Here is a 56,104-nt window from a genome sequence, read left to right on the forward strand (position 1 = left end):
GCCGAACGCGGTCGTCGTCATCCCTCTTTCGCGCCGCGTTGACCCGAAAGGCTCACCCCATGAGGAGCGTTGAGGATCGGCCGCGAAGGCATAGCTTCATTGGACGTGGCTCCATTTCTTGCCCCTACGGGAGTCACGGCGCCCCGGCCGGAGACGTGCGTGAACACTCCCTTCGGCTGGGGCGTTCTAATTTTGTCACGCGTTCTGCTTCATATTTTTCGTCATCACCTCCCCGGACTTGATCCGGGGACCAGTGCCGGTGATCTCGCTTATGTGAGGCGCCTCGCTTTTTTGGATCGGGATGGCCGGCACAAGGCCGGCCATGACGTGACATCTGCAGATCGCTCACAGCACCCGCACCCGCGGCTCGCGTTTCTCGCGCAGCATCAGTTCGGTGAGTGCCCAGACGAGAGCGTCCATGCGGTCCGGCGAGCGGCCGGACGACAATCCGCCCGGTCCGAAATCGCAGAGCTCGTCCTCGAGTTCGGGAAACGCGCCCACATGGCGCACGCGGCTCTGCGCATAGAGCACGGAGACCGGCTCGGCGCGCAGATACTTGCCGCGCGTCGCGCGCACGCTCACCACGGGCACGGCGGAATCCACCTCGCGGATCACGCTACTCGCCATCTCGCCGCCCTGGTTCGTCTCGACGACGAGCGCATCGGCCTCGAGCCGGCGATAGAGCGCAACGGCTTTTTGCGCCCATTCGGGCGGTTTCAATCCGGATGCGCTCGCATCTGCCAAAACATAGGCGACGCCGCCCTCGCCCATACCAACCGCGACGATGCCGCAGGCATCCGCGCGCTTCGAGGACGAGGCCGGCGGATCGATTGCGACGACGATGCGCATCAGCGGCGGCGCCGCATCGACGCGGTTGCTTTCGATCATGTCGCGCGTCCAGAGCGCGTCGGGCCGATCCTCGACGATGTCGCCGTCGAGTTCCTGCCGCCCGAGCCGCGTGCCGGCATAGCGGCGCAGCACGTTGTCGAGAAAGACCGGCGCCAGGTTTTCCGCATTGTCGGCCGTGCGCATCCGCGAGACCGCAACCTGCGGATCGGCGAGAAGGCGCTTCAGCAGCGGGATCGGCCGCGGCGTCGTGGTCACCATCTGGCGCGGATGAAACCCGAGGCGCAGCCCGAACTGCAGCATGTCCCAGGTCTCCTCCACGTGCTTCCATTTGGCGAGTTCGTCCGCCCATGCGGCCTCGAATTGCGGGCCGCGCAGGGAATCCGGATCTTCAGCCGAGAACACCTGCGCTGTCGCGCCGTTCGGCCATTCGAGCTTGCGCAGGGACGGCGACCAGGCCGGGCGCTCGCGCCGGTCATGAATGGCGAGGATGCCGGCCGGCCCCTCGATCATCACGTTGCGGGCGTCAGAGAAAGTCTCGCCGACGAGCGCGATGCGCCGCGACGAGCCTTGCGCGAAGTCGGGATCGCCGAGCGCGATTCCGCGCACCCATTCGGCGCCGGCGCGGGTCTTGCCCGCGCCGCGTCCGCCGAGCATGAGCCAGATCGTCCAGGGTTCGTGCACGCGGGCGAGGCCCGGCAGGCGCTGCTCGGGCCGGCAGCGCACGGGCCAGTGTCGAACCATCCGGTCGAGATCGTCCTCAGACCAGGAGGCCGTCGCGTCCGCGAGCCTCCTCCTCCGCGATAACCCGGTCAAGATAGTGAGCAAGTTCGTCGCGCAACTCGTGGATGCTGCGACGGGGTCTGTCGTTGGATTGCTCGTGTTCATCGAGCTTTGAGCCTTCCTTGTCCAGAAGGGCCCGGGCGGCTGCCAGCGTCCTGGCAAGGGAGGCGAGCCTCCGGGCCGTCTTGTCGTGATCCTTGGCGCGCCCTCGCCGCTGCTCGTCCATGAGCGCATCGATCTGCGCCCGCGTCGCCTGCGCCAGAGCGCGCGCCGCGTCGTTCAGAGAGGCCGTCGCGGCCATCGCGAGGCCGGCAACGCCGCCCTGGTCCTTTGCGGCCTTGCTCAGCGCATGCTGCTCCAACACCGCATGACGCGGCGGCCAGCCCCAGCGCTCGCGCATCCGCACGAAGGTGCTCGCGCCGACACCGAGCAGTTGCTGGATGTCCGGCAGATGCTTCTCGGGCGATCGCGCATACCACTCCCACGCCTGCTGCTTCACATCGTCGGAAACTTCGATTCTCTGACGCATGGATACGGCCAATAAAAAACCGCCCAAGCGGGGCTTGAGCGGCGGAGGTTACCGACCGGATGAATGCGGCGGGGGGCTTCATTCACACCTCGTCAGTGTTCACGTTTTGTACTCTAAGAGCGTCGCGCTGTCAAGCCGGATTCGTCCGGCGGGGCGCGAACTTCGAAAAGCCTTACGCGCCAAGGGCTAGGCCGAGACCCGTTCGCCGCCTGTTCCTCCCGATCAGGAAATTATGGATAATGTGACGCGTATCTGGGGCCAAAATCAGAACAGGAGGCCAATGAACAGGAAACCTTTCTTTGGTTCCCCCGCGCGACAATTTCGCCCCTGATTCACCGTAAAATCCTTGAGGCCTCTAGGTTTGGGAGCCGTGAAACGCGAGCTCCACGACCACCATCTCATGATCCGAGACCGGCCTGCCCTCCGCGTCCGCCGCGGGCAGGGTCCGCGGCGCGCTCGCCTCGAGCCCGCGCACGACGATCCAATCGAGCTTGCCGTAAGGCGGGCTGTGCTTGTCCGAAGGACCCGGCGCCTGAGTCGGAACCGCAAGATTCGCGGCGCGCCATTCGAAGCCGGCCGCGCGCAGGTCGGCGAAGAGCGGCTCGTAACGCTCGGGCGAATCGAGAACGAGCTCGCGCTCGTCTTCGCCCCGCGGCAGCGCCTTGGTGTTGAAGTCGCCGCCGATGACGCAGGCCTCGTTCGGCGCGATGGAATCGAGGCCGCGCAGCAAGGCGGCGATCTGAGCCTGCCGGTCGGCCGGATCGGTCTTGCTTTCGAGATGGGTGCTCACGAGCCAGAGGGGTTTTGGCGCCTCCGCCACGCGGGCGGCGAGCGCCATGCGCCCGCCGATCCGGTGCTGGGCTTGCTTGATGCCGTGAAACCACAGGCCGTTTTCCTCCAGCCGGATCAGGTGCGGCGCTTCCAGTGCCAGCGCGGTCGCGATGCCGTTGCCGTGGAGGCTCGACGCATTGCGCGCACCTTCATGGCGGCGAATCTCCTCCTCGCTGCCGAGATCGAGTTCCACGAACTCGACGCCGTAGAGATAGCCCTGCCCCGTCCCGGCCACGAGGTCGCGCAGGTTGTGCGCATTGCCGGAGCGCGCCATGCCGAGATCGACTTCGCTCAGGAGCGTCGCATGGGCGCCTGTCCGCTCGATCAGCCCTCGCACTGCAGGCCGGTCGCGGAGCCGCTCCGCATTCAGCGCCGCGATCCGCAAGCGTCCCGGCCACGGAAGCCGCGCGGCAGGAGGCATGCCCTCAATGGCGTGGAAGGCCGGCAGGCGTTGCAGGAACGGATCCTGGCTCCCCTGCGGCAGCCGCGATGCGGCGCGCGCCTCCTCCAGAGAACCTTCATCCGGTGCCTCGATCTGCGGGACGATCCGGTCGACGATGGCGCGCATGTGGTCGGGTCCCTTCCCGGCAGGAAACATCGAAAATATTTCGAAATTCGAGCGAATTAGGGCGCTGCCCCCCTTGCCTGAAAGCCAAGTCTCGGGAATCTTTTAGCTTGGCCTTAGGAACTTTTGGGTACCTAAAAGGTTCATCGTCCGCATCCAAGCTTCGCCGGGAGGAAGCCCATGTTCTTTTGGGCTGCTGTTGTTGCGCTCGTCACGGGCGCTTTCGCTTATGTGGGCGACTACTCTTCCACTCTCGTCAACATTGCCGAAATCGGCGGCGTGATCCTCCTGTTCACGCTCGTCTGCGCGGCTGAAGTGTTCAGCATTCCCAAGAATCCCGCGCTCGACAAGAACCACGCCTCCGAGTCCTGAGAGACTGGCCCATATAGGGCGTCCCCCTAGACCTCATCCTGAGGGCCGCCAAAGGCGGCGTCTCGAAGGACGAGGGCGTCTCCAGTGCCCTCTGGATCCTCCTTCGAGACGGTCGCTGCGCGACCTCCTCAGGATGAGGCGAGAGGTCTATGAGGCAGCTTCGGGGGATGCTGCCCTTCCCCACGTCACATCGGCGGCATCCGCTCGAAGGCCGGTAGGTTGGGATCGATGCGATCCCAGGCGTGGCCGCTCGCGGTGTAGAACACCATCTGCGGCCTGTACCTGCCGGGGTCGTCGAGGCTCGCCGCGCGCACGACGAACACATCCGGCGCAACGGCCACCGTCATGTAGACCGGCGAGCCGCAGGTCGGACAGAAGGCGCGGGTCTTCGCCTTGCCGCTGTCGCCCACCATGTCCCATTGCGTCGCCTCTCCCGTGACCGTCACGCCGGAGCGCGGGAAAGTCAGATGCGAGCCATGCCCGGTGCCGCTCTCCCGCTGGCAGTCGCGGCATTGGCAATCGGTCATCACGATCGGCTCGCAGGAGATCTCGTAGCGGATCGCGCCGCAGGCGCATCCGCCGGTATAGGGTGTGGTCATATCGCTTTCCTTCGGTGAGGCGCGTTGGCGCGAACCATTCCCAATCAGCCCTGCCCCTCGACAGCGTCGCCGAGATTGCGGACGACCTTCTTCCAGCCCTCGCTCATGTTTTGATAAGCCGTGTCGTTGCGCGGAAGCTCGAAGCCGGAATGGACGAGGCGCAGGCGCGTCCCGGTCGCGACCGGCGTCAGGGTCCAGGTGACGATGGTGTCGAGCAGCGAGCCATAGCCGACATTGCCGTCGTGGCCGCCGGTCCAGGCATAGACGAGGCGTTGGTTCGGAACGACCTCCAGCACACGGCAGCGGATGGTGCCGTCCCACTCCCCCGCGGGCCGCGTCTGGAACGTGAAATCCTTGCCCGTCACCGGCTCGAAGCCGGTCGGCGCCATCATCCAGCGGGCCATCAGGTCGCCGCTCGTCAGCGTTTTCCAGATCGTCTCCGGCCGATGCGGGAAGATTTCGTCGACGACGATCTCCTTGGTGTCCGGCGTGACTGCGACATGGTTCATGGATCGATCTCCTTCAGAAGGCTCCGCAGGCTGGCGAACCGCTCGCGCCAGAACACGCCGTAATGACTCATCCAGTCGACGAGGGGCGCCAAGCCTTCCGGCTCGGCGCGATAGAAGACCTTGCGGCCCTCGGGCCGCTCCGCGACGAGCCCGGCCTGCTTCAAGGCTTTGAGATGCTGCGAGATGGCGCCCTGCGTAACGCCGCTCCCGCGCGTCAGCTCGACCACCGAGATCTCCCCGGATCCTGCCACGCGCTCGAACACGGCCCGCCTTGTGGGGTCGGCAAGGGCGCGCATAACGGCATCGATTGAAGCGGTTTCGTTCATGAACAATCAATTAGCATAGACTAAATAATTAGTAAATACTAATTGTTTGCGCAGATCAGACGGACGTTACGACATTGCCCGATCTCCAAAACGTGATTATGTTTCATGAATGAGTATGCCCAGCCCTGCTTTGGCCGCGTCCGACGATGTGGAACAACTCGCAGGCGACCTGATCGCCTCGATCTCCAGCACTGCCAGAGGCGCCCTCGACGGCGCCCTGCAGCAGGCGCTCGCCCGCTCGATAGAAGCGAAGGTTGCGGCCCGGCTCGCCGTGGTCCTGGAGGGCATCGGCGATGCCTTCTATTCCCTCGATGCCGACTGGCGCTTCAGCTACATCAACCGCGCCGCGGAGGCCTATTTCGGCGTGCCCCGCCAGACCATGCTCCGCCGCATGATCTGGGACGTCTTCCCCGCATCCGAGGGCACCGACCTGCGCCGGCGCTACGAGGAGGTCTTTGCCTCGGGCCAGCCCCTGGCCTTCGAGGCGGAGGCTGTGGGGCGTCAGGGGCGCTACCTGGAATTCCACGTCTTTCCCTACGACGGCGGCATCGGCGTCAGCTTTCGCGACTGGACCGAGCGGCGTCAGGCGGAGGAAGAGCTGCGAGCGAGCGAGGCGCGCCTGAGCGCACTCGCCAACAACGCTCCCGCCTGCATGTTCTACCAGACCAGCCATTCCCCTGATTTCCACGACCGCAGGGTGCTCTACGTCTCGAAGACCTGCGAGCGGCTCACCGGCATTCCCGCCCATGAGGTGCAGGCCAATCCGGGCCTGCTCTACAACCTCGTCCTGCCCGAGTTCCGCCAGAGGATCTTGGAGCGTGAGCTCGAGGCGCATCGCGAACTCAAGGAATTCGCATCCGAATTCCAGATGTGGCACGCGAAGACGGGGGAACCGCGCTGGTACCGCATCATCGTGACACCGCGCCGGCTCGAGAACGGCGGCACGGTCTGGGACGGGATCCAGATCGACATCACCGAGCACAAGCGCTCCGAGGAGCATCTGCTGCTTCTGCTCAACGAGCTGAACCACCGGGTCAAGAACACGCTCGCCACCGTGCAATCCCTCGCCGCCCAGAGCTTCCGCGGGATCAGGACAGGGAGCTTGGAGGACCTGCCCTCGGCCTATGCGAGTTTCGAAGCCCGCCTCTTCGCCCTCGCCCGCGGCCACGACATCCTCACCCGGGAAAACTGGGAGGGTGCCAGCATAAGTGACATCATAGCCCAGGCCTTCGCGCCCTATCGCGACCTCTCCGGCGAGGGCGGCCGGCTTATGGTCGACGGGCCGGACCTGCGCGTGCCCCCGCCGATGGCGCTCAGCCTGTCGATGGCCCTGCACGAGCTGTGCACCAATGCGGTCAAGTATGGCGCCCTGGGGTCGTGCGAGGGCGAGGTCCATATCTCCTGGTCGACGCTCAAATCCGCCTCCGGCGAGCGCCTCGTCATGCGCTGGGAGGAACGCGGCGGCCCTATCGTCACCACCCCTGCCCGCAAGGGCTTCGGCTCACGGCTGATCCAGGAAGGGCTGGCGCGGGAGCTGAACGGCGAGGTGCGCCTGATCTACGAGCCGTTCGGGGTGGTGTGCACCGTCGACGTGCCTCTTTCTTGAGCAGATCGGTCGGTCGCTCTCACGACGCCATAGATCATTAGTCGATAGTGCCGCGTGGCTTCTTGCGAATGCAACCCAATTCAGTTCAATAGGCGCCAAGTGGCGGAAGTCACGATCAGAGAGGAAGATAAGCATGAAACGTCGCCAGTTTTTGCAGGCAACCGCCATCGGTGCCGCCTCGACCGCGGTCGCCGCTCCGGCCATCGCCCAGTCGATGCCCGAGGTCAAATGGCGCCTGCAGTCGGGCTTTCCGAAGTCGCTCGACACCATCTATGGCGGGGCCGAGGTGATCGCGAAGTTCGTCTCCGAAGCGACGGACGGCAAGTTCCAGATTCAGGCCTTCGCGGCCGGTGAGGTCGTTCCCCAGCCGCAGATCGCCGATGCGGTCGGCAACGGCACCGTCGAGCTCGGCCATACCTGCTCCTACTATTATTTCGGCAAGGATCCGACCTTCGCCCTCGGCACGGCGGCCCCCTTCGGCCTCAATGCCCGTCAGATGAACGCCTGGCTCTATCAGGGCGGCGGCAACGATCTGCTGAACGAATTCTACGCCAAGCACAACCTCTACGGCATGCCCGCCGGCAACACCGGCGTGCAGATGGGTGGCTGGTTCCGCAAGGAGATCAAGACCGTCCAGGACCTGCAGGGCCTGAAGATGCGCATCGCCGGCATTGCCGGCCTGGTCATGCAGAAGCTCGGCGCGGTGCCGCAGCAGATCCCCGGCGGCGACATCTACCCGGCCCTCGAGCGCGGCACCATCGACGCCGCCGAGTGGGTCGGCCCCTACGACGACGAGAAGCTCGGCTTCTCGAAGGTCGCGCCGTACTACTACTATCCTGGCTTCTGGGAAGGCGGCCCGGCGATCCATCTGTTCGTCAATCAGGGCAAGTGGAAAGAACTGCCCAAGGCATATCAGGCGATCCTGACCACAGCTTCCGCCTACGCCAACAACGACATGCTGGCGAAGTACGATGCCCGCAACCCGGCCGCTCTTCGCCGCCTCCTCGGCGCCGGCACCCAGCTGCGCCCCTATTCGCAGGAGATCCTGGAAGCTGCCTACAAGGCGACCAACGAAGTCTATGACGAAGTCTCGGCCAAGAACGCCGACTTCAAGAAGGTCATCGACTCGGTGAAGGGCTTCCGGAACGAAGAATACCTCTGGTTCCAAGTGGCCGAATACGCCTACGACACCTTCATGATCCGCGCCCGCGCCCGCGGGTAATCCTGAAGCGCAGCCGATCCGAAAAAGGGCGATCCTCCGATCGCCCTTTTTTATTGGCCCGGCCATGGCCACATGAAGCGGTCCGAGGCCTGAACTTCGCGGGGCGACCGACCGACGATGCGCTGGACCTTTCGCATCAGCTTTCTTCTCCTGCTGGCCTGGGCCATCTTCATGGTCTCGCCCTTCGTCGCGCTCTACGATCTGTCCAAGGCCATCGAGGCGCGCGACCTTGCGCGGATTGCCGAGCGCGTGAATTTCAACGCGCTGCGCGTCTCGCTCGCGCACCAGATCCTCGGCGAATTTCTCAAGACCCAGGATCTTGCAGGGCTCGACCGGCAGGCAGCAACCCAGGCCGGCACAGCCACCCTCAACCCCGTGCTGGAAAGCCTCGTCACGCCGCAGGCTTTGATCGATCTTCTCGACGACCCGAAGCTGCGGCAGAGCGCGACCGGAGGCGGTCATGCGCTCGTCCCGACGGGCCTCGATGCGGAGTCGCTCGGCCGCATGTGGCGAACCTTTCTCTTCTCGGAATCGCAGGGCTTCCGGGCGATCACGATTCCGTTCCCGGTGGACGAGGCGAAGGACAGGCAGTTCCGGATCACCCTGCGGCTCAGCGGCACGACCTGGCGGGTCACCGGCCTCGAGCTGCCATCGGCGCTTCAGCACGAACTGAGCAGGCGCGCAGCTGCCATGAAAAAATGACGTCGAGCTTCACGAGAGCAGAGCCGAACCTCACGCAATGAAAAGCCCGCCTGAGATTTCAATTTCAGGCGGGCTTTCCGATACGCGACACAACACGCACATCCCGGCACATCCCTCATCGGCCGCGCCATGTATAAGCATAGTTCAGTGGACGAACAGCCACCCCACCATCGCCAGAGGAAACACAGTGCCGAGAATAAAACAGATGACATTCGAAGTCATACGCTTCTCCTCCATGGCACGATAACAAAGAACATTACAATACGTTCCCATCACCGACGACCGATCAGGGAGATTAGGGGAACACCATGAAGATGTAGTCTGAAAGATCTGAAGACTACATCGGGCAGTCCCAAGGGAACAACGCCGCCCTGCTTCGATTGGATTAGCGGCACATAACGAGTGAGGCGTAAACGATGGACGATCGAGACCGTTCCTTTCGAAGCTTGACGGGGGATGCGGACTTTGTCCGCAAGACCCTCATCGTGCTCGGTCTCGGGCTTATGGCGCTTCTGCTCTGGAAGCTGTCCGATGTGCTCCTTCTCGCCTTCGGTGCCGTTCTGGTCGCCATTCTCCTGCATGCGGCCGCCGACGCGCTCGTGCGCTATCTGCGCGTGCCGGAGCGCTGGAGCCTGATGATCGCCAGCCTCGTTATCTTCGCGCTGTTCCTCGCGATCATCACGCTGTTCGGGACACAGGTCCGCGCGCAGTTTTCGAACGTGGTCGAGCGGCTCCCGAGCGCCATCGACAATTTTTCCAAGCATCTCGGCGTCGGACCGATCACCGACGATCTGTCGGAGATCGTGAACAACGCGCAGACGAGCAGCATGGCGGCACGCCTTGCCGGCATCGGCGGCGCCATTCTCAATGGATTGACCGACTTCATTCTCGTGGTGATCGCGGGCCTCTACATCGCCGCCGCGCCGCGCCTCTACGAAAAAGGCTTCATCAAGCTCTTCCCCATCCGCCACCATGAACGCGTCGAGAGCACGCTTGAAGCTTCAGGAAAGGCCCTGCGGCTGTGGCTGACGTCGCAGCTCATCGCGATGGCCTGCGTCGCGGTACTCGCGACCATCGCCTTCTGGCTGATCGGCCTGCCCTCAGCCATCGCGCTCGGCCTCATCGCGGGGCTTGCCGATTTCATCCCCTTCCTCGGCCCGGTTCTCGGCGCCCTCCCCGCCGTGCTGATCGCGTTCAGCATCAGCGGCGAGACCGCGCTCTGGACCATCGTCGCGATGATCGTGATCCAACAGCTCGAAGGCAACGTCATCTTCCCGCTCGTCGCCCGCAGCATGATCAGCATCCCCCCGGCGCTCGCCCTCTTCGCCATCCTGATCGGCAGCGTCCTGTTCGGCGGCCTCGGCCTGATCTTCGGCTTTCCGCTCGCGGTCGTGACCTATGTGCTGGTGAAGAAGCTCTACGTGCGCGAGACGCTGGGCGAGCGGACGGAGGTGCCGGGAGAAGGCGAGGAAGCCAAGCCGCGATGAACCTCAAACTTCGTTCATCGACAGCAACGAAATATTATTATATAATAGCGCCCCTGTTATGGATTCCAGCCAAAATTCGCGGGGAAAGCTATGTTTTTGACGGTCCAATCAGTATCCAAGCCCGCAGCCGACATGGCTCCCAACCAAATTTCCCTGGGCGAGGGGGGAGTAACAGCCAACGGATCCTCGATTGACCCTCAGATCAGCGCAGACGGGCGATACATCCTATTCACCAGTCTTGCTTCTAACCTCGTCTATGGCGACACCAATAATACCGCTGACATCTTTCTCAAAGATCTCCGCACGGGCATCCTTGAGCGCATCTCCACAGCTCATGGTGGAGCCCAGGCGAACGGCACATCCATCGATGCCTCGATCAGTGGCGACGGACGCTACATAGTCTTTAGAAGCAATGCTCCTAACTTAGTACATGGGGACAACAACCCTGGAGAAGACCTCTTCCGCAAGGATCTTTCGACAGGTGCCGTTAAGCTAATCTCTACGAACGTGTTCGGTTACCAAGCGGAAGCTCCTTGTGAGAATCCGCAATTAAGCGCTGACGGCCGCTATGTTGTCTTCGATAGCGGCGCCAGCAGCCTTGTGAACAATGACACCAACAACGGGTTCGACATCTTCCGCAAGGATATCGTTAGCGAACAAGTGTTGCGCCTGTCCACCGCTTCTAATGGCCTGCAGGCGAACGGGGCATCTAAAGGCGCGCATTTTACGCCAGATGGGCGCTACATGGTCTTCCAGAGCGCGGCCACAAATCTCGTCACCGGAGCCGTTGACCCCAACGACAATAACCGCGCATATGACATTTTCCGCAAAGATCTTGTCACCGGCGCGGTCGAGCGTGTCTCTATCGCCGGCAACGATGTAGCCGATGGTGAATCTATCAATGCCCGAATCAGCGCCGACGGGCGCTACGTAATCTTCGAGAGCACCGCAACCAACCTCGTCATCGACGACACCAACGGCAAGCGCGATATCTTCCGCAAGGATCTCGTCACCGGCACCATCGAGCGTATCTCCGCCTTCGGCAATGGGCAGGCCAATGGGGAATCCCGCACAGCCCAATTCAGTGTGGACGGACGCTACGTCATCTTTGAGACAAGGGCCACCAATCTCGCCGCAGGGGCTACAAGCTCCTCTTGGGACATCCTCCGCAAAGATCTGGTCACGGGCGGGATCGACCGTTTTGTCGGTGCTGGCGGAGCGAACGGTTACCTCGCCAACGCCCAGATGAGTGCAAATGGGCGTTATGCGGTCATTCAAAGCGATGCCACCAATCTGGTGCCTGGCGACGGGAGCAATAACGTTGACATTTTCCTATATGACTTCTTCTACGAGTCTTATGGTCATGAGATCAGGGAAGGCCGTTTTCTCGAGGTAAAGCTCGGCACGGGTGCGGCCTCGAGCGCGACGATTTCCTGGGGCGATGGCACGTCGAGCAGCGTCACGCCTACCGCAGGCTCCGCCGCATTCCACCACGCCTACGCCACCACCGGCATCAAGGCAGCCTCGGTGACCTTGGTCGAGGGCGCACTGGAGTGGAAGGTGCCGCACACAGTCAATGTCACTGCAGGCACGATGGCCCGCAACACCGTCCTCGCCGACACCCTCTCCGGCGGCGCGGGTACAGACAGCCTCACGGGTGACGCCTTCGCAAACATCCTGATCGGCAACGGCGGCAACGACCGGCTCATCGGCGGCTTGGGTGTGGACACCCTCACCGGCAGCAAAGGCAAGGATGTGTTCGTCTTCGACGACAAGGAAACCGGCTCCTCGAAGAGCAAGGCGGATTACATCCTCGACTTCAAGGGCAAGGAGGGCGACAAGATCGATCTCAAGCTGGTCGATGCCGACACCAAGAAGAAGGGCGACCAGAAGTTTTCCTTCATCGGCGACAAGGCCTTCACCAAGGCCGGTCAGGTGCGCGTCGAGAAGACGAAGAAGGAAACCTTCGTCTATCTCAACACCGACAATGACAAGGCGGCCGAGGCCGTGATCAAGCTGAAGGGCTCCATCGATCTCAGCAAGGGATGGTTCGTACTCTAAGGGCCCCTCCTCCCTCGCATCCCGAAGCCCCGCCACGGCGGGGTTTTTTCTTGGTTGTGAGTGGGCTTTTCCGTCCTACCCTTCCAGAGGCCGGCGCGACAATTCCGTCGTGACTCGGGAGTGTCGAACCAACGTCATCAAGGAACCGGCTTCGCATTCTCCAGCCGTTCCCAGATCGCTTCCGCCGCCTTCTCGTATTCGCCGTCGAAATGGTGTCCACCTTCGAGAGCGACGCGTTGCGCAGTGCCGAGTTCGGGAGCCGTGCACGACGTCTCGTCATCGTCGGCTTCCTCTTTGCCGTAGATGCACTGCGTCCGATCGAGCGGGAGCTGATGCAGCAGGGGTGCGAGAGGACGGCTCTCGGGTGAGGCTGCACCGATGAAGCCTTCGACGGTCACTTCGAAATCCGCATTGGTGCCGAGCGCGAGCAGCGACACGAGGCTGACGCGATCCCGCACGCGTTTCGGCAGCTGAGGCCAGACATCCGGCATGATGTCGGAGCCGAAGGAAAAGCCGACGATGGCATAGCGGTTGGTGCCGAACTCGGCGCCGTAATGATCGAACAGAAGGCCGAGATCGGCCGCCACATCCTGCGGGCTCTTCTTGGACCAGAAGTAGCGCAGTGAATCGACTCCGACGACGGCGACGCCCTTCTGTGCCAGCCATTCGCCGATCGACTTGTCGATGTCGCGCCAGCCGCCATCGCCGGAAATGACGATCGCAAGGCCCGTCACAGGCCCCTCGGGCTTGATGATCGATACAGGCAATGCGGAATGTCCGCGCTCGCCGGTCTTTCCGAGCTCCAGCGCATTGTCGACGAGCGCTTGCCGCGTTTCGGCCTCGTTGCCCGCGGGCACGAAATCGACATTGTCGCCATCGCCCTGGAAAGCCTCAACGCGGATACGCTCGGCTTCCGGCGATATCGCCCGCCAGGGTGCGGGAAGGTTCGCTTCCTGGCGAAGGGCGAAGAAGCCGTCTCCCGCCTGCTCCAGAGGCGTATCGAAGCAATAGGTTCTGTCGGAGCGCAGCAGCGGCTTGAAACCGATCCCGATGCCGCCACCGAGCGTGTTCACCGGCGCCTGTGCCAGTGCCGCATAGGCAAACGCTGCGCCATCTCCGCGTCCGGCGATGACCGGAAAGAAATAGCGCCCCAATCCGAGCTTGCGCTGCACCGCCTCCGCCAGATCCTTCAGGTCGTCGGAGACGTAGTGACACTCGTCCGTCGCAGGCGACTTGGCGAAGTCGGCACGGAGCGCATCGAAGTTGAACGAGACGGCGACGATGTCGTTCTCGGCGAGAGCAAGCGCATCCTGCCGGCGCGTATCCGCATCGGACTCGTCGTCGACCAGGATCACGAGGCCCTGTGCCGGACGGTCCGAGCGTACGACTTCGACGGAACCGAAGCCGTCCACGTCCATCGTGACCGTCGAGATCTGTGGCGGCGTCAGAGCGGACCACGCCGAACGCCCGAGGAGGATGCTTCCCAGCACCAGAGCCGCGAGTGCGAGCAGGCTTGCCGTGATACGAAAAGGCCGGACATACTTCATGGCCGTGCTCCTTTGCCGACCGTCTTCACCGGACTGCCGGAGATCAGGTTGGTGACGTCGAGCAGGATCTGCGGCAGGGCCCAGCCGCCCGGGCATGCGAGATAGCGCGGCTCCCAGACGGGCTTGAATTTCTCCTTGTAGGCCCGCAATCCCTTGAAGCCGTAGAAGCGCTCGCCGTTGCGCGCGACGAAGGCCGCGATCTTGTGCCAGCTCGGCGCGAGGCGATGGCCGGAGAGGCCGGAGAGCGGCGCCATGCCGAGGTTGAACCAGCGATAGCCGCGCGCCTTGCCCTCCTGCATCAGGCTGACGAAGAGGAGATCCATGATGCCGGAGAATTCCGGCAGATGGCGCATGAGATCGACGGTGAGCTCGCCGCCCGGCTGGCCATACCAGATGTTGGCGAAGGCAACGATGCGGCCTTCCCGGCGAATGACGGCGACATCGAAGCGCGAGAGATAGCTCTCCGACCAGAAGCCGATGGAAAAGCCCTTCTCGCCGGCGCGGCGCTGGGTGAGCCACGCATCAGACACGCGCTTGAGTTCGGCGAGATGGACCGGCACATCGGCGGCCGGGACGATTGCGAATTCGAAGCTCTCGCGCTTGGCCCGGTTGAGGGCGGCACGCCAATCCCTGCCGATCTTGCCCTCGGTGGTGAACTCGGCGAGATCCACATGGGCCTCCTCGCCGAGCTTCACGAGAGACAGGCCGCCATCGAGATAGAGCGGCAGATGGGTCGGGCTGACCTGGTAGAAAACGGGCCAGCCCGCGTGACGGTCGACTTCCTCGAGGAAGCGCCACATGAGATCGGCAGCGCGCTCGGTCGAACCGATGGGGTCGCCCATGACGATCCAGCTCTTGCCGCGCACCGCATACATCAGGAAAGCATCGCCCGCTTCGTGGAAGAGAAAGCGCTTGTCTTCGAGCAGTGCGAGATGCGCATCGGCGCGCTCGGCCTGTGCGAGCGCGGGCGTGAGCGCGTCGAGCCGCAGCGGCTCGGCCCGTCGCGGACTCGGCGAGCGATGAATCATGGCATAGAGCGACAGGCCGGCACCGATGACGACCGCGACGAGGCTGCTGCGCAGAAAGCGCGAGGCGTCGTCCTGCCAGCTGAACTGCCACCAGAGGTCGTGACTGTAATCCACGTCCTGGAACGCGGCGAGGCCGAGCCAGATCGAACAGCCGACGACGAAGCCCAGAGCGACGAGCCAGCGCGGCTCGAGCGGCTCCGCGAAGATGCCGGCCTTGCGGTAGAAGGCCGAGCGGTGGGTAAGAAGCAGCACCAGCACGCCGCCGAGGACGAGGGCCTCCTCCCAGTCGAAGCCCTTGGCGAGCGACACCACCATGCCGGCGCCGATCACCAGCACGGCCATGGTCCAGGCGCCCGAAAGGCGGCGCATGAGACCGCGCGAGAGGATGAGGAGCACCACGCCCGCCGTGCTGCCGACGAGATGCGACACCTCGGCGAAAGGCAGCGGCACCAGATGCCTCAGGGCGCGAATGCGCGAGTAATCATTGGGCAGGGCGCCGGAGGTGAGCAGGACGAGCCCTCCGAGGACCGTGAGGGCGGCGAGCGCGGCCGGCACGAAGGGCAGGATGAGCCGTCGGATGCGGCGCACGGCCTGCGAGAGCCGGGCGTCGGAGCGGCGCAATTCGTGGACGGTGAAAACAGTCACTGCGATCAGGAATGGGATGAGCGTATAGGTCAGCCGCCAGACCAGAACCGCGGAAACAAGTTCGGCCGTGGGCGCATCGGGCAGAGCCAATAGGAGCGCCGCCTCGAAGGCGCCGAGGCCCGCGGGAACATGACTGGCGATGGCGAGCAGGATTCCACCCGCGAACAAAGCCGCGAAGGCCGGAAAGCCGATGCCGATATCCGGCGGCAGGAACACCCAGAGCGCCGCGGCAGCCGCCGAGACGTCCACGAGACCGAGACCGATCTGGATGAGCGCTCCCCTGCCCCCCGGCAGGCGGACCAGCGCCTCGCCGCGGCCGATGACGCGCTCGCCCTTGTGGGTCCAGATCACGTAGCCGGCCAGCGCAAGCAGCAGAACAATGCCCAGAACCTGGTTCAGGCCGACGGGCAGCCGGTCGAGAGCGGCGAGAGCCTGGGGCTGCAGGGCGGCGCTGATGCCGAGAACGGCCGCCATGCCGGTCCATAGGGTGACGGCCGCCACGGCCGTAAGCTTCGCGACCTCGGCGAGGTTCAGTCCGGCCGCGCCGTAGATGCGCCAGCGCACGGCGCCGGCGGTAAAGAGCGGGAAGCCGAGCGTGTGTCCGATGGCATAGCTCGTGAAGGAGCCGACAGCGATGGTCCTGTAAGGAATCGGCTTGTCGGTCGCCGCACGCACGCCGAAGAGGTCGTAGCCGGTGAGCGCGCCATAGCTGAGGGCACTGAAGAACAGCGACAGCGCGATCACATGCGGGGGCGTGCCGAGCGCGGTCGCGGCCACTGCGGAAAAGTCGAGCCCGGCCAGCAATTCGGCCAGCAGATAGATCATGGCGGCGATGATCGCGACGATTCCGGCGGGCGCGACCCGATGCAGGAGCACGCGCCAATTCCTGGCCGACGGAGCGGGTTTCGGAGGAAGGCAGGCATCGGATGCGGCACCGGCCGCTTCGATGCTTCCTTCCTCGGACAGCGCATCGCGCCCGGAACGAGGCTCGGCGGTACGCAGAGCATGGGTGGACATGGGGAGATCTTTCGTCTGTTGCTGAGCGTCGGATGGTTCCGACACTTGGCGGGTTCCACGGCGGCTTCGATGCCTGGCGAAACCCGGTTGGGAGCGCGCAGGAACGCGCGGCCAAGCCTGCGGCGCGAAGGGCGCGGCAGGTGCCTCAGACGAGCGGGGGACCGGTGGGCGGGGCGGCGCAGTGCCGATGGGAGGGGGGAGCGGTGGGATAGGCGCTACGGCCGGTCTCGATCAGCCGGCTTCGGTCGAGAACGATCTCGGTCCAGCCTGGAAGCAGCGCATAGCCGAACCCATGGCTTTTTTCGGACTCGTCCGTGACGATCCGCTCCGCCTGGAAAGCATCGTCGGCGAGGATGATGGCCGTATCGAGCGTCCGCTCGATGATGCGGATGCGATCATTGTCGTCGAACAGGCGCGGCTCCGCCTGCGCCAGGCCTGCCATCAGCAGGAGCGCGAGGAGAGGCTGCACGAAGCCCAGGATGATGCGGTTCAGGTTCACGAAATCGAATCGCTTCCGTCACTCGTTGCGATCGTCGCACAGGCAAGCTGAATGGTTGCTGATTGGGGCGAAAGCAAGTTCCCCTCCCCGGGGCAGCCTCAGGCGCCGGGATCCTCCATCGGCCAGTCGGTGATCCGGTTCAGGAGTTCCGCGACCGTGAAATCCTCCTCCGGCCCGGCGACCCGGTCGCGGACGGAGATGCCTGCCGCATGAACGGTCTCGGGGTCGCCAGAGACGAGCGGGTGCCACCAGTAGAGGTCATGCCCCTCTGCTAGGAGACGATAGGCGCAGGTATGGGGCAGCCAGGACAGGCTGCGCACCGCATCGGGCGTCAGGCGGACGCAATCGGCCACCTTCTTCTGACGGTTCGGATAGTCGCGGCAGCGGCACGTCTGGTCGTCGAGGAGAGTGCAGCCGACATCGGTATACATCACCTCGCCGGTATCCTCGTCCTCCAGCTTGACGAGGCAGCAGCGCCCACAGCCGTCGCACAGGCTCTCCCATTCGGGAAGGCTCATGGCGTCGAGGGACTTCACGCGCCAGAAAGGTTGCTCTTCCGGCTCGGGGCGAATGGCGGGTGCGGCATTTGGCATGTGGGCGCTTTGACGTCTCTTTGAGGCGGTTTGAAGGAAGGTGCTAAACGGCACATAGGAGCAAGCCATACCTCCGAAGCGGTAAATCTCTGTGAACCTACACAGGAGGTTCTGAGTTATTATATCAACCTCGTCGCGCGTAGCCGTTGCCGCAAGGGGATTCAACGATCATAACAGGGCAGTCAGGCCCCGACCTGCCCCGAAGGACCGCCGTGAGCCAGCAGCCTCCCATTTCCTTTATGACGCGGATCAAGCGCGCGGCGCTGGGATTCGACGCATGGCTCAACTCGACCCTGTTCCAGAGCCGCCGCGGCTTGGCCGGGGCCTGGGGATGGTATTCGGAAAAGCTGAAATGCCTGCGCTTCCGCGGTCCCGTGCGAGGCCTGCTGGACCTGACCAGCGAGGCGACGACCCTCGGCACCGTCGGCGCGGTCGCGATGCTGGCCCTCGCCCTTCCGGCCTTCCGGGAAACCGAGGACGACTGGCTCAAGACCCAGGACCTCGCCGTCACCTTCCTCGACCGCTACGGCCAGGAGGTCGGGCGCCGCGGCCTGCATCTCGACGATTCCTACAAGATCGAGGATTTCCCCGATTACATGATCAAGGCCGCGCTGGCGACGGAAGACCGGCGTTTCTACGACCATTGGGGCATCGACCCCATCGGCACCTTCCGCGCTCTTGTGGTCAATACGCAGGGCGGAGGCGTGGTCCAGGGCGGCTCCTCGATCACCCAGCAGCTGGCCAAGAACCTCTTCCTGACCAACGAGCGCTCCCTCGAGCGCAAGATCAAGGAAGCTTTCCTCGCCGTCTGGCTCGAATTCCACCTGACCAAGGACGAGATCCTCAAGCTCTATCTCGACCGCGCCTATATGGGCGGCGGCGCCCATGGCGTGGTCGCGGCGGCGGATTACTATTTCAGCAAGCCGGCCAAGGACCTCACCCTGGCGGAATCCGCCATGTTGGCCGGCCTGTTCAAGGCGCCGACGAAATACGCGCCCCACGTGAACCTGCCGGCGGCCCGCGCGCGGGCAAACGAGGTGCTTCGCAACATGGTCGAGGCAGGCTTCCTCACCGAGGGCCAGATCCAGACCGCCCGGCGCAACCCGGCGACCCCGGTCAGCCGCGAGCGCGAGACCACCCCCGACTTCTATCTCGACTGGGCCTTCGAGCAGGTGAAGGCTCTCGCGGCGGAGAAGAAATTCGGCAACGAGCGGGTGGTGATCGTCAAGACGCCCCTCGACACCGCCCTTCAGCGCCATACGGAAGAGACCCTGGAGAACATGCTGCGCCAGCATGGGCGTCAGTATAAGGCAGGCCAGGGCGCCATCGTCGTCATGGACGTGGACGGCGCCGTTCGCACCATCGTCGGCGGGCGCGATTACGGCCAGAGCCAGTTCAACCGCGCCACCGGCGGCCTGCGCCAGCCAGGATCCTCGTTCAAGCCCTTCGTCTACGCAGCGGCGCTGACCACCAACCCGAAGCTCCGGCCCAACTCCATCGTGGTCGACCGGCCGATCTGTCTGGGCAACTGGTGCCCGCAGAATTATGGCCGCTCCTTCGCCGGCTCGATGCCGCTTGTCTCCGCCCTCGCCCGCTCGATCAACTCCATCCCGGTCCAGATGTCCGTCGAGATCGGCAAGGGCAACGCCAAAGCCGGCCGCGCCGTCATCGTCGATACGGCGAAGCGCATGGGGCTGACCCATCCGCTCGCAGATTCGAGCTCGCTGCCCATCGGCGCCGCCGAGGTCACCCCGATCGACATGGCGGCCTCGTATGCGGTCTTCGCCAATGGCGGCAAGCGGGCCGATCCCTACGCCGCCTGGGAAGTCCGCAACTCCGCCGGAGATGTGATCTACCGCCATGACCGGGACACCCCGCCCAAGCAGGTGCTCGACACCCGCGTGGTCCAGGACATGAACTTCATGCTCAACAAGGTCGTCGAGGAAGGTACCGGCAAGCGCGCGGCCCTGGAAGGCATCCCGGTTGCGGGGAAGACCGGCACGACCAACGGCTACAAAGATGCCTGGTTCGTCGGCTATACCGGCAACCTCGTCGCCAGCGTGTGGTACGGCAACGACGATTCCACGCCGATGAACGAGATGACCGGCGGCACGCTTCCGGCGATGACCTGGCACGAGGTGATGAACCTCGCGCACCAGAACCTGGAGATCCGCCCCATCCCCGGCGCGAGCCCGGCCAACGCCAACCGCGTGGCCTCCGCAAGCCGCCCGAGCGCGGATCAGGCCCAGGCGCCCGCCCAGGGTTATCTTGCCGGCACCCTCTCGCGCCGCTCCTATGAGGTGCTGGGTACCATCGGCACCCTGTTCCAGTCCGTCGAGCGTTCGGTCGCCGCGGGCAAGGCGCCCGAAGCGCCGGGCAGTTCGGCAGCCGTCGACGGCCGCCGCCAGGTCGCGATGCCCTGACGAATGCAGATCGAGGCCCCCTTGACGAACGCCACTGCGGCCGCTCCGATGCGCGCGCCCATGACCACGCCCTCGACCGTCTCCCGCCGCCGCGTTCCGACCGCCATTCTCGTGGTCTATGCGCTGCTGCTGGCGCTGGTGCTGGGCCTGGGCTCGACCTATCGCGCCATCAACGGCAATCCGCCCTTCGGCAGCCTTCGCCTCGGTCCATGGCAGGCCTGGCCCAAGCTCGGTTCGCCGGAGGCCGACCCCTATATGCGCGCGATCCTGGCTCATCGGAGCGATGTCCCGCTCGCCACCGGCGAGGGACTCGGCTTCGTCGCGGCCCAGGACAGCGAGGGGCGGCCGCTCAATTCCGCCTGCACCTACAGCCTCGGCACGACCGCTCCCATCGCCCGCCTGTGGACCGTCACTCTCTATGACGGCGAAGGCCGTCTGCCCGCGACGGAGCTCGGGCGCCGGAGCTTCACCTCGGCGGAAGTGCTTCGAGACTCCCAGGACCGCTTCACCATGACACTCTCCCGCAGCCTGCAGCCCGGCAACTGGCTGCAGCTGCCGGCCAACGGCCCATTCATGATCTCGCTACGCCTCTACGATCCGCCGGGGGCTGCCGGAGCCAATCTCGAAGAGAGCGACTTTCCCGCGATCCAAAGGCTGGGATGCGGCTCATGAGAGGTTTCGGTCGCTTTCTGATCGCCACCCTCTGCGGTCTCGTGATCGCGGTCGGCGTCCATATCGCCGCCATTTTCGCGAGCCCCTACCTCGCCGAGCAGGATGCCTTCGCCAAGGTGCAGCCGACCCGGACCTCCGACAAGGCGCAGATCATCAGCGCTCCGGGTGGCGAGAACACGTGGCTGCCGCGGCCCGATCCCGCCGTCGCGGTGGCCGCCTGCGCCTTCGATCTGCGCAACGGCCCCATGCGCATCGCCGCGCGGACGGGGACGCTGCCCCTCTCCTTCTCCTTCCATAGGGAATCGGGCGGCGTGTTCTTCGCCGTCACGGACCGCGCTGCCGTACGCGGAGAGCTGGAAATCGTCGCCATGACCGCGCGCCAGCTCGACGAGGCGCGTGCGGCGGAGGACGAGAATGATCCGTCGCGCGATGTGCGGATCGTCTCGCCCGAGCAGCAGGGTTTCGTGATCGTGCGCGTGGCTGCTCCCATGCCGAGCCTCCGGCCGCAGGCGGAGGAAGCGGCGAAGGCCGTCTCCTGCACGGTCGAACAGGACCAGTAGATTCATGCCCTGGCGTCCGATGACGTCCGAGGATCTGCCGCAGGTGCAGGCTCTCGCGGACGAAATCCATGTCGACCATCCGGAGGATCTCGAGATTCTGGCCGAGCGCCAGCGCCTCTATCCGGATGGCTGCCTCTTGCTGGTCGAGGATGGCACTGCCATCGGCTACGTGCTCACGCATCCCTGGCGCTTGGGCGAGCCGCCGCCGCTCAACCGGCCTCTCGGCCAATTGCCCGATGAGGCAACGACATATTACGTCCATGACGTCGCGCTGCTGCCCTCCACGCGAGGAAAGGGATATGCCGCGCAGGCAGCAGCGATGCTGATCGCGCATGCACGCGAGGCAGGCTTCGACAATCTGTCGCTCGTCGCCGTCAACAGGTCGCAGGCGTTCTGGGAGAAGGTTGGGTTTCGCGCTGTGGCCGTGCCCGGCCTGGAGGCGAAGCTCTCGAGTTACGGACCGGATGCGGTGCTGATGGTACAGCAGGTCCCCGGCGCCTGACGGCGCCACGTCGTCAAATGCAATCGACCGAAATCAGGAGCGGCGGCGTCCGGGGCCGTTCGAGGCGACGGGACGGGAAGGACCGGGATTGGGAGACGGCCTCTCGTAGCGCACGCCGGTGAAGAGAAGGATCTCGCCCCGCGGCTCGTCGGCGGATGGAAGCGGACGCTGCGGCCGTTCCGCGCTGTCCGGAAAGGCGATCACCACCGCCGGTGATCTGGTCCATAGATCTTGCATCGTGCCCTCCTCTTACTTGCCGCCGTCTGCATGGATGCATCACTCACAAAAAGAGAGGTATGGTTAACAGTTCGTTTCCGTCGGCCGGCACGCTGCGGAAAAACCCTCGGCCTGACATGAAAACAACAGTTGCTGCCGCGCTTATGTTCCACATCGGAATGCAGCAAAATCCGGTTCGGCCCGAACTCGTTAAAGAGACGCTAAGGAACGGCCTTTAGCGTCTGGCGAGTTGCGTTGAAGCGAGTTTTCGTATGGCGTCCTCTGCGAACCCGGATCCCTGGTCGGACCTGTCGAATCTCGCATCCTCGGACGGCGGCAATGCCGATGCCCGAACCGCGCTTCTGAAGGTGAACGCGGAGATGTTCGTCGCGGCTCCCGCGCGCGACCGCGAGAGCATCGAGACCTTCGAGGCGCTCGTCCTCGGCTTCCTGCCGAGAACAGATGCGTTCACGCGTCGCGAGCTCGCTCGGATTCTCGCGCCCTGCCCGGATACGCCCGCCTCCATCCTCGACTATATCGCCCGGCATTCGGACGACGTGCGGAAGGCGATGCCCTGGCACGCGATCCAACCTTCATCCACGTCGGCACGCCGATTGCTCGCGACCGCCGCGGGACGGCTGCACCTTGCATCGCAGCCGGATCTCGACCCGGAGGTCCTGCAGGACGTGCTCGCGCTCGGAGAGGATGCGGTCGAGGATGCCCTTGCTGCCAATTCGGCCGTTCCTTCGACTCATCCCGCCTTCGAGAGACTGCTGCGCAGGGCGCATCATCGCCCTGACCTCGCCCGAATCCTTCTTGGCCGCAGCGACCTCGGCGCTGCGGAGGAAGCCTCGCTCTATCTGGCAGCGAACGCCGAGCGCCGCCGCCTGATCCGCGAGCGCCTCGGCGTTCTTCTCGCCCATCGGCGCCTCAACAGGTCGTTCACGCTGAGCGAACAGGATGTCGGCGGCCTCGTCGCGACGGCCCTCTCGAGCGATGCCGGTCAGCTGGAAGGCCAGCTGACAGCGCTGTTCGATTTTCCCGCCACGACCGAATGGCGGATGCTGGAGACCGGGCGTCATCGCCTTCTCGCGCTCGCCCTGACCGCCCTTGGCGTGACGCGCCGGGACGCGATCAGGATCTTCCTTACCCTGCATCCCGCCCTCTCCTATCCGCTCTCCGCGATGAGGGAGCTTTTGCGGGAGATGCGCGACGTGCCCGCTCCCATCGCCCTTGTTCTCGTCGAATCCATTCTCGGTGCGAAGACCCTCTCGGGCGACGACCTCGCCTGAGTGCGAGGCTGCAGGCGAGAGCGCTTTCTGCTACATTGCCCCGTCGGATCGAGTGACGGAGGATCGGATGTTCCTGCAGACCATCGAGGAAGACGAGGCCGCTGGCCCGGTTGCGGAGATCTACGAGAAGCAGAAGGTACAGCTCGGCTTCGTCATGGAGGCCGCCAAATGCTTCACCGCCCGCCCCGATCTGCTGCCGATCTATACCGATTTCTCGGACAGAATCCGCGCAGGGTTTTCGCTGGGCTTGCGTGAATGGCGCCTGATCACGCTGATCGCCGCGAAGCAGATCCCCTCCACCTATTGCTCGCATGTCTACGGCAAGCAACTCATCGGCGATCTTGGGTCGAAGGAAGCGGTGCTTGCCGTACAAAGCGATTTCCGCAATGCGGGGCTGTCGGACAAGGATGTGGCGATGCTCGCCTATGCCGAGAAGGTCGCGCGCGATGCTCCCGGCATTTGTCAGGCGGATATCGATGCCGTGCGAGCGGCGGGCTTCTCCGACCGGCAGATCTGCGACATCGCTCTCTGCGCCGCGTTCCGCTGCTTCGTCAGCCGCTTCTTCGACGCGGTCGGCGCGGGCACCGAGCAGGCCTTCATCGATGACGACGAAAGCTTCCGCTCGGCGATGACGGTTGGCCGCTCCCTTGCGTGAAAAATCCTAGAGATGATTTCACTTGCGTGGAATCATCTCACTTCTTTGGTGCGCCGCATTTTTTGACGGCGAGCCGGATCCACCTCGCCGAAAAATGCTCTAAGGCCGCGGTCGTGGAACGGGAGTCGAGTGGCGCGGTCTCGGTTCCTCGACGAGCCGGAACCGTACCGGCGGCGATGTCCAGTCGAAGGGAAGCTGAAGCGGAACGGTGCAGGGTGTCAGCATGATCCGCCCGTCACCGTTCCTGACCTCGAAGACGTAGCCCGGCCGCTCCATGTGGGTGCAGTCGGGCCAGCGTTCGAAATCGATCCATTCGCTCATCGAGACTGTCTCGTGTTCCTGTCAGAGATAGAAGTCCCCCGCCGCAAGCGACGATACCGCGATCTTGATGCGGAAATCGGCTGTCTTGTCGCCGTTGACATCCCCCGATAGGACACCGCTGACGAAATTCAGCTCCCCCGCATGGCCGGCGAAGGACTTCGAGCCGATGAATGAGAAGGCCTGATTTCCGCTTGACTTGGTGTTGGCATCGATGTTGCGCAGATCGATATGATCAGTGCCGCGCAGGAAGTCCTGGATCGTGTCGCGCGCAGACGAAAGCGAATCCTTCGTCGAGTTGAAATCGAAGATGTCTGCTCCGGTTCCTCCCGTGAGAATATCCGCTCCGAGACCGCCTTCGAGGATGTCGTTTCCGGCGAGACCGTAGAGCTTGTCCGCTCCCGCTCCTCCCTTGAGCAGGTTGATGCCGTCGTTGCCGGTCATCGTATTGTTGCCTGAGCCGCCGATCGCGTTCTCGATGAGCGCGCGCATGTCGCCTTGATTGAGCAGCGCATTGGCGATGTTGCCGACGGCGAGCTGCGACCCATCCGACTTCAGCCGCGCGAGCTGGCTCGTCGATGTGGTGGTCCATTCGCCGGGGCGCAGATCGATGTTGATGCCGCCCGCATAGTTCGAGAAGTCATAGGTGTCGGTGCCGCCGCCGTCCCAGACCGTCAGGAAGATCCTGTTGTCGCCGGGCCGCCCCTGGCCGGCCCCGTTGATGAACATCTCGCCGGTCGTCGGGCTCCAGCTATAGGTCGTGTTGCCGCTGTTCGTCGCGTAGTTCGCGCCGTACATCTGCTGTACGGCTGCGATATCGTACATCATCAGCGACTGGCCGTAGCCCCAGGCCTCGTTGGTGAAACCGGAGGTCGGTGAGCCGCCCTTGTACGAGCGGTAGCTCATGATCGAGTATTCCAGCGAGTCCCGATCGATCGGCATGACGTTGCCTTCGTGCGGGTGGTCGAGGCCGAGCGCATGGCCGGTCTCGTGCAGGAAGACCTGGTAGGCATATCCGCCCTTCACCGGATCGACGAAATAGCCGTTGGAGCGGTTGAACCAGACGTCGCCGCCCTCTTCCCTGGTGGTCGGAACGTAGGCCCAGGCGGTCGGGGTTTTGTCGGATTGGCCATAACGCAGATCCGCGTGCTGGCTCATAGTCTCGTCGAGCTGGGTAAAGGTGAGGTTCGCTACCGCGGAATAGATTCGCAGGGCCTCGCGGGCCATGGTCTGCTGCGGCGCGCTCAATCCACCGAAATTCGTGGTGTTCTCTGCGTTGGCGTAGTTCGTTCCGTAATAGGATCCATTCGTCGGAAAACTATAATAAATGTTATTACTGGCCCATTTGAAATTGCCGAGAACTCCGTCGATATAGGCATTTCCGGTCATGTTGTAGGAAGTAATTGCCGACATGAACCACCTTATTTGGAAAATATTCTGAAGAATTCGAGACCCGCATTGCTGCGGAACCGAAGAGGTTCAACTGTGGGGTCTGAACTTGCAACTACTCCAAAGGGGTAGAACTTCCGTCTTAATTGCCCGGAAGCTTAGCCGGAGGGTGCGCCCAAGCCGACGGTCTTCAGCAAAACGATGCATCAGGTGCGAAAACGCACATCTTATAAATGTTGATCGACATTTATATTGCGGTTAAATGTCGATCAACATATATCCATCCGCAGCGAGCAGGAGGTTCAGATGCGCGTCAGCCGGGAACAGGCTCAGAGAAACCGCGAGCATGTCATCGACGTCGCCAGCCGCCTTTTCCGGGAGCGCGGCTTCGACGGCATCGGGGTCGACGACCTGATGAAGGAGGCCGGCCTGACCCGCGGCGGCTTCTACGGTCAGTTCAAGTCCAAGGAGGATCTGAAGGTCGAGGCGAGCCGGCGCGCGTTCTCAACGAACAAGGACAAGCTCTCGAAGGTCCTTGCTGAGCCGGCAGAGGGGACGCTGGCGGCCCTGGCGAAATTCTATCTGTCCGATGCCCATATCGACCGGCGGGGCGATGGCTGCACGCTGGCGGCTCTGAGCGGCGATGCTCCGCGCTACAGCCCTGAACTGCGGGCCGCGTTCAAGGACGGCATCGAAGATTACCTCGCCCTCATCGGCAGCACGCTGCCCGACACCTCGCCCGAGGAGCGGCGCGGCAAGTCCGTAGCGGCTCTCGCGACGATGGTCGGCGCGCTCGTTCTCGCCCGCGCCGTCGGACACGACGACCTCTCGCACGAAATCCTCTCGACCGCCGCCGACGATCTCGCGGCGAGATCGCAGGACGCGCCTACGCGCAAGAATTCTTAAGCGCTGCACCACCACTCAGCGCCTCCACATTCCAGGAGAAAGCCATTGTCCATCATCGACACCATGCCGATCGCGCAGCCTGCCGAGCGCAAGCTCACCGGCGGACTTCTGCTTCTGCTGGCGGGGCTTGCCGCCATCGGTGCGCTTTCCACCAACATCATCCTTCCCTCCTTTCCCTCGATTGCCAGAGCACTCGATGTGCCGACGCGCGATCTCGGCCTGACCCTGAGCAGCTTCTTCGTCGCCTTCGCCGTCGGACAATTGTTCGTCGGTCCGCTTTCGGACCGCTATGGCCGGCGGCACTTCGTCATCGGCGGCCTCGCGGTCTTCATCGCCGGCAGCATCATCTGCGCCCTTGCCGAAACTTTTCCGATACTGATTGCGGGACGCATCGTTCAGGCGCTCGGCGTCTGCGCGGCATCGGTTCTGTCCCGAGCCATCGCGCGCGATCTCTTCGATGGCGAGCAGCTTGCGAAGGCACTGTCGCTGACCATGGTGGCAATGGCGGCAGCGCCCGGCTTCTCGCCGCTTCTCGGCAGCGCGCTCGACACCCAATTCGGCTGGCGCTCGGCCTTCGTGGTCGTCGCAGCGCTTGGTGCCGCGCTCGTTCTCTATTACGCATTCGGCACCGGAGAAACTCACCCTGCGAACCGCCGCTCGGCAGCATCGCTTCGTGCCGTCATGCACGCCTATCGCAGCCTTCTCCTCGATGCACGTTTCATCTTTCCGGCACTTGCCGTCAGCCTCGTCATCGGTGGACTCTACGCATTCTTCGCCGCGGCTCCGGCTATCCTGATCGTGGAACTCGGACTCACCCCGTCGCAACTTGGCCTGTTTTTCGCGACGACGGTATTCGTCGTCTTCGGCAGCGGCCTGCTCGCGCCACGCCTCGCGCACAAATGGGGGGCACGCAGCATCGCCATCCTTGGCATCGTCCTCACCGTCCTTGGCGGTGTTGTCCTGCTCGCCGTGAGCGGCTCCGCGAGCTTTCTCGGCTTTGCTGCCGCAATCGCGATTTTCCTACTCGGCATGGGTCTGGTGAATCCGCTCGGCACCGCCATCACCCTGCACCCGTTCGGGCAGAAGGCGGGTCTCGCTTCTGCGCTTCTCGGCTTCCTGCAGATGGCCTGCGCGGCGCTCGGCACCGCGCTTACGACGACCCTCCCCTTATCGCCGGTTCTTTCCTTAAGCCTCATCCTCACCGGCGGCTCGATCCTGGCTCTCATCGTATTCCTTCGGCAACGCGCCGAGAACAATCATGGAAAGGCATAAGTCATGCGCTACAAGCTTTTCGGCACACATACCGGTCTTCGCGTCTCGGAACTCGTTCTCGGCACCGGCAATTTCGGCACGCGCTGGGGGCACGGCACGGAGCCCGACGAAGCCCGCCGCATCTTCGACGCCTATGCGGAGGCCGGCGGCAATTTCATCGACACCGCCGACAGCTATCAGTTCGGCCAGTCGGAAGAGATCCTCGGCGAGTTGCTGCACGGCCGGCGTGACGATTTCGTCGTGGCGACGAAGTTCACGCAGCGCGCCAATCCGAAAGACGGCATCCTCGTCACCGGCAACAGCCGCAAGGCGATGACGGCGTCGGTGGAGGCGAGCCTCAAGCGCCTGAAGACCGATCACATCGACCTCTATTGGGTGCATTACTCCGATGGCGTCACGCCGATGGAGGAGATCGTGCGCGGGTTCGACGATCTCGCGCGCGCCGGCAAGATTCTCTACGCAGGCCTTTCCGATTTCCCCGCCTGGCGCGTCGCACGCGCAGCCACCATCGCGGAACTGCGTGGTGCGATCCCAATCGCGGGACTGCAGGTCGAGCACAGCCTCGTCGAGCGCAGCACGGAACAGGAGCTCATCCCCGCAGGCCAAGCCCTCGGGCTCGGCGTGGTTGCGTGGTCGCCGCTCGGCGGCGGCATGCTCACGGGCAAATACCGGCAGGGTGAAGCCGGCCGTGCGCAGGGCCTCGGCGGCAAGGTGTTCCAGGCCGAGAATTCGGCACAGCGCAGCGCCGTGCTCGATGCGGTTTTGGCCATTGCCGAAGAGCTCGGCGTGACGCCGGGCGAAGTCGCCATCGCCTGGGTTGCGTCGAAGGGCTCCCTGCCGATCATCGGACCGCGCACCGCCGCGCAGCTCGCGAGTAACCTCGCCGCCGCGAAACTCAAGCTCTCCACCGCGCATATTGCGCAACTCGACGCCGTGAGCGCCCTGGCGCCGGTCTTCCCCTACACGATGATCAATGATGAAGGGATCCGTCAGCGCAGCGCCGGCGGCAAGTTCGATCTGCTCGACCGGCCTGTCGTTCCCGTCGCATAAGCTGCCTTGCAGGCTGATCTCGTGGAAGAGATCAGCCGTTATTCTCCGGTGCGAGATCGAGGAAGTGGCGCCCTGCCCTGTCGTCGATCTCGACAAGCCAGAGATCGGGATCGAAGCGCGATTCGCGGGTCATGCGCTCCTCCACATCGAGCGGCATGACGCCTTCCAGGATCGGCGAGAACAGGCGCTCGCCGCCCTCCTCGAGAAAGACCTGCGGCGCGGGGCCGAAGAGGCTTGCCGTGCCGTCGAGGCGATCGATCTTCACGAAGATCGCGCCGGCCTCGGCTGCGCCGCGCTTGCGCAGAGCGGCATCGATGCCCTCGATCGAGCATCGGCGCAGATAGGCGGAGACCCAGAAATCGGAGCGCAGGCGCGACACTACTGAACCGCGATGCCGGAGGCGGCGGAGAGTTCGCGGATCGTGCGCGCATTCAGCTCGCCCGTCACGGGAAGGCGCCGATCCTGCTCGAAGCGCTCGATGGCCTGGCGCGTGCCCGCCCCCATCATGCCGTCGACCTTGACGCTGTAGCCCAGCCGCGCGAGCGCACGCTGACCGGCGAGCACTATGTCGCCCGGATCGCGTCCCACCACATTGGCCGGGGGCACCGGCACGGGACCGCCCATGCGGATCATGTCGGCGATGGGATCCCGTGAGGCCGTGCGGGCTGCGGGAGGGGCTGCAGGAGGGGCTGCGGGTGCCGCCGCTGCCTGCGGGGCCCGCGCGGCAGGCACGGCAGCGACCGGCTGACCGCCGTTACGGATCATGTCCCCGATTGGGCTGCGGGCCGGCGGCTTCGGCGTGGCGACGGATCCGGCCGGCGGAGTCTCGGGATGCGCCATCGCTTCATGCGAGGCGATATCGTCATGCGGCTGCGCGCCGGGGCGCTGGGGCGGCAGAGGCTGCGCGATGTCCGCGTCTCGCCCCGGTACCGGCTCCGGCGCGAACACGACCTCGCGGGTGTTGAAGAGCGGCGCCGGATGGCGGCTCATCTGCAGGGCAAGCGCGTTCCAGGCGATCGCACCGCCACATCCGGCCAGGAAAAGGGCCGCGAGGATCTGGCGCGGATGTCCGGCGAGGAACGATGCCAGCCGCTCCCCGGCGCCGGGCCTGCGCTGCGGTTTGGCCGCGCGTCGCTGAGTCGGCCGCGCTGGCGCCTTCCGCCGCACGACGGACGGCAAGTCGAGATCGTCATCGGACTGGTCGAACAGAGCGTCACGCAAGGGAGTCGTTTCCGTCTTCGAAGAATGATGTCGTTGTGGGCCGCGAGGTCTGGAAGACAAGGCGGCACGATCACGGTTTTCTGTCATTTTCCAGGCCAAGCGTGACAGAGTGGGTTTAAGCGAAACCTAATTGCCGAGATGCGGGCCATGCCACCTGCGAGCCGATGTGGCACCGGCGCGGACGGGCGTCGGAGAGCACCTGGAATTATCGTTGTTTCGCAACGACTTGGATGTGAGGTCATTCGGAAAGATTTCGTTCATCCTGTTTCCAGATTCTTTCTCCGCGTCCTACGCGGCGCCGGCCGCCTACGTTATGGTGCTGCATCGTCCCTTGCTCATTCTATCCAGGCCCATGTTCTCGATCCTGCGTTTCGTTCTCATCGTCGGCGCGATTTTCTACTACTCACCGGTCCGCCAGCAGGGTGACGCTCTGGCGGCCATCGAGGCGTTCATGATGCCGAAGAAGAGCGAACCGGCCGCATCCCGCCCCGCTCCTGCCGCCGGCGAGCCAGGGCATCTGGAAACCGTGTGGAAGGCCCTCCCCGACAGTGCCAAGCAGGCGGTGGTCGACAGGATCCTCACCGGCTCCGGACTTCCCGTTGCCAGCAATGCCAAGGCCTCGGACACCCTGCTGCCGGAAGACCGCGCCTCCGCTGCGTCCAAGCCGCGCACGTAAATTCCGCCCCGCTGGTCGCCAAACGGCCGGGCGATGGCTATATGATCGGCAGGTCATATAGGTTTCCCATGCTGCCGACGATCGACGAAATCGTGTCCAATTTCGAACTGCTCGACGAGTGGGAGGAGCGCTATCGCTATCTCATCGAACTCGGCCGGATGAAGGAAACGTTGCCGCAAGAGGCCTATAGCGACGTCAACAAAGTCCAGGGCTGCGCCAGCCAGGTCTGGCTGCTCACCGATCTCGAATCCGAGAACGGCGAGCCCGTGCTGCATCTTCGCGGCGACAGCGATGCCCATATCGTGCGGGGCCTCGTGGCCCTCCTGATTTCCCTCTACAACGGCAAGACCGCAGCGGAGGCTTTGTCCACGGATGCTCTCGGCCTGTTCAAGGAACTCGGCCTGTCCGAGCATCTGACGCCGCAGCGCTCCAACGGCGTCAGGTCCATGGTCGAGCGCATCCGCCGCGATGCGCAGATGGCGCTGGCAGCGTCCTAACTTTTCCCACCCTCGATCACCACCGCCTGCCAGACTCGGATTCCGCGCGAGGCCGCGGGACCGTGGGCGGCGGGCTCGATGCCGTAATGCTCCGCGAGCCGCGCCAGCGCGAGGCGCACCACCACCTTGGCCGAACGCGGCGGCCATTGCCGCTCGCGTTCGATCTGCTCCAGCCCCTTCAGGAAGCCGCACAGATCGAGCAGCAGGTCGCTGAAGTCGCCGCCGAGGGCATCGTAGGCATGGCGCAGCCGCTGGCGAGCAGCGACCATGCGATCCGTCGCCTCTCCCGGCGAGGCCGGGCCGCCGCCGGGCATCCCGTCCCAGCGGGCAGTCACGCCCGGCAGGAGGCCTGCCAGCATGATGTCCGTCCTCAGGCGCTCCCCGGCCTGATAGGAGGCCTCGTCGATCATGGGCTCGCCCTTGCGGTCCTTGCGGCGGCGCAGCCAGTCGAGGGGGCTTTCCTCTGCGTCGACGCGCACCCGGGCCGGGCCGAGGTCGGTCGCGATCGTGGTCGTGTCGGTTGCGCGGTGCTGGTGGAAGAACGCCAAGTCCTCGTTGGGCGAAAGCGCCCGGCGCAGGTAGGCATCCCCTGCGCCGGTCAGCTGCAGCTTCCTTCGGCCAGATGCGCCGCTCCAGCATGCGAGATCCCGGCTGACGAGCGCCTCCGCAGCGGCAAGGGCGAAGCGCCCTGCTCCCACCGAAATGCCGGACCGGCGTCTGTGGATAAGCACGCTTTCGGGATCGGTCGGATCGAGGAAGGCCGAGGTTTCCGCCTGTCCCAACGTCGTGAGAAGCCGGTCGGCGTCCTTCGTCATGGATTCGCCGGCGAGCCGTCCGGACCCTGGCTCGCTCACCCTCCCCTGTTTCGCGCGTCTCTTCGAAAGCCCCTGTTTCGCGGATGAAATATGATCTGCGGCAATACTTTTACGGCCCGCCTTGCCGTCCCTAATGTTCATGTTTTGTTCCTACAACTAAAACAAGAAGGGGTACCCCTTCCACCCTCGATAGTGGGGCCATATTCCTAGTTGTCAACGCGGATTCAAATCTGTCGATAAGAGCGAGGATAAGTCGGAGCGGCGCCTGCCGCTCCGCACAAAGGCCGCAATGGCCCCTCGCTTTTGACGACGAGGGACTTGCGTTCGACTCACGCGACGGAGGCGATCTTAAGGGATCCGGGCTCCGATCCGGAGGCGAACAGAAAGCCTTCGTCCGCCCATCCTGTCATGCCCCCGAGCATGAGCTTGACCGGACGTCCGAGCGTGGCGAGCCTCAAGGCCGCGTGGTCGGCTCCGTTGCAATGCGGGCCTGCGCAATAGACCACGAACAGCCTATCCTTGGGCCAGGCGGCCATGCGGTCCGCCGTCATCTCCCGATGCGGAATGTTGAGCGCACCCGGCACATGGCTTCTCGCATAAGCGTTAGGGCCGCGCGCATCGACGAGGACGAAATCGACGGGACCGTTGGAAAGCGCGTCATGCACATCGGCGCAATCGGTCTCGAAGGAGAGACGGGCGGCGAAATGAGCGGCTGCGGTTTCCGAGGGAGCGGCAAGAATGGCGGCGACGGAACTGGCGGGCATGGGAAACTCCTCTTGCAAAAACCTCGCCAGCCTTCTGAAAAAGCGCCATGGTGAAAAGTGGCGCTCCTGCCAACGTTCGTAAACATCATGCCAAACCGTCTCGTCGTCGCCCTCGCCTATGACCGCCTGAGCACTTTCGAATTCGGCATCGCGGTCGAGATCTTCGGCCTGCCTCGCCCCGAGATGGGGCCGGATTGGTATCGCTTTGCCGTCTGCGCCATCGAGCCGGGGCCCCTGCGCGCCATTGGCGGCTTCCAGGTCGTCGCGGATGGCGGCCTCGAACTGCTGGAGCAGGCGGACACGATCGTGATTCCCGGCTGGCGCGGGGCCGGCAGCGAACCCGTTCCGGCGGCGCTCATCGAGGCCCTCAGAAAGGCGCATGCCCGCGGGGCGCGGCTGATGTCGATCTGCTCCGGCGTCTTCGCGCTCGCCGCGACGGGGCTCCTGTCGGGCCGGCGGGCGACGACTCACTGGCATTATGTCGACCGGCTGGCAGGTGCCTATCCCGATATCCGGGTCGAGCCGGATGTGCTCTATGTGGATGAGGGCCGCGTCCTGACCTCGGCGGGCAGTGCCGCGGGAATCGACCTCTGCCTGCATGTGGTTCGCGCCGATTTCGGGCCCGAGATCGCCAACCGGCTCGCGCGCCGCCTCGTCGTGCCGCCGCATCGCGAGGGTGGCCAGGCGCAGTTCATCGAGAGGCCCGTGCCGCCCGCTCACGAAGCCGTGAGGTTCGCCCCGCTCTTCGACCGGATGCGCGAGCGGCTCGCCCAGGAACAGCCGATCGCGGAACTCGCCCGTGAGGCGGGCATGAGCGTTCGAACCTTCCTGCGCCGGTTCAAGGCCGCGACGGGGCTTCCGCCGGGCGAATGGATTCTCGCGGAGCGTCTGATCCGCGCCCGCGAATTGCTGGAAACGACGCACCATTCCATCGAGAGCATCGCCGGCGCCACCGGCTTCGGCTCGTCCGCGACCCTGCGCCATCATTTCCGGGCCCGGCTCGGCACGAGCCCCGCAGCCTATCGGAGCCGGTTCTCGCAGGATGCGAGGCCCGCTTCCAGTCGGTAAACAGGCTCAAAAAAGCAAAAAGCCGCCCCCAGGGGGCGGCTGATCTCGTCGTACGGACGACGCTTAGCTGCTGCTGCGCGAGGAGCGGCGCTTCCGGCGCTGCTGGCCGAGACCCATCTCCTTGGCGAGCTCGGAGCGAGCCTTGGCGTAATTCGGAGCCACCATCGGGTAATCGACGGGCAGGCCCCACTTCTCGCGATACTGCTCGGGCGTCATGTTGTACTGCGTGCGCAGGTGGCGCTTCAGCGACTTGAACTTCTTGCCGTCCTCGAGACAGACGATGTAGTCCGGTGTCACCGACTTCTTCACGGGAATCGCCGGCTTCGGCGCTTCCACAGGGATCTCCACGGTGCCGCCCCCGACACGCAGAAGAGCCGAATGAACTTCGTTGATCAGGGTCGGAAGGTCGCCCGTAGGAACGGAATTATTGCTGACATAGGCCGACACGATGTCGGCAGCCAACTCAATGTAGTTCGATGCAGCGATATTGTCGCTCATTTTGATTTTCTTCCTTTCAGGTTCTTTAGAATCGCTCAAAAAAGCTTTTCAACCTAAATCTGAGCATTCTTGTCTGAAGCAATGCTTGCCTCATCCTTGAACCGCACCGTAGTTGCACAGAAATCGTGCTCATTTGTCCAAGTATGTCAAATCGTGCCCCATTGCAAGATGTTCAAAAGGAAAACTTTGGAAAACTTCGCATCAACTTCCACTATGCAATAAACCTACGGTGAAAAGTTAATGGCTCAGGGGACAGGTTAAGGCTTTCATCACGTGAATTTCATTATTGAGATCCAAAGAAGTAACTAGAAAGGCACCTGTCCTCGACCTCGGGCGATCGATCACTACCGACGGACCCATGATGGGAAATCCGAGTTAACTGTGCATAATCGCTCCTCCCGACGATCCAACCGGACCCTTTCATGAATCTTGAGCGCCCGCCGTTTCATCCGCTGCCTGCTGTCCCCACGATTCCCGCCAAACCCCATGCCTTCGATGTTCATGGCGTCAGGATCCAGGATGATTACGCGTGGCTGAAGGCGGAGAACTGGAAGGAGGTTCTCAAGGATCCGACGGTTCTCGATCCGGAGATCCGGGCCTGCCTCGAGCAGGAGAATGCCTACGCGAAGGCGGCCTTCTCCGGAACGGAAGAGTTCCAGGCCCACCTCGTCGCCGAAATGCGCGGGCGCATCAAGGAGGATGATTCCACCGTTCCCGAGCCCGATGGGCCGTTCGCCTATTTCACACGCTACCGCGAGGGCGGGCAGCATCCGCTCGTCTGCCGTCAGCCGCGCGATGGCGGGACCGAGACGATCATGCTCGATGGCGACAGGGAAGCGGAAGGCCATCCCTTCTTCGATCTCGGCGGCGCGGACCATTCGCCGGATCACCGCCTGATGGCCTGGGGCGCGGACATCAAGGGCTCGGAATATTTCACGATCCGAGTGCGAGACCTCGAGAGCGGCGCCGATCTGCAGGACGACATTCAGCAGACATCCGGCGGCGCGGTCTGGCTCAACGATTCCTCCGGCTTCTACTATGTCGAGCTCGACGAGAATCATCGTCCGGTACGTGTCAAGCGCCATCTCCTCGGATCAAGCACGGATCAAGACCAGGTCATCTACGAGGAGCAGGATCCCGGCTTCTTCGTGAAGCTCGGCACCACGCAATCCGACGCCTTCGTGCTCATCGAGGCGAGCGATCATGAGACGTCCGAAATCTGGCTGCTCGACCGCGCCGATTCATCCGCCTCGCCACGGCTCATCGAACCGCGTACGCCGCAGCTCAAATACGATGTGGATCATCACGGCGACAGCCTGATCATCCTGACCAATGCCGATGGCTCGGAGGATTTCAAGATCGTCACCGCGCCGGTGGCAACGCCAGGCCGCGCGCAATGGCGCGATCTCGTGCCCTACAAGCCGGGCACGATGATCCTGTCCATGGTGGCGCTTGCCCGCTATCTCGTGCGCCTCGAACGTGAGAACGCCAATCCGCGCATCGTTCTGCGCGACTTCGCGACAGGCCGCGAGGAAACCGTCGCCTTCGACGAAGAGGCCTATTCTCTCGGATTTTCCGCCGGCTACGAATTCGATACCGATGTCATCCGCTATCACTATTCGTCGATGACGACGCCGAGCGAAGTGATGGATTACGATCTGCGCACCGGCGAGCGCGTTCTGCGCAAGCGGCAGGAGGTGCCGAGCGGCCACAACCCGGCCGACTACGTGACCCGCCGCCTCTTCGCAACCGCGGCTGATGGGGAGCAGGTTCCGATCTCTCTCGTTCAGCGGCGTGACATCGCTCTCGACGGTTCCGCTCCGTGCCTGCTCTACGGCTACGGCTCCTATGGCATGTCCATGCCGGCGAGCTTTCGGACCGGCATCCTCTCCCTCGTCGATCGCGGCTTCGTCTACGCCATTGCACATATCCGCGGCGGCACCGAAAAGGGATGGCGCTGGTACACTGACGGCAAGCGCGAGAAGAAGCCGAACACGTTCACGGATTTCATCGCCTGCGGCGAAGCCCTGGTCGCGGCAAACTACACATCGCGCGGAGGCATCGTTGCTCATGGCGGCAGCGCCGGCGGCATGCTTATGGGCGCGGTCGCCAATCTGGCTCCCGACCTGTTCGCCGGAATCATCGCCGAGGTGCCCTTCGTCGACGTGCTCAACACCATGCTCGACAGCGAGTTGCCGCTGACCCCTCCGGAATGGCCTGAATGGGGCAATCCGGCAGCGGACGAAGCGGCCTTCCGCAGCATCCTGTCCTACTCGCCCTACGACAACGTGAAGCCGCAGAGCTATCCGGCCATCCTGTCGCTCGCGGGCCTTACCGATCCGCGCGTCACCTATTGGGAGCCGGCCAAGTGGGTCGCCCGACTCAGGGCCACTATGACCGGCGGCGGACCGATCCTGTTCAAGCTCAACATGGAAGCGGGTCACGCCGGCGCGGCAGGCCGCTTCGACCGTCTCGAAGAGGTGGCCCTCGCCTATACCTTCGCCCTGAAGTGCATCGGGGGGTTTCAGAGTTGAGCCGAAACCCTATATCTTTGCAGAGGCCTGCGACGAGTAAGAGAAGATCTGCAACCGAGGCACCCGAGGCCGTGAGCGATCGAGACCGGGATGGGACAAGCGGTGTGCTCGCCCCTCCGACGGCAAAGAACAGCGAAGCTTCCGAAGGCGACGCCAGCCGGCGCATCGCGGAACTCGAGCAGCGCCTGCACGAAAAGGAGACGGCGCTCCGCATCGCCAACGGCAAGCTGACGATGGCGCTCGAGATCGCCAAGCTGAGTGCCTGGGACCGCAATCTCGTCACCGAGGAGATGACGGGTTCTACCTCCTTCAAGCCCAGTCTCGGCCTTACACAGGACTCGATCCTGAGCCACGATCAGCTCGAGCAAATGTTTCATCCCGCAGATCTCGAACGGATCCGGCAGGCTATCTCCTTCGGCGTCAAGACGAAGACGCATTTCAACGTCGAGCATCGCTTCATCAAGCCTGACGGACGCATCATCCGGGTGCAGGTGAAAGGCGCCGCCGTCTATGACGACGATGGCGAGCCCGCCCATCTCTTCGGCGTTTTCCAGGACATCACCGAACGGGAGCGCATCAAGGAGGAGATCAACCAGGCGCAGAAGCGCCAGGGGTTTCTGCTCAACCTGAACGATCAGCTGCGCAGCCTCGACGATCCCGATGCGATCATGGAAGCAACCGCACAGAGCCTCGGGCGCTTCCTGAATGTCGATTGCGCCGGCTATGGCGAGGTCGACGAAGCGCGCGGCATGATCCTCGTCGAGCGGGAATGGTCCAAGGGCGTCATCGGCAACGAGGGCCGGGCCTACAGGCTCTACGACTTCCTGCCGACGATGATGGCCGAACTGAAGCAGGGGCGCCCGATCTTCGTCGAGGATATCAGGAACGACCCGCGCGCGGAGAACCCCGCCGTTCAGGCCGCATACAGCACCATCAATGCGCGCTCGGCCCTTGCCGTCCCGCTGCTCAAGGACCAGAAACTCACGGCCATCCTCTACATGCACTCGGCGGATTCGCGTGCCTGGTCCGTGGACGATCTCTCGCTCGCCGAGGACGTGGCCGAGCGCACATGGACTGCGGTGGAGAAGGCTCGCGCCGAAGCCGACCTGCGCGAGACCGATGCGCGCTTCCGCCTGATCGCGGAATCGCTTCCGGCACTCGTGTGGATTCTCAACCCGCGCACCGAGCTTGTCTATGCGAACGAGCGCTGGGTCAGCTATTCGGGCCTGTCGCGCGAGGAGGCATTGGGTCATAGTTGGATGAGCGCCATCCATCCCGACGACATGGTCAGGATGAACGAGGAACTGGTTCCGGTCGTCACGCAGCATACGGCTTATACGACTGAAGCTCGCTACCGGTCGCATGAGGGCGCTTATCGCTGGCATCTGATCCAGGGCGCGCCGATCCATTCCGCCGGCGGGGAGTTCAAGGGCTGGGTCGGGACCAGCGTCGACATCCACGATCTCAAGCTGACGGAAGACGCTCTGCGCAAGAGCGACGAGCAGCTTCGCCTGGCATTGCAGGCTGCAAAAATGGGCAATTGGAGTTGGGATTCGGCAACGAACCTCATTCAATTGTCAGACCAGGCAGCCGGAATCATCGGAGTACCCTGCGGAACCCGGATCACGCCGGAGGAAATTCGGCAGCGGACCCACCCGGCCGACCTGCCCCGCGGGATGGAAGCCAGAAAGATCGCGCTGGAAACTGGGTTTCCCTACAACGTCCAGTATCGGATGCGGCGTTTCAACGATGATGCAGCGGTCTGGGTTTCTTCGCACGGGCAGCGATCCATGCTGGAAAACGGAACGATCATTTCCAGCGGCATCATCCAGGACATCACCGAGAGCAAGCAGTTCGAAGAACGTCAGCAGCTGCTGATCCGCGAGCTGCATCACCGGGTCAAGAACACGCTGGCCACCGTCCAGGCCATCGTCGGCTCGACGGCGCGCACGGCCTCCAGCATCGACGAATTCTATCAGGGCTTCGTCGGCCGCATCGTATCGCTCGCGCGGACTCACAATCTGCTCACCGAGGATCTTTGGCAGAAGGCGGCACTGGAGGAACTCATCCAGACCGAACTCGGCCCTTATGAAGACGAGGCGCGTAACCGCATTTCTATCGACGGGCCGCATGTGGAACTGCCATCGGAAGCGGCGGTGCCCATCGGAATGGCGATCCACGAGCTGACGACGAATGCAGCAAAGCACGGCGCTCTCTCCACTTTCGGCGGACAGGTCGATGTCCGATGGACGATCGCGCAAAATGAGCGGCCGATGCTGCACTTCACCTGGGTCGAACGGGGCGGACCGCGCGTGAGCGCGCCCACACGTCAGGGCTTCGGCTCGCGTCTGCTGCAGCGGGTGCTCGCAACGCAATTGCAGGCAGAGGTGTCGATGGAGTTTCCGGAGGACGGCTTGCGCTTCTCCATGACGCTGCCGATCCCGAACGAGCCGCCGCTCTTCAACCCGAACCCGTAGAGACCGCCATGCTTCTCGACGCGAAACGCTCACACCTTCTCGTGGTCGATCTGCAGGAGCGGCTGATGCCGGCGATCCATGACGGCGAGAGCGTCGTTCGCAACACGAAAATCCTGCTCGCTGCGGCCGCTCGACTCGATATTCCCGTGACGGTGACCGAGCAATATCCGAAGGGGCTGGGCCATACGGTCCAGCCGGTGCGTGAGGCGCTGCCGCCGGAGGCGGTTACACTCGCGAAGACCACGTTCTCCTCAGCCCGCGACGCAGGCATCGCGGAGCGCGCCGCCACGTTGCGGGGCGCCGGTCTCGATCAGCTCGTCGTTTGCGGCACGGAGGCTCATATCTGCGTGCTACAGAGCGCGATTGAATTCAAGCGCATGGGGTTCGACGTCTTCGTCGTGGCGGATGCGGTGTCGAGCCGCTCGCCTCACAGCGTCGATGCAGCCTGCGCGCGGTTGTTGCATGCCGGCTGCCACTGGGTGACGACGGAAATGGTTGCCTTCGAATGGCTCGGTGAAGCAGCGACGGAGGATTTTCGCGCGCTGGCGCCGCTCTTCAAATAGCGGATGAGGAATTCCCCTCGCCTCCGGCGGCGATGAACTCCTTCAGTTCCTCGAGGGATTTGAACCGGAACACGCCGCTCGGCGTCTGCGCCTCGATCGATCCGTCAGAGAACATCACGTATTTGTTGTCGCCCGAATTATAGGTGCCGACGACCGTCGCGGTTTCCCCCTCATCGCGAGCGATCTCTTCTTCTGGCTCTTCTTCCAGATCGGGCTGGACCGGCACCGGCTCGATCTCGGAAACCTTGTCCGGCTCCGGTTCGGATTCCGCAACCGACTCGCCCCGATCGTCGCGGTCGTCGAATTCCCGCACTTCGGGCTCGCGCTCTTCTTCGACATCGCGGTTGTAGATGTCGGCTCCGTCTGCGACACGGGGCTCTTCGTCGGCCTCGCGATCCCGCCCGGCGAGCAGGAAGTCGGGCACCTTCATGTCCGTCTCGTCCTCCTCATCGCGCGGCGTCGCAGGAGGCGGTGTCGTGCGGGGCGGGAACGGCAGGGCCGGCTCGTCCGCCCGCGGTGCCTCGGGCCACTCGGCCGCTTGAACCTTGCCCTCGTCGCCTTCGCTCCGATCCTCTTCGGCAAAGAGCGGAAGAACGGGCTGATGAGCTTCGTCCTTGGCTTCCGCCTCGTCCGCATCGGCGACTGACGCAGCGGCAATGACGCCGCCGGAAGCGGCCGCCAGCGAAAGGCCTGCGAGAGACGGCGACACACCGACAACGGCCTCGCGCGCGGATTCCTCCTGGATCTGCGACAGCAGGGTCTGAATGCGCGACAGCTTCGACACCGCCGCCGCGATGCCGAGCAGGATGGCGCCGCTCGCAGCGATGACGCTGCCGGCAATCACCATCGTCCAGCCACGCTCGACCAGAACGATATCCCATCCGAAAAACGTGGTGAGCAGCCCACCGAGGATCATCGCGACAGCGAGGGCCAGAAGTGCGATGATCATGCCGTCTCCATCATACGCAAACCGAAGATTATCAAGGCAAAGCTATGCTTCTATAGGCAAAAGACAACCGCCTGGGAAGCTTGGGCAGAAAAAAGTCCGTACCTTGGCCGTTGCTCTTGAGGCCCCTGCGCTTTAACTAACGGTCAGGTCGCTCAATCAAAGGAGACGCCGATGTCGTTCACCCTGCCCGAACTGCCTTACGCCTATGATGCCCTGCAGCCCTACATGTCGAAGGAGACCCTGGAGTTTCACCACGACAAGCACCATGCGGCTTACGTCAACACCGGCAACAACCTGCTGAAAGGCACGGAATTCGAGGGCAAGAGCGTCGAAGAGGTCGTGAAAGGCTCCTACGGCAAGAACCAGGCCCTCTTCAACAATGCGGGACAGCATTACAACCACATCCACTTCTGGCTGTGGATGAAGCCGAATGGCGGCGGCGCCCTTCCCGGCAAGCTCGAGAAGAAGATTGTCGAGGATATCGGCTCCGTCGACAAGATGAAGGAAGACTTCATCCAGGCCGGAATCGGCCAGTTCGGCTCGGGCTGGGCCTGGCTTGCGGTCAAGGACGGAAAGATCGCCGTCATGAAGACCCCGAACGGCGAAAACCCGCTCGTTCACGGCGCCCAGCCGATCCTCGGCTGCGATGTGTGGGAGCATTCCTACTACATCGACTACCGCAACCGCCGTCCCGACTATCTCAAGGCCTTCCTCGACAATCTCGTGAACTGGGAACATGTGGAAGAGATGTACGAGAACGCGACGAAGTAAGTCGAAACGGTCATACTGTCATGCGGGCCTCTTCGGAGGCCCGTTTCATGTCATTTTCCGAAGGACTGCACCGTGGCCGATTTTCTCTTGCGCTCCATCCTGATCGGCGTCGGTGCAACGGTTATTTTCGATCTTTGGGGTCTTTTCCTGAAGCGCGCCTTCGGGCTTGGCGGCGCCAACTGGGCCCCTGTCGGCCGCTGGTTCTGCCATCTCACCGGCGGCAAGGTCTTTCACGACGATATCGCGCAGGCACCGCCCTTCGCCCACGAGCTGGCGGCCGGCTGGATTTTCCACTACCTGGTCGGCATCCTCTTCGCCGCCATCCTGCTCGCCGTGACGCCCCCCGGCTGGGCGCAGCAGCCGACCCTGATGCCGCCCCTCATCGTCGGCCTCGTCACGGTCGGTGCCGGCTGGTTCCTGCTTCAGCCGGGCATGGGGGCGGGCATTGCGGCCTCCAGGCGGCCGAATGCGAACCAGATCAGGATACTCAACATCCTCGGGCATATCGTCTTCGGCCTGGGCCTCTACGTGACCGCGCTTCTCATCCGCTAAGGCATCCGACCCCGAAGGCCGTTTCGCTTTCACGCGGTCCCGCTCGCTCTCCAGAACTCCGCGTTCGGCATGTGCCCTTCGGAATCCGCACTGAATTCGGGCCGGATGCGGTCGAGGAAATACATGTCGACCGCGCCGATATGCTTGACCTCGACCTGCCCACGCGGTTCGGTCTGAAACAGGCGCTCCACGTGATGAAGCGTGCTTGCCGAGATGTTCACGCGCCCCGGCTCGCAGGCTTCCTCCAGGCGCTGAGCGACATTCACCGAATTGCCCCAGATGTCATAGGTGAAACGCCGCTGGCCCACGACACCGGCTATCACCGAGCCTGAGTTGACGCCGATGCGCAGCTCCCAGGACGGAAGCCGGAGCTTTTCGCGCTGCCGGTTGGCATTGCGGATGAAGGCTTGCATCTGCAGGGACGCGAGACACGCATCGATTGCGTGGGTGCGATTGGACTCAGGCAGGCCGCCCGCACAGAGATAAGCGTCGCCGATCGTCTTGATGGTCTCCAGGCGGTTCGTCTTGGATATGTCGTCGAACCGGCCGAAATTCTGGTCGAGCTGGGCGAGAAGCCGGGCGGGATCGAGGGTTTCCGTCAGAAGCGTGAATTCCTTGAAATCCGCGTACAGAATCGTGGTGGCCTCGTGGAAGCGAGGCTCGACATGCCCGCTGGCCTTCAGTTCCTCGGCCACCTTCTGAGGCAGGATGTTGCGCAGGAGATCATCGGACTGATCCCTCGCCTGCTCGGCGGAAGTCTTGGCCTGCGCCAGTTCCTCCAGGAGCGCATCGCGCTCGATGAGCTGTCGCCGCAGCTCGAGCAGCGCCATGGCCTGCTGCGACAGGCGACGCACGGCCTCGCGCTGGGACGGGCGCAGCTCATGCGGTTCGAAGCCGACGACGCAGAGCGTGCCCAGAGCATAACCTTCCCGATTGATCAGCGGCATGCCGCAATAGAAGCGGATATGCGGCTCCTCCGCGACGATGGGCAGATGCTTATAACGTTCGTGGATTGTCAGGTCCGGCACGTAGATGAGGTCGTTCGAGCAGAGGGTAGCGCTGCAGACGGTGATCTCGCGCGGGCACTCGGTGTAATCGGCAGGCAGGCCGTATTTCGACTTCATCCACTGGCGCCGCTCGTCCATCAGGCTGATCAGGGCGACGGGACAGCCGCAGATCTCGGCCGCGAGCTCCGTCACGGCGTCGAAGGCGAATTCCGGCGGCGTATCCATGATCCTATAGAGGGCTAGGGCCGCCAGCCGATCGGTCTCATTGACGGAGGGCGCATCCTGCATGGCCTTGCTCCCTCGGGCTCTACGGCCCGGCGGACACCGCCCCTGCCGGCACGGCCTTGAAGGAATGGTCGGATGCAACCGACCCAAGGCTCGGAGTTGGATGAAGTATAGCGGAGTTTGACCTCAAGACGAGGCATTCGGGCCCCACGCTCACGCAATTTCAGGGCTCAATCGCAATCCCCTGTGCTCCAGCAATTCCCGGAAAGCATCCGACTTGAGGTAGTTCAGCTCCTCGATCCGGCTCTCCACGACAGGATCGAGCGCCCGCAACCCGTCGTCTACGTAGCCGGGATGGCACATGACGAGGGGATGCGGCCCAAGATGCGAGAACGCCTCCCCGAACACCCTCTCGACCGGGAACGAGAGATCGAGCGGGGCGAAGCCCGAAAATCCCCTGTTGGTGGGGAAGCCCGCCTTGTGAGCCTGCCGGGCGAAGCCCTTCGCGAGGGCCTTCACGACCAGGGCCTTGCTGCGCCCGATGGGACGGCGCAGGACGGAAGCCGCCCTGTCCGACGGGTCCCGCAGCCAGGTACGGCCCGCATAGCCTCGCGCCGCCAGCGCCTGGATCAGCGCCTGTCGGATGCCCGGCAGCACATGGACATGCTGGTGACCGTCGACGAAGGCGGGCGCCTCGGCGAAGGCCTGGGTGAACGCGTCGAGCTGGCGCGCGATTTCCGCCGCGATCTCAGAGGCCTGCAACTGCCGCTTCAGGGCCTTGGCCAACAGGATCTGCAAGGGAGGAAACACCCCGCCCGCAGCCAGGGACGGCATCTCTCCCAGGGGAACCCCGACGGTGAAGTTGAGATGGAGCCCGACCGCGATCCTCTCCTTCAAGGGCTTGAGATCTGGCGCAGCACGGCGCCAGCCGGGCATGTTGGTCATGGCACCGGTCGCGGAGAGGCGCCCCATGGCCGCCAGTTCCAGAATGCCCCGACTGACCCCATCGGCGAGGCCGAAATCGTCGGCGCATAGGATGACGTTACGCAAGGAACCCATGGATGACCTTAAAATCGGCTTTGCCGCACCCTAATCCTCTTGAGCAAAGTCGCAAACTCGGCTCTTGATGCGGCCCTGTCATGAAGGGTTCTTCCAGTGGCGTCGCCCAAGCTCAGCGTCATCATCCCCGTACACAACGAGAGCGCGAACATCGCGCCCCTGTGTGAACGCTTGCTGCCGATCCTCAATCGCGTCACGCCGGCCTGGGAGGTGGTGTTCGTCGACGACGGCAGCCGTGACGATACCCTGGAGCGCATCCGGGAGATCGGTCGCGACGAGCCGCGGATCGGCGCCGTTTCCTTCAGCCGCAATTTCGGCAAGGAAATCGCCATCGCGGCCGGGCTCGACCATGCCCGGGGCGACGCAGTGGTGATCATGGACGCCGACCTGCAGCACCCGCCTGAGATGATCGAGACCTTCGTGGAGCGCTGGCGGGACGGGTACCTCATGGTCTACGGCCAGCGTACCGACCGTTCGGAGGAGACGCGGGTCAAGCGCGGTTTCGCCCACCTGTTCTACCGGCTCTTCGCCCGCTTCGGCGAGATCGGCCTGCCCGAGGGCGCCGGCGACTTTCGGCTCATCGACCGCAAGGGGGTCGAGGTCCTGCGGTCGCTCGGCGAGAAGGCGCGCTTCTCGAAAGGCCTTTATGCCTGGATCGGCTTCAAGGCCACCGGCGTGCCCTTCGTGGTGGAGGAACGCCGGTTCGGCACGTCCAAATGGAGCTTCAGGAAGCTCTTCCGCTTCGCCTTCGACGGCATGGCTTCCTTCTCCACGGTCCCTTTGCGGATCTGGACATATCTCGGCTTCCTGATCTCCTTCCTGGCCATCGCCACAGCCATCTACTTCATGATCCGGACGCTGCTGTTCGGCACGGATCTCCCCGGCTTCCCGAGCCTGATCGTCTCGATCATGTTCTTCTCCGGCATACAGCTCATGTCGCTCGGCATCGTCGGGGAATATGTCGGCCGCATCTTCGCCGAGGTGAAGCGTCGGCCGCTCTATGTGGTGGCCGAGCGGATCGGCGGCGCGGCGGAGGTCTCGAGCGACACCGTTCCCGACAATTTCCGCATGCGCCGGGCCTGACCGATGTACCGAAAGATCCTTTCCGTCGGCGGCTGGACGCTCGTCTCGCGCCTCACCGGCTTCATCCGCGACGTGGTGCTGGCCGCCATCATGGGCGTCGGGCCCGTGGCGGATGCCTTCGTGGTCGCCTCGCGCATCCCCAACCATTTCCGCGCCATCTTCAGCGAAGGGGCCTTCAACAGCGCCTTCCTGCCCACCTATGCGGGGGTTCTGGAGCGGGAGGGCGCTGCCCCTGCCCGCTCCTTCGCCAGCCGGATCAGCACCCTGATGCTGATCGTGCAGATCATTCTCCTGGCTCTCGCCCTCTTCGCCATGCCCGTGGTGGTGACGCTGCTCGCCCCGGGCTTCTCGGAGGATCCGGCAAAATTCGACTTGGCGGTGACGCTCACCCGCATCACCTTCCCCTATCTCCTCTTCGTCACCCTGGTGACCATACTCTCAGGCGTCCTCAACGCCCATGAGCGCTTCGCGGCCGCGGCCGCCGCGCCGGTGCTGCTCAACGTCTCCATCGTGGCGGCGCTCGCTGTGGCCTTCCTGTTCCCCAATGCCGGCTACGCGGCGGCCTGGGGCGTGACAGTCGCCGGCGTGCTCGAATTGCTGCTGGTCTGGGTGTCGGCAAAGCGGCTCGGCGTGGCGCCGAAAATCGAAGCGCCGCGCTTCGACCCGGCCATGAAGCATTTCTTCAAGGTGCTCGGTCCCGCCGTGATCGGCTCGGCGGGCGTGCAGCTCGCCATGTTCGCCGACACGATCATCGCCTCCTTCCTGCCGACCGGCGCGGTAGCCTCGCTCTATTACGCCGACCGCATCTATCAGTTGCCGCTCGGCGTCATCGGCATCGCCGCCGGCACCGTGCTGCTGCCCGAGATGAGCCGCAAGATCGCCTCGGGCGACTTGGCCGGCGCGCATGGCGCGCAGAACCGGGCCGTCGGCCTGACGCTGGCGCTTGCCGCGCCCTTCGTCGTCGCCTTCGTGACCATGCCCGACCTCATCATGTCGGCCCTGTTCCAGCGCGGCGCCTTCGACGCCGCCGCCGCCCAGCGCTCCGGCGCCGTGCTCGCCGCCTATGCCATCGGCCTGCCCGCGGCGGTGCTGATCCGCTCGGCGGTGGCGAGCTTCTATGCCCGCTCGGATACGGTGACGCCGCTCATCGCCTCGCTCACGGCGGTGGCCGTCAATGTTGGCCTGAAGATCGTCCTGACAGGCCCCTATGGCGTCGTCGGCCTGTCGCTTGCCACCGCCATCGGCATCTGGGTCAATCTCGGCCTTCTCGTGTTCCTCGCCCTGCGGCGGGACTGGATGGGCTTGAGCGGCACGCTCGGCCGCACGGCAGCCGCCGTCGGGGTGGCAAGCGTGCTGCTTGCCGCCTTCGCCTGGTTCGCCCCCGCACCGCTCGCGGCATGGACCGCGCAGCTGCCTGCCTGGCGCAACGAGATCCTGCTTGGCATTCTCGGCGCGGCCGGCGCCCTGATCTATGGCGGCACGCTCCTCGCCGGCCTCAAGGTGCTCGGGGTCAGGCTGTCCCGCCGCTGATTGCATAAGGCCTGAATTCTTCGGGAACCTTTCCGCCGAGGATCCATCCAATCGGGTGCGCCAGGGATTCCCTGGCCTCACGAAAGGATGCCATCATGATCTTCCGCTTCGCTGTTGCCGCGATTGGAATTGCTGCGCTCACTATTTCTGCCCTGGCCGCCGATCAGGTCGAGAAGGCTCCGCCGTCAGGGGCCTACAAGAAGGTGAGCGAGCTGGTGAAGCTGCCCGATTTCCTCCCCGGCCTCGGCCAGCTTTACGTCGACCCGAAGACCCTGCCCGCGGGCCCGTTCCTCGCCTATGACCACGACGGAAAGCTCGTCAGCACGGTCTATATGCTGCCCATCGAGGATCTCACCAACAAGGACAAGCGCTTCGACGATCTCGCAGCCCCCGGCGGCAAGGTCGACCATGTCGACGTCTATTTCAACGCCGGGCATCCGGGCGTCGAGAAGCCCCATGCGCATGTGGTGCTGTGGCATGTGCCGAAGGCTGCCGAGACGCGGGTGGCGGGACAGTGATGCCATCCCGGCGACATGTCCTGCTGGCCGGCGGGGGTCTCCTCGCCGGCCTGGCCTGGCCTCGCCTGCCGCTCGCCGGTTCGCCGGCCGAGATCCGGATGCAGGGCAAGGCAGACGGCTCGCATGTGTGGTTCGATCCCATCGGCCTTCACGTCGAGCCCGGACAGATTATCCGCTGGATCAACCTGGATCCGGGAAACTCGCATACGGCCACTGCCTACCACCCGAAGAACGCCGATCACCCGCTGCGCATTCCCGACGGCGCGGAGCCCTGGAATTCGGATTACCTTCTGCCGAACGAGACGTTCTCGGTGATGCTCACGGTGGAAGGCGTCTACGACTTCTTCTGCATCCCGCACGAGCATGCGGGCATGGTCGGGCGGATCGTCGTCGGACGGCCCGGCAGCCCTCCGAAGGAATCAGCCCACCAGACCATTCCGGACATCGCCTTGCAGGCCTTCCCGTCGATCGACGAGATCATGCAGCGGGGCGCCGTTCGCCGAACATGAGTGCTATCATGACAAACTGGGAACCTTTGCGACGTCCGACCATCTAATGGCAAAACGTGGAGGCAAGCCATGCAAGCGGGAAACCTCGCATCGCCGCTGTTGGACGACCTGGACGATCTGGCTCTGGTCGAAAGGGCTCGGCGCCGGGATGCAGCCGCGCTTCGTGTGATCATGGAGCGCCACAACCGTCGGCTCTACCGCGTCGCGCGCAGCGTCCTCGGCGACGATGCCGAGGCGGAGGATGTCGTGCAAGAAACCTATCTTCGCGCCTTCACCCATCTCGACGGTTTCCGCGGCGATGCGCGCCTCGCGACCTGGCTGACGCGGATCGCGCTCAACGAGGCCCTGGAGCGTCTGCGGAAGCGGCGTCCCTTCACGGAATTGAAGCATATCGACGCCATCAACGAGCAAGGGGAGGCCCGCGTGATCTTCCTGCCTGGCGCCCGGCAGGAGGGCGACCCTGAAGCCGCCGCCGCACGGGCCGAAATCCGCCGCCTGATCGAACGGGCGGTCGACCAGCTACCCGATCCGTTCCGCATCGTCTTCGTTCTGCGCGATATCGAGGAAATGAGCATCGAGGCGACGGCCAGTCAGCTCGGCCTGAGGCCCGAGACGGTGAAGACGAGGCTTCACCGCGCCCGCCGTCTCCTGCGCCGGAGCCTTGACCGGACGCTCTCGACCGCCTTGACCGATGCCTTCCCCTTCGCGGGCGCGCGCTGCGCGCGGATCACGCAAAGCGTTCTGGATCGATTGGGCGAAACGAAGCCTTGATCAGGCCGTCCAGACGCTGAACGGCGCGAAGGTGAAGAGCTCGCGTTCGGTCGCGATGCCGCGCAGCCTGTGGCGGCCGAGGGAGCGCACGGGAACGGGACTCACCGATGCGACGCTGTCGGACAGGATCACGGCGCAGTCCAGGCTGCTGCACAAGGCTTCCATGCGACTCACCTCGTTGACCGCCGGGCCGATCACCGTGAAATCGAGCCGACCGGCCGCGCCTATATTGCCGTAGAACACGTCGCCGCAATGGAGCGCGATATCGAGCGCAAGCGGCGTCTCGTGGGCGTGGAGGCGGTTGACGGCGGCATTGCGCTCCAGCGCGATCTGGGCGGCCCGGATCGCCGCCGCGCAGGCCTGCTCGCGGGAGCGCTCCTCGGTGATCGGAAAGGCTGCCAGAACACCGTCGCCCATGAACTTGAGTACCTCGCCGCCCTGCTCGGCGACCGGATCCGCCATGGCTTCGAGATGCTGGTCGAGCCGGCCGATCAGGTTGATGCCCGCCGTATCGGCGAGCGTGGTGAAGCCGCGCAGATCGGCAAACAGGAGGGCTGCCGTCAGCGTCGTGCCGAAGCCTCGCCGGATCTCGCCGCTGAGCACGCGCCGGCCGGCGGAGAGGCCGACATAGGTGTCCAGCATGGCGACCGTCAGGTCGAACAGCGTCATGCGATAGGCGGCAAGCCCCAGGAGAGGAAGAAGCGCATCGATGCGGGCGATCTCCTTCGGCGCGAACCCCTCCGGGCTGCTTGAGGAGAAGGAGATGCCGATGCCGCGCAGGTCCGGCGCGCTGCTGTTCTCGAAGCTGAACAGGCGGGCGAGATAGTCCGTACCGCCTTCCCGCCTGACCTCCTCGAACACGTCGAACTTCATCGCCTCAGGGTCATCGATCAGCCAGTGGCAGCTCGTCTGATCGGTCTTCATCATGTAGGCGAAGGGGCTCCGCTCGAAGGCAAGCTCGTTGCGCTCGTGCGAGACGCCCTCGACGAAGATGCGGGTCGAGCGCGTCCAGACATGGGTGTAGACGCGGATCGTCGGATTGACGGTCGGCAGCGCGAGATAGGCCCGCACCAGAGGGATGCCCTCCTCCGCCAGCCGATCCGAGAAGCCGGCCAGCAGCGAGCCGACATCCGTTCCCCTCAAGCCCTGTTCGATGATCCAGTCTTCGAGATTCGCCATGGGCTCACCATACCACCCCCTCCGAGGATGTCTCCAAGCCGCCGGCTTCACCGGCTCGCATGGCGTGAGTTCGCGTCCGTTCCCGCGATTTCCGTCAAAAGCTTGCGGCGGGCGGCCAGAGCGAAAGGCCGCGTCTCGTCGGCGATCTCGACGAAGGATCCCGGCCCGCCGATGACGCTCTGGCCATAGTAATCCTCCAGCGACATGCCGCCGGGCCCACCCGGCCGTCCGCTGCCGGGGCGGCGGATGGCGAGGGCGTTGATGGTGAAGCCTTTCGCGAGCGCATCTCCCCTCGCCTGTTCCAGGGAGCGCCCGTTCATGTTCGGGCCGTCGCCCGACACGTCGATCACCTTGCGCGTGCCGTCATGGACGTTGTTCTCCACAAGACGCACGGAGAAATCGATGGCGTTGGAGATGGAGTTGTAGCCGTAGGCGCCACGCGGCGCGCTGACGAGTTTGTCCGCGAAGACCCGCGCACTCGCCTCGTCGCGGATGACATGCCAGTCGACGATAAGCACCTGCGAGCTCGGCCCGCCCCATTCCATGAACGCGACTGCGATGGCGCCGAGGGGACCGTCCTTGATGCCCGTGAGCACATCGGGATTGGTGAGCGCATCCGCCCAGCCCTGACGCTGCAGGCGGAGTTCCGCATCGTCGATGGAGCCGGACCCATCGGCGGCGAAGACCAGCTCGAGGTCGACCGCCTCGGCCCAGGCCGGGGCGCTCAGGAGACCGAGGGCGAAAAGGCTGTTCAGGACAAGACGCATCGAGGGCTCCGGCTTTCGGGCGATGCTGGAGGCATTTAGGGCAATATGAAGGTGGGATGGTCCAATCGGGCGATCACAAAGTTGTTGGCGATCGCTGCACTGTCATCCCGGGGCGGCTCGCAAGAGCCGAGCCCGGGATCCATAACCGCTAACACTGCTAAAAGAGGCGCAAGGCCGTTCGCACTTTCCTGAAACGCCGTGGCTATGGATCCCGGGCTCCGCTTTCGCGGCCCCGGAATGACGGTGAGCGATCTCTCAGGCCGCCCTGAGTTTCCCCTTGGCATGGGCAAAGGCCCAGTAGAGCTCGCGGGCTCGGCGATAGAACGGGCCGGGCTGGAGATCGCGGCTGTCGATGCGCAGCACCGGCATCACCTTCGAATAATTGCCAGAGATGAAGATCTCGTCGGCACCGGCGAAATCCTCGTAGCGCAGGGTGCCCTCGACCACCTGCGTGCCGTCGTCGCGCAGGAGCTGGATCACGCGCTGGCGGGTGATGCCATTGAGGAACGTGCCATTCGGATAAGGCGTGTAGACGACACCGTCCTTGGCCATGAACACGTTCGACGTCCCGGTCTCGGCGACGTTGCCGAGGGCATCGCATACGAGAGCGTTGTCGAAGCCCTTTTCCTTCGCCTCGCGGAGAACGCGGGCATTGTTGGGATAGAGCGCTCCGGCTTTTGCATCGGTCGGCATGGATTCGAGGGTCGGGCGGCGGAAACTCGACTTCATCACCGAGAGCCCGCCCGGCACAGGCATCGGCGCCTCGAAGAGGGACAGGCAGAACTGGGTCGATTCCGGATCGGGCGCGATGGTGGCCAGGCCTTCTGCCTCGCCCCAATACATCGGCTTCACGTAGAGCGCCGTGCCGGGAGCAAACTTCTTCACGCCCTCCCCGACGAGATCTACGATCGCCTGGGCTTCCATGGTGGGCTTGAGGCCGATGGTCGGGGCCGAGCGGTTGACGCGCTCGCAATGCCGGTCGAGATCGGGGGCGACGCCCTCGAACACGCGGGCACCGTCGAAGACCGAGGAGCCGAGCCAGGATACGTGGGAACGCGGACCGATCAGGGGCGGATTGCCCTCATGCCACGCGCCGTTGAACCAGTTCCAGGTCTGCGAATACCAAGCCACTTGTCTCGTCCTTTGGGTCAGAATGACTGCCGCATCGAATCCCTTGCCGGCCCCATCGTCAATCGTTCCTTCGGCCATCGCATATGAAGTCTTGTGATGGGTTCCATGAGGACGGCTGATCATTGACCTCGTTAGGTGCCGATCCTTACACAATTCCGTCCCGCGCTCTTGGCCTCATAGAGCGCCCGGTCCGCCCGGCGCAGGATGGAAGCACGGTCGTCTCCGGGACGGGCCTCGCTGATGCCGGCGCTGAAGGTGCAGGGCAGATCGACGGCGCCCGCTGCGAGGCGCGCCGGCGTGAAGCCCTGCCTGATCCGCTCGACGATCCCGAACGCCTCATCGGCACAGGCGGCGGGCAGGAGCAGCAGAAACTCCTCGCCGCCCATCCGACCAAGGATGTCCTGCTCCCGCGCCAGCCCCCGGCAGATGGCCGCAAAATGCCCGAGGACCGCATCGCCGGCCTCGTGCCCGTGATCGTCGTTGATGGCCTTGAAACGGTCGATATCGATGATCGCGAGTGACAGACCAGCCTCACCCGCAGCCAGCATCTCGTCGAGGCGCTCCAAGATATGGCGCCTGTTCGGCAGGCCGGTGAGCGGGTCGGTCCGGGCCGCGATAAGCGCGGCATCATGGGCCCCGCGCAAAAGCTTCTCGTTGTGCTTCAGGGCGGTGATGTCCGCACCCACCGTGAGAATCCAGCCGTTCGGCAGAACGATGTGCTCGATCCAGAACCAGCGCCCGTCCAGGAAATCGGTCTCGAACGCCTTGCGCGGCACGCTGCGCCGCCGTGGGAGCGTGCGGGCGATCAGGGCCTCCACATCGTCGTCGAGACGAACGCCGATCCCCTGCCGCGCACCGTGGCGCAGGATTTCGCTGAAGGTGAACGGCCCCTCGAAATCGCCCAGGAACATGTCCTGATAGGTCCTGTTCGCGTAACGCAGGTTGTCGTCGGCATCGTAGATCGAGACTGCCTGCCCGCTCTCGGTCAGCGCCTCCACCAGGGACTGCAATGTCTCGTCGTCGAGCAGTGAAACGAATTTGGCCATCGGCACCTGTACCAGGGCATCCTGCGGACGCAGAGCCGGTCGTAAGACTATTCCATCACGCGATGCCTTCAGAATGAGGCGTATCTTGGGAGACGCGTCAAGCGGCTGGAATGCAGGCTGAAAATAGGCATCGTTCAGGACTAGTTTCGGTCTTTCCCCGCGCGACCTAAGGGTTTTCACTGATTGCCGGCAGTTGCGCTCCTCGCCAGGATGATCCGGCAGCCTCCAAACATGTCCCCTCGTGTACGCGAAGGGCTGCTGACTGGAGCCGCCCCCGGGGCGGCTCCCTTTTTCGCGCGCGGAGTCGGCGATTCAGGGAAATCCCGGTCTCGATTCAGGTCAAACCCCAATAGCCCGCAGCCGCACGATGGCGGAAAGTTCCAGCATACGACCCCGGCTTCCATCCATCTGCGGAGGCTGTCATGAATGCGCGCGCCTGTGTCCTCATCACCGTCCTGACCACCTTGATGCTGTTGGCGCCGGCGGCGCAGGCTGAGACGATCCCGACCGCCAACGGGGATGTGGCTGGCGTCACGATCGTCACATCCAACGGCAAGCAGAATCGTGTTCAGAAGCCGTCCTCGGCCCAACGCTTCGATCGCCGCCGCAGAGCCAGCGACTTCGTGGATCTGATCAAGACCGTCATCCGAGATCGCGGCCCGGACCTGTGCTCCCGCTATGGCGGTGAGCCCGACTGCATCGAGGAAATCGAGATCTGCTTCTCGATGCTCGACAAGGACGACGATCTCATGAAGATTTGTCTCAACACGGCTCCCGAGGGACGCGGCCCGAACAGAGCCGAGAAGATGAGATTGAGGCGCTAGAGCATTTTTGGCGAAGTGGATCCGGTTCGCCGTCAAAAATGCGGCAAAGCAAGGGAGAGAGGTGCTTCCACGTCAGTGGAAGCACTTCTAGCGTATCGTGCGAAACGGACGATGCGTCGTTCAATGAGGTCGAGCATCGGGGGCGTACCGTGAATGAAATGACCGAAGAAGCGGGTCTCGCCATGGACCGACTGGATCAGGTCGGTGTCGCGCTGGAGGCGGGATTCAAAACAAGGCTTCAGAACCTTGCCAACGTCGGAAGCGAGTGGGCAGCACTCCTTCAAGGTCTCAGCGCCGGCGGGCTCTCGCTGACCGCTTATCTTGCCATTATCGTCGGGGCGCTGCTGGTTTCGGTCTTGGCCTTCTATGCGGCGCAGCGGATCATGCAGGCCCTCGTCGCGCGCTCCGGCCGCTTCTCATCCTTCATCGACATCGCGACGTTCGTCCTCACCGCTCTCATCGTCGCGCTCGTCTTCCGACTCGTCCTGCCGGACGGGACCGGGCGCCAGGTTGCGCGATTCTGGGCCATCGCCGCTCTCGTCAGCCTCCTCGTGCATCGCATCATCACCGGCCTGCTGCTCGGCAGGGGGAGACGCGGCGAGGCAGGCACTCCGCTCGCTTCCTTTGCTAGAACCCTGTCGCTCGGGTTCGCATGGGGCCTCTTCGGTTTTGCCGCATTGGCGACCCTGAGAACCTGGAATGGTGGTCCCGGCCTGAGGGATCTCATCGGCACATTCCTGGTCAGCGTGCCCGTCACGGCCCTTCTCGTCTACGCCTATTGGTCACACCGCAGGGTGGTCACGGCCGAAGTCGCCGGACCGGAGCCGCGCACGGGCTGGCGCGAGCGGTTCGCCACGATCTGGCCGGCCATCGCCATCTTCGCCCTGATCGGCACCTTCGCCGCGCTCCAGGCCGCGGCAACCCTTGCGCGCCCGCTGCCGGGCCTGGCGATGCTCGGAACGCTGCTGATGGTTCTCGTCGCGCCCCATGTGGACAGCGTGATCAGGAACTGGTCCGAGCGGCGCAAGGGTGATCCGACATCGTCCCTGCTTGCCGCGACCCTGCGGCGGATGGCACGCTTCGCCTTCGCCATCCTGGTGCTCGGGCTGCTGGTCTATCTTTGGGCCCTGCCGGCCCTGACCTCCCTCGGCTTCGACGTGACGCTGATCCGCGAGAAGGCAGTCGGGATCGTCGTCATCGCCCTCGTCGGCGCGCTGCTCTGGAACGGGACCGCCGCCGGCATCGAGCGCATCCAGGCGAGGGAGCGCCACGCGCCGGCGGCCGTCTCGGAAGACGATGCCCATGTTCCTCACAGCCGTCTGGGAACCCTGCTGCCGCTGCTCAACGGGACCGCAAAGATCGCGATCCTCGTCATGTCGATCCTGACCATGCTCGTCATTCTCGATGTAAACGTATGGCCGCTGATCACGGGCCTCAGCGTGTTCGGCCTTGCCCTCGGCTTCGGCTCGCAGACCCTGGTGAAGGACATCGTGTCCGGCCTGTTCTTCCTGCTCGACGATGCGTTCCGCATGGGCGAATACATCGAGACCTCGGGCGCCAAGGGAACGGTGGAACGGATCTCGGTGCGCTCAGTGAGCCTGCGCCATCCCCGCGGGGCGATCGCGACGATCCCCTACGGCCAGATCGGCAAGATCCAGAACTTCAGCCGCGACTGGGTGATCGAGAAGCTCGTTTTCCGCGTCGCCTTCGACACCGATGTCGAGAAGGTCCGCAAGCTGTTCAAGCAGATCGGCAAGGAGATCGCCGAGGATCCCGAATTGAACGAAGACCTGATGGAGACCTTCAAGAGCCAGGGCATCGCCTCGGTGGAGGACGGCACCCTGCTCGTGCGCGGCAAGTTCAAGGCGAAGGCCGGCAAGCAGTTCGGCATCCGCAAGGCCGTCCTTTCGGCGGTCCAGCGCTCCTTCCGCGAAAACGGCATCCAGGCTGTCCCGCGGCCAATTCCGGCGCCACCCGGCGCGGGAGCGGCGCCGTCGTAGTCTTACTTGGCACGCATGCGTAAACATCGGAAAGTGTCGACAACCTCC

General features: G+C 64.1%; 55 protein-coding genes. 30 read left to right on the forward strand and 25 right to left on the reverse strand.

Annotated elements, in window-relative coordinates:
• Positions 1-345: 345 nt before the first annotated feature.
• The 3 genes from JKL46_RS04945 to JKL46_RS04955 all read right to left on the reverse strand — a co-directional run bounded on the left by JKL46_RS04945 (position 346) and on the right by JKL46_RS04955 (position 3,557).
• Entirely contained in the window at positions 346-1,590 is a 1,245-nt protein-coding gene (locus tag JKL46_RS04945) for a DNA-packaging protein (RefSeq protein ID WP_246529157.1), read from the reverse strand.
• 16 nt (positions 1,591-1,606) lie between these two features.
• Positions 1,607-2,158, reverse strand: a complete 552-nt coding sequence (locus JKL46_RS04950; protein WP_201830368.1) for a hypothetical protein — start codon at positions 2,156-2,158, stop codon at positions 1,607-1,609.
• 355 nt (positions 2,159-2,513) lie between these two features.
• Positions 2,514-3,557 (reverse strand): endonuclease/exonuclease/phosphatase family protein, encoded by a 1,044-nt coding sequence (locus JKL46_RS04955; protein ID WP_201830376.1) that lies wholly within the window; start codon positions 3,555-3,557, stop codon positions 2,514-2,516.
• A 177-nt stretch (positions 3,558-3,734) separates the two neighbouring features.
• Between JKL46_RS04955 and JKL46_RS04960 the strand changes: the two genes are divergently transcribed.
• Positions 3,735-3,926: a hypothetical protein gene (locus JKL46_RS04960; RefSeq protein ID WP_201830384.1), complete on the forward strand. Its 192-nt coding sequence runs from the start codon at positions 3,735-3,737 to the stop codon at positions 3,924-3,926.
• A 185-nt stretch (positions 3,927-4,111) separates the two neighbouring features.
• Here the strand turns inward: JKL46_RS04960 and JKL46_RS04965 are convergent, their stop codons facing one another.
• From JKL46_RS04965 to JKL46_RS04975, 3 genes are read right to left on the reverse strand one after another with little or no spacing between them, the layout of a single operon-like run.
• The gene (locus JKL46_RS04965; RefSeq protein ID WP_201830386.1) at positions 4,112-4,525 is read right to left on the reverse strand and encodes a GFA family protein; all 414 of its coding nucleotides are present in this window, start codon (positions 4,523-4,525) and stop codon (positions 4,112-4,114) included.
• 44 nt (positions 4,526-4,569) lie between these two features.
• Positions 4,570-5,034: an SRPBCC family protein gene (locus JKL46_RS04970; RefSeq protein ID WP_201830388.1), complete on the reverse strand. Its 465-nt coding sequence runs from the start codon at positions 5,032-5,034 to the stop codon at positions 4,570-4,572.
• A complete protein-coding gene (locus JKL46_RS04975) occupies positions 5,031-5,360 on the reverse strand; it encodes an ArsR/SmtB family transcription factor (protein WP_201830390.1) in 330 nt (109 codons plus the stop codon). The genes JKL46_RS04970 and JKL46_RS04975 overlap by 4 nt, the downstream gene beginning before the upstream one ends.
• Before the next feature lie 109 nt (positions 5,361-5,469).
• Here JKL46_RS04975 and JKL46_RS04980 point away from each other — a divergent pair, with 109 nt between their 5' ends.
• The 5 genes from JKL46_RS04980 (at position 5,470) to JKL46_RS05000 (ending at position 12,438) form a co-directional block, all read left to right on the forward strand.
• Positions 5,470-6,966: a sensor histidine kinase gene (locus tag JKL46_RS04980; protein WP_201830392.1), complete on the forward strand. Its 1,497-nt coding sequence runs from the start codon at positions 5,470-5,472 to the stop codon at positions 6,964-6,966.
• A 133-nt stretch (positions 6,967-7,099) separates the two neighbouring features.
• Positions 7,100-8,188: a TRAP transporter substrate-binding protein gene (locus JKL46_RS04985; RefSeq protein WP_201830393.1), complete on the forward strand. Its 1,089-nt coding sequence runs from the start codon at positions 7,100-7,102 to the stop codon at positions 8,186-8,188.
• A gap of 117 nt (positions 8,189-8,305) precedes the next feature.
• Positions 8,306-8,890: a DUF2939 domain-containing protein gene (locus tag JKL46_RS04990; RefSeq protein WP_201830394.1), complete on the forward strand. Its 585-nt coding sequence runs from the start codon at positions 8,306-8,308 to the stop codon at positions 8,888-8,890.
• Positions 8,891-9,306: 416 nt separating this feature from the next.
• Positions 9,307-10,377 (forward strand): AI-2E family transporter, encoded by a 1,071-nt coding sequence (locus JKL46_RS04995; protein WP_201830395.1) that lies wholly within the window; start codon positions 9,307-9,309, stop codon positions 10,375-10,377.
• A 90-nt stretch (positions 10,378-10,467) separates the two neighbouring features.
• The gene (locus JKL46_RS05000; RefSeq protein ID WP_201830396.1) at positions 10,468-12,438 is read left to right on the forward strand and encodes a PD40 domain-containing protein; all 1,971 of its coding nucleotides are present in this window, start codon (positions 10,468-10,470) and stop codon (positions 12,436-12,438) included.
• 137 nt (positions 12,439-12,575) lie between these two features.
• Here the strand turns inward: JKL46_RS05000 and JKL46_RS05005 are convergent, their stop codons facing one another.
• The 4 genes from JKL46_RS05005 to JKL46_RS05020 form a co-directional block, all read right to left on the reverse strand.
• Positions 12,576-13,985, reverse strand: a complete 1,410-nt coding sequence (locus JKL46_RS05005) for a virulence factor family protein (RefSeq protein ID WP_201830397.1) — start codon at positions 13,983-13,985, stop codon at positions 12,576-12,578.
• Positions 13,982-16,675: a bifunctional lysylphosphatidylglycerol flippase/synthetase MprF gene (gene mprF, locus JKL46_RS05010; protein WP_201830398.1), complete on the reverse strand. Its 2,694-nt coding sequence runs from the start codon at positions 16,673-16,675 to the stop codon at positions 13,982-13,984. The genes JKL46_RS05005 and mprF overlap by 4 nt, the downstream gene beginning before the upstream one ends.
• Positions 16,676-16,820: 145 nt before the next feature.
• Positions 16,821-17,174 carry a hypothetical protein gene (locus tag JKL46_RS05015; RefSeq protein WP_201830401.1) on the reverse strand — a complete coding sequence of 118 codons (354 nt, stop codon included), beginning with the start codon at positions 17,172-17,174 and terminating at the stop codon, positions 16,821-16,823.
• Between the two features lie 98 nt (positions 17,175-17,272).
• Positions 17,273-17,767 (reverse strand): YcgN family cysteine cluster protein, encoded by a 495-nt coding sequence (locus JKL46_RS05020; RefSeq protein ID WP_201830403.1) that lies wholly within the window; start codon positions 17,765-17,767, stop codon positions 17,273-17,275.
• 239 nt (positions 17,768-18,006) lie between these two features.
• Between JKL46_RS05020 and JKL46_RS05025 the strand changes: the two genes are divergently transcribed.
• Genes JKL46_RS05025 through JKL46_RS05040 form a run of 4 tightly spaced genes read left to right on the forward strand, consistent with a single transcriptional unit; the run spans position 18,007 to position 21,924 of the window.
• Positions 18,007-20,190 (forward strand): transglycosylase domain-containing protein, encoded by a 2,184-nt coding sequence (locus JKL46_RS05025; protein ID WP_210381270.1) that lies wholly within the window; start codon positions 18,007-18,009, stop codon positions 20,188-20,190.
• A gap of 21 nt (positions 20,191-20,211) precedes the next feature.
• The gene (locus tag JKL46_RS05030; protein WP_201830407.1) at positions 20,212-20,862 is read left to right on the forward strand and encodes a DUF1214 domain-containing protein; all 651 of its coding nucleotides are present in this window, start codon (positions 20,212-20,214) and stop codon (positions 20,860-20,862) included.
• Positions 20,859-21,422 carry a DUF1254 domain-containing protein gene (locus tag JKL46_RS05035; RefSeq protein WP_201830408.1) on the forward strand — a complete coding sequence of 188 codons (564 nt, stop codon included), beginning with the start codon at positions 20,859-20,861 and terminating at the stop codon, positions 21,420-21,422. The genes JKL46_RS05030 and JKL46_RS05035 overlap by 4 nt, the downstream gene beginning before the upstream one ends.
• A gap of 4 nt (positions 21,423-21,426) precedes the next feature.
• A complete protein-coding gene (locus tag JKL46_RS05040) occupies positions 21,427-21,924 on the forward strand; it encodes a GNAT family N-acetyltransferase (RefSeq protein ID WP_201830409.1) in 498 nt (165 codons plus the stop codon).
• A gap of 33 nt (positions 21,925-21,957) precedes the next feature.
• Here JKL46_RS05040 and JKL46_RS05045 read toward each other — a convergent pair whose 3' ends face one another.
• Complete coding sequence (locus tag JKL46_RS05045) at positions 21,958-22,161, reverse strand: hypothetical protein (protein ID WP_201830410.1); 204 nt, start codon at positions 22,159-22,161, stop codon at positions 21,958-21,960.
• A 251-nt stretch (positions 22,162-22,412) separates the two neighbouring features.
• Between JKL46_RS05045 and JKL46_RS05050 the strand changes: the two genes are divergently transcribed.
• Both JKL46_RS05050 and JKL46_RS05055 read left to right on the forward strand, forming a co-directional pair.
• Positions 22,413-23,432 (forward strand): hypothetical protein, encoded by a 1,020-nt coding sequence (locus tag JKL46_RS05050; RefSeq protein ID WP_201830411.1) that lies wholly within the window; start codon positions 22,413-22,415, stop codon positions 23,430-23,432.
• Between the two features lie 67 nt (positions 23,433-23,499).
• Positions 23,500-24,087, forward strand: coding sequence for a carboxymuconolactone decarboxylase family protein (locus tag JKL46_RS05055; RefSeq protein WP_201830412.1), 588 nt, complete (start codon positions 23,500-23,502; stop codon positions 24,085-24,087).
• 99 nt (positions 24,088-24,186) lie between these two features.
• Here JKL46_RS05055 and JKL46_RS05060 read toward each other — a convergent pair whose 3' ends face one another.
• Entirely contained in the window at positions 24,187-24,408 is a 222-nt protein-coding gene (locus JKL46_RS05060) for a hypothetical protein (protein ID WP_201830413.1), read from the reverse strand.
• A 21-nt stretch (positions 24,409-24,429) separates the two neighbouring features.
• The gene (locus JKL46_RS05065) at positions 24,430-25,818 is read right to left on the reverse strand and encodes a M10 family metallopeptidase (RefSeq protein WP_201830414.1); all 1,389 of its coding nucleotides are present in this window, start codon (positions 25,816-25,818) and stop codon (positions 24,430-24,432) included.
• Between the two features lie 282 nt (positions 25,819-26,100).
• Here JKL46_RS05065 and JKL46_RS05070 point away from each other — a divergent pair, with 282 nt between their 5' ends.
• The 3 genes from JKL46_RS05070 to JKL46_RS05080 are packed head-to-tail and all read left to right on the forward strand — an operon-like array spanning position 26,101 to position 29,022.
• Complete coding sequence (locus tag JKL46_RS05070; protein ID WP_201830416.1) at positions 26,101-26,700, forward strand: TetR/AcrR family transcriptional regulator; 600 nt, start codon at positions 26,101-26,103, stop codon at positions 26,698-26,700.
• 45 nt (positions 26,701-26,745) lie between these two features.
• Positions 26,746-27,972: a multidrug effflux MFS transporter gene (locus JKL46_RS05075; protein WP_246529158.1), complete on the forward strand. Its 1,227-nt coding sequence runs from the start codon at positions 26,746-26,748 to the stop codon at positions 27,970-27,972.
• A 3-nt stretch (positions 27,973-27,975) separates the two neighbouring features.
• The gene (locus JKL46_RS05080; RefSeq protein ID WP_201830418.1) at positions 27,976-29,022 is read left to right on the forward strand and encodes an aldo/keto reductase; all 1,047 of its coding nucleotides are present in this window, start codon (positions 27,976-27,978) and stop codon (positions 29,020-29,022) included.
• A 31-nt stretch (positions 29,023-29,053) separates the two neighbouring features.
• Here JKL46_RS05080 and JKL46_RS05085 read toward each other — a convergent pair whose 3' ends face one another.
• Positions 29,054-29,401: a DUF1491 family protein gene (locus JKL46_RS05085; protein WP_201830419.1), complete on the reverse strand. Its 348-nt coding sequence runs from the start codon at positions 29,399-29,401 to the stop codon at positions 29,054-29,056.
• Positions 29,401-30,243 carry a peptidoglycan-binding domain-containing protein gene (locus tag JKL46_RS05090; RefSeq protein WP_201830420.1) on the reverse strand — a complete coding sequence of 281 codons (843 nt, stop codon included), beginning with the start codon at positions 30,241-30,243 and terminating at the stop codon, positions 29,401-29,403. Before JKL46_RS05090 ends, JKL46_RS05085 begins: the two co-directional genes overlap by 1 nt.
• A gap of 331 nt (positions 30,244-30,574) precedes the next feature.
• On the opposite strand from JKL46_RS05090, the gene JKL46_RS05095 reads away from it, so the two are divergent.
• Positions 30,575-30,919 (forward strand): hypothetical protein, encoded by a 345-nt coding sequence (locus JKL46_RS05095; RefSeq protein ID WP_201830421.1) that lies wholly within the window; start codon positions 30,575-30,577, stop codon positions 30,917-30,919.
• Between the two features lie 68 nt (positions 30,920-30,987).
• Positions 30,988-31,416 (forward strand): SufE family protein, encoded by a 429-nt coding sequence (locus JKL46_RS05100; RefSeq protein ID WP_201830422.1) that lies wholly within the window; start codon positions 30,988-30,990, stop codon positions 31,414-31,416.
• Here JKL46_RS05100 and JKL46_RS05105 read toward each other — a convergent pair.
• A complete protein-coding gene (locus JKL46_RS05105; RefSeq protein WP_201830423.1) occupies positions 31,413-32,231 on the reverse strand; it encodes a DUF6456 domain-containing protein in 819 nt (272 codons plus the stop codon). The two genes, JKL46_RS05100 and JKL46_RS05105, sit on opposite strands and share 4 nt — an antisense overlap.
• A 329-nt stretch (positions 32,232-32,560) precedes the next feature.
• Positions 32,561-32,995, reverse strand: coding sequence for a rhodanese-like domain-containing protein (locus tag JKL46_RS05110; RefSeq protein ID WP_201830424.1), 435 nt, complete (start codon positions 32,993-32,995; stop codon positions 32,561-32,563).
• An 87-nt stretch (positions 32,996-33,082) separates the two neighbouring features.
• Here JKL46_RS05110 and ftrA point away from each other — a divergent pair, with 87 nt between their 5' ends.
• Entirely contained in the window at positions 33,083-34,063 is a 981-nt protein-coding gene (gene ftrA / locus JKL46_RS05115; RefSeq protein ID WP_201830432.1) for a transcriptional regulator FtrA, read from the forward strand.
• A gap of 63 nt (positions 34,064-34,126) precedes the next feature.
• Here ftrA and JKL46_RS05120 read toward each other — a convergent pair whose 3' ends face one another.
• Positions 34,127-34,561: a Ros/MucR family transcriptional regulator gene (locus JKL46_RS05120; protein ID WP_201830434.1), complete on the reverse strand. Its 435-nt coding sequence runs from the start codon at positions 34,559-34,561 to the stop codon at positions 34,127-34,129.
• A gap of 422 nt (positions 34,562-34,983) precedes the next feature.
• On the opposite strand from JKL46_RS05120, the gene JKL46_RS05125 reads away from it, so the two are divergent.
• From JKL46_RS05125 to JKL46_RS05135, 3 genes are all read left to right on the forward strand, one after another.
• Positions 34,984-37,095, forward strand: a complete 2,112-nt coding sequence (locus JKL46_RS05125) for a S9 family peptidase (RefSeq protein ID WP_201830436.1) — start codon at positions 34,984-34,986, stop codon at positions 37,093-37,095.
• A 71-nt stretch (positions 37,096-37,166) separates the two neighbouring features.
• Complete coding sequence (locus JKL46_RS05130; RefSeq protein ID WP_201830443.1) at positions 37,167-39,572, forward strand: PAS domain-containing protein; 2,406 nt, start codon at positions 37,167-37,169, stop codon at positions 39,570-39,572.
• An 8-nt stretch (positions 39,573-39,580) separates the two neighbouring features.
• The gene (locus JKL46_RS05135; RefSeq protein WP_201830445.1) at positions 39,581-40,135 is read left to right on the forward strand and encodes a hydrolase; all 555 of its coding nucleotides are present in this window, start codon (positions 39,581-39,583) and stop codon (positions 40,133-40,135) included.
• Here the strand turns inward: JKL46_RS05135 and JKL46_RS05140 are convergent.
• On the reverse strand, positions 40,128-41,084 hold the full coding sequence (locus tag JKL46_RS05140) for an MFS transporter (protein ID WP_201830446.1): 957 nt from the start codon (positions 41,082-41,084) through the stop codon (positions 40,128-40,130). The genes JKL46_RS05135 and JKL46_RS05140 overlap by 8 nt on opposite strands.
• 171 nt (positions 41,085-41,255) lie before the next feature.
• On the opposite strand from JKL46_RS05140, the gene JKL46_RS05145 reads away from it, so the two are divergent.
• Entirely contained in the window at positions 41,256-41,855 is a 600-nt protein-coding gene (locus JKL46_RS05145) for a superoxide dismutase (RefSeq protein WP_201830447.1), read from the forward strand.
• Between the two features lie 72 nt (positions 41,856-41,927).
• Positions 41,928-42,407, forward strand: a complete 480-nt coding sequence (locus JKL46_RS05150) for a DUF2938 family protein (RefSeq protein WP_201830448.1) — start codon at positions 41,928-41,930, stop codon at positions 42,405-42,407.
• Positions 42,408-42,436: 29 nt separating this feature from the next.
• On the opposite strand, the gene JKL46_RS05155 is transcribed toward JKL46_RS05150, so the two are convergent.
• Positions 42,437-43,702, reverse strand: a complete 1,266-nt coding sequence (locus JKL46_RS05155; protein WP_201830450.1) for an adenylate/guanylate cyclase domain-containing protein — start codon at positions 43,700-43,702, stop codon at positions 42,437-42,439.
• Between the two features lie 150 nt (positions 43,703-43,852).
• Positions 43,853-44,698 carry a ChbG/HpnK family deacetylase gene (locus JKL46_RS05160; protein ID WP_201830451.1) on the reverse strand — a complete coding sequence of 282 codons (846 nt, stop codon included), beginning with the start codon at positions 44,696-44,698 and terminating at the stop codon, positions 43,853-43,855.
• Between the two features lie 96 nt (positions 44,699-44,794).
• On the opposite strand from JKL46_RS05160, the gene JKL46_RS05165 reads away from it, so the two are divergent.
• The 5 genes from JKL46_RS05165 to JKL46_RS05185 all read left to right on the forward strand — a co-directional run bounded on the left by JKL46_RS05165 (position 44,795) and on the right by JKL46_RS05185 (position 49,109).
• Positions 44,795-45,781, forward strand: coding sequence for a glycosyltransferase (locus JKL46_RS05165; protein WP_201830452.1), 987 nt, complete (start codon positions 44,795-44,797; stop codon positions 45,779-45,781).
• Positions 45,782-45,784: 3 nt separating this feature from the next.
• The gene (murJ, locus tag JKL46_RS05170) at positions 45,785-47,311 is read left to right on the forward strand and encodes a murein biosynthesis integral membrane protein MurJ (RefSeq protein ID WP_201830454.1); all 1,527 of its coding nucleotides are present in this window, start codon (positions 45,785-45,787) and stop codon (positions 47,309-47,311) included.
• Positions 47,312-47,406: 95 nt separating this feature from the next.
• Positions 47,407-47,829: a DUF5602 domain-containing protein gene (locus tag JKL46_RS05175; protein ID WP_201830456.1), complete on the forward strand. Its 423-nt coding sequence runs from the start codon at positions 47,407-47,409 to the stop codon at positions 47,827-47,829.
• Entirely contained in the window at positions 47,829-48,338 is a 510-nt protein-coding gene (locus JKL46_RS05180; RefSeq protein ID WP_201830457.1) for a plastocyanin/azurin family copper-binding protein, read from the forward strand. Before JKL46_RS05175 ends, JKL46_RS05180 begins: the two co-directional genes overlap by 1 nt.
• 69 nt (positions 48,339-48,407) lie before the next feature.
• Positions 48,408-49,109: an RNA polymerase sigma factor gene (locus JKL46_RS05185; protein WP_201830458.1), complete on the forward strand. Its 702-nt coding sequence runs from the start codon at positions 48,408-48,410 to the stop codon at positions 49,107-49,109.
• Here JKL46_RS05185 and JKL46_RS05190 read toward each other — a convergent pair whose 3' ends face one another.
• The 4 genes from JKL46_RS05190 to JKL46_RS05205 form a co-directional block, all read right to left on the reverse strand.
• Positions 49,110-50,288, reverse strand: coding sequence for an adenylate/guanylate cyclase domain-containing protein (locus JKL46_RS05190; protein ID WP_201830459.1), 1,179 nt, complete (start codon positions 50,286-50,288; stop codon positions 49,110-49,112).
• A gap of 47 nt (positions 50,289-50,335) precedes the next feature.
• Entirely contained in the window at positions 50,336-51,055 is a 720-nt protein-coding gene (locus tag JKL46_RS05195) for a DUF1194 domain-containing protein (protein ID WP_201830460.1), read from the reverse strand.
• Between the two features lie 255 nt (positions 51,056-51,310).
• Positions 51,311-52,186: a branched-chain amino acid aminotransferase gene (locus JKL46_RS05200; RefSeq protein WP_343074017.1), complete on the reverse strand. Its 876-nt coding sequence runs from the start codon at positions 52,184-52,186 to the stop codon at positions 51,311-51,313.
• 131 nt (positions 52,187-52,317) lie between these two features.
• Positions 52,318-53,232 (reverse strand): GGDEF domain-containing protein, encoded by a 915-nt coding sequence (locus JKL46_RS05205; RefSeq protein WP_201830468.1) that lies wholly within the window; start codon positions 53,230-53,232, stop codon positions 52,318-52,320.
• A gap of 422 nt (positions 53,233-53,654) precedes the next feature.
• Between JKL46_RS05205 and JKL46_RS05210 the strand changes: the two genes are divergently transcribed.
• Both JKL46_RS05210 and JKL46_RS05215 read left to right on the forward strand, forming a co-directional pair.
• The gene (locus JKL46_RS05210) at positions 53,655-54,056 is read left to right on the forward strand and encodes a hypothetical protein (protein WP_201830470.1); all 402 of its coding nucleotides are present in this window, start codon (positions 53,655-53,657) and stop codon (positions 54,054-54,056) included.
• A gap of 158 nt (positions 54,057-54,214) precedes the next feature.
• Positions 54,215-56,056: a mechanosensitive ion channel family protein gene (locus JKL46_RS05215; protein WP_201830472.1), complete on the forward strand. Its 1,842-nt coding sequence runs from the start codon at positions 54,215-54,217 to the stop codon at positions 56,054-56,056.
• Positions 56,057-56,104 lie beyond the last annotated feature (48 nt).

The organism is Microvirga zambiensis WSM3693 (assembly GCF_016735695.1).
In the GTDB taxonomy this organism is placed as follows: Bacteria; Pseudomonadota; Alphaproteobacteria; order Rhizobiales; family Beijerinckiaceae; genus Microvirga; species Microvirga zambiensis.

Bases quoted from the DNA above. Each gene is read 5' to 3' on its own strand.
- JKL46_RS04970 (WP_201830388.1), bottom strand. From the start codon at position 5,034: ATGAACCATGTCGCAGTCACGCCGGACACCAAGGAGATCGTCGTCGAC.
- JKL46_RS04995 (WP_201830395.1), top strand. From the start codon at position 9,307: ATGGACGATCGAGACCGTTCCTTTCGAAGCTTGACGGGGGATGCGGAC.
- murJ (WP_201830454.1), top strand. From the start codon at position 45,785: ATGTACCGAAAGATCCTTTCCGTCGGCGGCTGGACGCTCGTCTCGCGC.
- JKL46_RS05020 (WP_201830403.1), bottom strand. From the start codon at position 17,767: ATGCCAAATGCCGCACCCGCCATTCGCCCCGAGCCGGAAGAGCAACCT.
- JKL46_RS05070 (WP_201830416.1), top strand. From the start codon at position 26,101: ATGCGCGTCAGCCGGGAACAGGCTCAGAGAAACCGCGAGCATGTCATC.
- JKL46_RS04960 (WP_201830384.1), top strand. From the start codon at position 3,735: ATGTTCTTTTGGGCTGCTGTTGTTGCGCTCGTCACGGGCGCTTTCGCT.
- JKL46_RS05080 (WP_201830418.1), top strand. From the start codon at position 27,976: ATGCGCTACAAGCTTTTCGGCACACATACCGGTCTTCGCGTCTCGGAA.
- JKL46_RS05100 (WP_201830422.1), top strand. From the start codon at position 30,988: ATGCTGCCGACGATCGACGAAATCGTGTCCAATTTCGAACTGCTCGAC.
- JKL46_RS05155 (WP_201830450.1), bottom strand. From the start codon at position 43,702: ATGCAGGATGCGCCCTCCGTCAATGAGACCGATCGGCTGGCGGCCCTA.
- JKL46_RS05205 (WP_201830468.1), bottom strand. From the start codon at position 53,232: ATGGCCAAATTCGTTTCACTGCTCGACGACGAGACATTGCAGTCCCTG.
- JKL46_RS04975 (WP_201830390.1), bottom strand. From the start codon at position 5,360: ATGAACGAAACCGCTTCAATCGATGCCGTTATGCGCGCCCTTGCCGAC.
- JKL46_RS05215 (WP_201830472.1), top strand. From the start codon at position 54,215: ATGACCGAAGAAGCGGGTCTCGCCATGGACCGACTGGATCAGGTCGGT.
- JKL46_RS05035 (WP_201830408.1), top strand. From the start codon at position 20,859: ATGAGAGGTTTCGGTCGCTTTCTGATCGCCACCCTCTGCGGTCTCGTG.
- JKL46_RS05160 (WP_201830451.1), bottom strand. From the start codon at position 44,698: ATGGGTTCCTTGCGTAACGTCATCCTATGCGCCGACGATTTCGGCCTC.
- mprF (WP_201830398.1), bottom strand. From the start codon at position 16,675: ATGTCCACCCATGCTCTGCGTACCGCCGAGCCTCGTTCCGGGCGCGAT.
- JKL46_RS04985 (WP_201830393.1), top strand. From the start codon at position 7,100: ATGAAACGTCGCCAGTTTTTGCAGGCAACCGCCATCGGTGCCGCCTCG.
- JKL46_RS05005 (WP_201830397.1), bottom strand. From the start codon at position 13,985: ATGAAGTATGTCCGGCCTTTTCGTATCACGGCAAGCCTGCTCGCACTC.
- JKL46_RS05110 (WP_201830424.1), bottom strand. From the start codon at position 32,995: ATGCCCGCCAGTTCCGTCGCCGCCATTCTTGCCGCTCCCTCGGAAACC.
- JKL46_RS04980 (WP_201830392.1), top strand. From the start codon at position 5,470: ATGAGTATGCCCAGCCCTGCTTTGGCCGCGTCCGACGATGTGGAACAA.
- JKL46_RS04945 (WP_246529157.1), bottom strand. From the start codon at position 1,590: ATGGTTCGACACTGGCCCGTGCGCTGCCGGCCCGAGCAGCGCCTGCCG.
- JKL46_RS05125 (WP_201830436.1), top strand. From the start codon at position 34,984: ATGAATCTTGAGCGCCCGCCGTTTCATCCGCTGCCTGCTGTCCCCACG.
- JKL46_RS05135 (WP_201830445.1), top strand. From the start codon at position 39,581: ATGCTTCTCGACGCGAAACGCTCACACCTTCTCGTGGTCGATCTGCAG.
- JKL46_RS04965 (WP_201830386.1), bottom strand. From the start codon at position 4,525: ATGACCACACCCTATACCGGCGGATGCGCCTGCGGCGCGATCCGCTAC.
- JKL46_RS05040 (WP_201830409.1), top strand. From the start codon at position 21,427: ATGCCCTGGCGTCCGATGACGTCCGAGGATCTGCCGCAGGTGCAGGCT.
- JKL46_RS04990 (WP_201830394.1), top strand. From the start codon at position 8,306: ATGCGCTGGACCTTTCGCATCAGCTTTCTTCTCCTGCTGGCCTGGGCC.
- JKL46_RS05060 (WP_201830413.1), bottom strand. From the start codon at position 24,408: ATGAGCGAATGGATCGATTTCGAACGCTGGCCCGACTGCACCCACATG.
- JKL46_RS05120 (WP_201830434.1), bottom strand. From the start codon at position 34,561: ATGAGCGACAATATCGCTGCATCGAACTACATTGAGTTGGCTGCCGAC.
- JKL46_RS05140 (WP_201830446.1), bottom strand. From the start codon at position 41,084: ATGATCATCGCACTTCTGGCCCTCGCTGTCGCGATGATCCTCGGTGGG.
- JKL46_RS05145 (WP_201830447.1), top strand. From the start codon at position 41,256: ATGTCGTTCACCCTGCCCGAACTGCCTTACGCCTATGATGCCCTGCAG.
- JKL46_RS04950 (WP_201830368.1), bottom strand. From the start codon at position 2,158: ATGCGTCAGAGAATCGAAGTTTCCGACGATGTGAAGCAGCAGGCGTGG.
- JKL46_RS05065 (WP_201830414.1), bottom strand. From the start codon at position 25,818: ATGTCGGCAATTACTTCCTACAACATGACCGGAAATGCCTATATCGAC.
- JKL46_RS05025 (WP_210381270.1), top strand. From the start codon at position 18,007: ATGACGCGGATCAAGCGCGCGGCGCTGGGATTCGACGCATGGCTCAAC.
- JKL46_RS05175 (WP_201830456.1), top strand. From the start codon at position 47,407: ATGATCTTCCGCTTCGCTGTTGCCGCGATTGGAATTGCTGCGCTCACT.
- JKL46_RS05000 (WP_201830396.1), top strand. From the start codon at position 10,468: ATGTTTTTGACGGTCCAATCAGTATCCAAGCCCGCAGCCGACATGGCT.
- JKL46_RS05105 (WP_201830423.1), bottom strand. From the start codon at position 32,231: ATGACGAAGGACGCCGACCGGCTTCTCACGACGTTGGGACAGGCGGAA.
- JKL46_RS05195 (WP_201830460.1), bottom strand. From the start codon at position 51,055: ATGCGTCTTGTCCTGAACAGCCTTTTCGCCCTCGGTCTCCTGAGCGCC.
- JKL46_RS05045 (WP_201830410.1), bottom strand. From the start codon at position 22,161: ATGCAAGATCTATGGACCAGATCACCGGCGGTGGTGATCGCCTTTCCG.
- JKL46_RS05050 (WP_201830411.1), top strand. From the start codon at position 22,413: ATGGCGTCCTCTGCGAACCCGGATCCCTGGTCGGACCTGTCGAATCTC.
- JKL46_RS04955 (WP_201830376.1), bottom strand. From the start codon at position 3,557: ATGCGCGCCATCGTCGACCGGATCGTCCCGCAGATCGAGGCACCGGAT.
- JKL46_RS05180 (WP_201830457.1), top strand. From the start codon at position 47,829: ATGCCATCCCGGCGACATGTCCTGCTGGCCGGCGGGGGTCTCCTCGCC.
- JKL46_RS05185 (WP_201830458.1), top strand. From the start codon at position 48,408: ATGCAAGCGGGAAACCTCGCATCGCCGCTGTTGGACGACCTGGACGAT.
- JKL46_RS05190 (WP_201830459.1), bottom strand. From the start codon at position 50,288: ATGGCGAATCTCGAAGACTGGATCATCGAACAGGGCTTGAGGGGAACG.
- JKL46_RS05210 (WP_201830470.1), top strand. From the start codon at position 53,655: ATGAATGCGCGCGCCTGTGTCCTCATCACCGTCCTGACCACCTTGATG.
- JKL46_RS05055 (WP_201830412.1), top strand. From the start codon at position 23,500: ATGTTCCTGCAGACCATCGAGGAAGACGAGGCCGCTGGCCCGGTTGCG.
- ftrA (WP_201830432.1), top strand. From the start codon at position 33,083: ATGCCAAACCGTCTCGTCGTCGCCCTCGCCTATGACCGCCTGAGCACT.